Annotated in this window: 49 protein-coding genes and 1 pseudogene (2 of these 50 only partly in view); 29 read left to right on the forward strand and 21 right to left on the reverse strand. The window is 71.6% G+C overall.

Annotated elements, in window-relative coordinates; all coding sequences use genetic code 11:
* Positions 1-174, reverse strand: the 5' portion of a protein-coding gene (locus B5557_RS21830) for a hypothetical protein (RefSeq protein ID WP_079661057.1). Its footprint begins 87 nt before the window's first position; 174 of the gene's 261 nt are visible here — the first part of the coding sequence; it begins with the start codon at positions 172-174; the stop codon falls past the left edge of the window.
* A 57-nt stretch (positions 175-231) separates the two neighbouring features.
* Between B5557_RS21830 and B5557_RS21835 the strand changes: the two genes are divergently transcribed.
* From B5557_RS21835 to B5557_RS43815, 3 genes are all read left to right on the forward strand, one after another.
* A complete protein-coding gene (locus B5557_RS21835; RefSeq protein WP_079664923.1) occupies positions 232-1,257 on the forward strand; it encodes a glycosyl hydrolase in 1,026 nt (341 codons plus the stop codon).
* A 63-nt stretch (positions 1,258-1,320) separates the two neighbouring features.
* A complete protein-coding gene (locus B5557_RS21840) occupies positions 1,321-2,352 on the forward strand; it encodes a M23 family metallopeptidase (RefSeq protein ID WP_197697258.1) in 1,032 nt (343 codons plus the stop codon).
* A 174-nt stretch (positions 2,353-2,526) separates the two neighbouring features.
* Complete coding sequence (locus tag B5557_RS43815; RefSeq protein ID WP_159424416.1) at positions 2,527-2,757, forward strand: hypothetical protein; 231 nt, start codon at positions 2,527-2,529, stop codon at positions 2,755-2,757.
* Positions 2,758-2,850: 93 nt separating this feature from the next.
* Here the strand turns inward: B5557_RS43815 and B5557_RS21850 are convergent, their stop codons facing one another.
* Positions 2,851-3,345 carry a DUF7144 family membrane protein gene (locus B5557_RS21850; RefSeq protein WP_079661058.1) on the reverse strand — a complete coding sequence of 165 codons (495 nt, stop codon included), beginning with the start codon at positions 3,343-3,345 and terminating at the stop codon, positions 2,851-2,853.
* A 156-nt stretch (positions 3,346-3,501) separates the two neighbouring features.
* Here B5557_RS21850 and B5557_RS21855 point away from each other — a divergent pair, with 156 nt between their 5' ends.
* The gene (locus tag B5557_RS21855) at positions 3,502-4,032 is read left to right on the forward strand and encodes an FxLYD domain-containing protein (protein ID WP_079661059.1); all 531 of its coding nucleotides are present in this window, start codon (positions 3,502-3,504) and stop codon (positions 4,030-4,032) included.
* A gap of 40 nt (positions 4,033-4,072) precedes the next feature.
* On the opposite strand, the gene B5557_RS21860 is transcribed toward B5557_RS21855, so the two are convergent.
* The gene (locus B5557_RS21860) at positions 4,073-4,783 is read right to left on the reverse strand and encodes a DUF6445 family protein (protein WP_173877714.1); all 711 of its coding nucleotides are present in this window, start codon (positions 4,781-4,783) and stop codon (positions 4,073-4,075) included.
* A gap of 219 nt (positions 4,784-5,002) precedes the next feature.
* Here B5557_RS21860 and B5557_RS21865 point away from each other — a divergent pair, with 219 nt between their 5' ends.
* From B5557_RS21865 to B5557_RS21875, 3 genes are read left to right on the forward strand one after another with little or no spacing between them, the layout of a single operon-like run.
* On the forward strand, positions 5,003-5,431 hold the full coding sequence (locus B5557_RS21865) for a GntR family transcriptional regulator (RefSeq protein WP_443031265.1): 429 nt from the start codon (positions 5,003-5,005) through the stop codon (positions 5,429-5,431).
* 4 nt (positions 5,432-5,435) lie between these two features.
* Positions 5,436-6,368 carry an ABC transporter ATP-binding protein gene (locus tag B5557_RS21870; protein WP_079664925.1) on the forward strand — a complete coding sequence of 311 codons (933 nt, stop codon included), beginning with the start codon at positions 5,436-5,438 and terminating at the stop codon, positions 6,366-6,368.
* On the forward strand, positions 6,365-7,459 hold the full coding sequence (locus B5557_RS21875; protein ID WP_079661061.1) for an ABC transporter permease subunit: 1,095 nt from the start codon (positions 6,365-6,367) through the stop codon (positions 7,457-7,459). The genes B5557_RS21870 and B5557_RS21875 overlap by 4 nt, the downstream gene beginning before the upstream one ends.
* Before the next feature lie 146 nt (positions 7,460-7,605).
* Here B5557_RS21875 and B5557_RS21880 read toward each other — a convergent pair whose 3' ends face one another.
* Positions 7,606-7,956 (reverse strand): hypothetical protein, encoded by a 351-nt coding sequence (locus tag B5557_RS21880; protein WP_079661062.1) that lies wholly within the window; start codon positions 7,954-7,956, stop codon positions 7,606-7,608.
* A gap of 258 nt (positions 7,957-8,214) precedes the next feature.
* Between B5557_RS21880 and B5557_RS21885 the strand changes: the two genes are divergently transcribed.
* Positions 8,215-8,442 (forward strand): hypothetical protein, encoded by a 228-nt coding sequence (locus B5557_RS21885; RefSeq protein ID WP_079661063.1) that lies wholly within the window; start codon positions 8,215-8,217, stop codon positions 8,440-8,442.
* Here the strand turns inward: B5557_RS21885 and B5557_RS21890 are convergent.
* On the reverse strand, positions 8,420-9,190 hold the full coding sequence (locus tag B5557_RS21890) for an MOSC domain-containing protein (RefSeq protein WP_079661064.1): 771 nt from the start codon (positions 9,188-9,190) through the stop codon (positions 8,420-8,422). The two genes, B5557_RS21885 and B5557_RS21890, sit on opposite strands and share 23 nt — an antisense overlap.
* Positions 9,191-9,388: 198 nt before the next feature.
* Here B5557_RS21890 and B5557_RS21895 point away from each other — a divergent pair, with 198 nt between their 5' ends.
* Positions 9,389-10,114, forward strand: a complete 726-nt coding sequence (locus B5557_RS21895) for a DUF4142 domain-containing protein (RefSeq protein ID WP_173877851.1) — start codon at positions 9,389-9,391, stop codon at positions 10,112-10,114.
* Positions 10,115-10,206: 92 nt separating this feature from the next.
* On the opposite strand, the gene B5557_RS21900 is transcribed toward B5557_RS21895, so the two are convergent.
* Positions 10,207-13,590, reverse strand: coding sequence for a S8 family peptidase (locus B5557_RS21900; RefSeq protein WP_231975996.1), 3,384 nt, complete (start codon positions 13,588-13,590; stop codon positions 10,207-10,209).
* Positions 13,591-13,739: 149 nt separating this feature from the next.
* A complete protein-coding gene (locus B5557_RS21905) occupies positions 13,740-15,386 on the reverse strand; it encodes a glycoside hydrolase family 13 protein (protein ID WP_079661066.1) in 1,647 nt (548 codons plus the stop codon).
* A 250-nt stretch (positions 15,387-15,636) separates the two neighbouring features.
* Between B5557_RS21905 and B5557_RS21910 the strand changes: the two genes are divergently transcribed.
* Together B5557_RS21910 and B5557_RS21915 are read left to right on the forward strand one after the other, a co-directional pair.
* Positions 15,637-16,605: an LAETG motif-containing sortase-dependent surface protein gene (locus B5557_RS21910; RefSeq protein WP_079661067.1), complete on the forward strand. Its 969-nt coding sequence runs from the start codon at positions 15,637-15,639 to the stop codon at positions 16,603-16,605.
* Between the two features lie 106 nt (positions 16,606-16,711).
* Positions 16,712-17,068 (forward strand): nuclear transport factor 2 family protein, encoded by a 357-nt coding sequence (locus B5557_RS21915; protein WP_079661068.1) that lies wholly within the window; start codon positions 16,712-16,714, stop codon positions 17,066-17,068.
* 33 nt (positions 17,069-17,101) lie between these two features.
* On the opposite strand, the gene B5557_RS21920 is transcribed toward B5557_RS21915, so the two are convergent.
* Positions 17,102-18,064, reverse strand: coding sequence for a nucleoside hydrolase (locus B5557_RS21920; protein WP_079664927.1), 963 nt, complete (start codon positions 18,062-18,064; stop codon positions 17,102-17,104).
* Positions 18,065-18,365: 301 nt separating this feature from the next.
* On the opposite strand from B5557_RS21920, the gene B5557_RS21925 reads away from it, so the two are divergent.
* The gene (locus B5557_RS21925; RefSeq protein ID WP_173877715.1) at positions 18,366-19,187 is read left to right on the forward strand and encodes a hypothetical protein; all 822 of its coding nucleotides are present in this window, start codon (positions 18,366-18,368) and stop codon (positions 19,185-19,187) included.
* Positions 19,188-19,255: 68 nt separating this feature from the next.
* On the opposite strand, the gene B5557_RS21930 is transcribed toward B5557_RS21925, so the two are convergent.
* The 3 genes from B5557_RS21930 to B5557_RS21940 form a co-directional block, all read right to left on the reverse strand.
* The gene (locus B5557_RS21930) at positions 19,256-20,035 is read right to left on the reverse strand and encodes a GAF and ANTAR domain-containing protein (protein ID WP_079661069.1); all 780 of its coding nucleotides are present in this window, start codon (positions 20,033-20,035) and stop codon (positions 19,256-19,258) included.
* Between the two features lie 83 nt (positions 20,036-20,118).
* Entirely contained in the window at positions 20,119-20,286 is a 168-nt protein-coding gene (locus B5557_RS21935; RefSeq protein WP_159424417.1) for a hypothetical protein, read from the reverse strand.
* A 59-nt stretch (positions 20,287-20,345) separates the two neighbouring features.
* The gene (locus tag B5557_RS21940; RefSeq protein ID WP_231975997.1) at positions 20,346-21,884 is read right to left on the reverse strand and encodes an MFS transporter; all 1,539 of its coding nucleotides are present in this window, start codon (positions 21,882-21,884) and stop codon (positions 20,346-20,348) included.
* Positions 21,885-22,187: 303 nt separating this feature from the next.
* On the opposite strand from B5557_RS21940, the gene B5557_RS21945 reads away from it, so the two are divergent.
* Complete coding sequence (locus B5557_RS21945; protein WP_079661072.1) at positions 22,188-22,475, forward strand: hypothetical protein; 288 nt, start codon at positions 22,188-22,190, stop codon at positions 22,473-22,475.
* 35 nt (positions 22,476-22,510) lie between these two features.
* Here the strand turns inward: B5557_RS21945 and B5557_RS21950 are convergent, their stop codons facing one another.
* Together B5557_RS21950 and B5557_RS21955 are read right to left on the reverse strand one after the other, a co-directional pair.
* A complete protein-coding gene (locus B5557_RS21950) occupies positions 22,511-22,954 on the reverse strand; it encodes a nuclear transport factor 2 family protein (protein ID WP_079661073.1) in 444 nt (147 codons plus the stop codon).
* A 29-nt stretch (positions 22,955-22,983) separates the two neighbouring features.
* Positions 22,984-24,327 (reverse strand): helix-turn-helix domain-containing protein, encoded by a 1,344-nt coding sequence (locus B5557_RS21955; RefSeq protein WP_079661074.1) that lies wholly within the window; start codon positions 24,325-24,327, stop codon positions 22,984-22,986.
* 162 nt (positions 24,328-24,489) lie between these two features.
* Here B5557_RS21955 and B5557_RS21960 point away from each other — a divergent pair, with 162 nt between their 5' ends.
* Together B5557_RS21960 and B5557_RS21965 are read left to right on the forward strand one after the other, a co-directional pair.
* Positions 24,490-24,729 (forward strand): hypothetical protein, encoded by a 240-nt coding sequence (locus B5557_RS21960; protein WP_079661075.1) that lies wholly within the window; start codon positions 24,490-24,492, stop codon positions 24,727-24,729.
* A 227-nt stretch (positions 24,730-24,956) separates the two neighbouring features.
* Positions 24,957-25,751 carry an NPP1 family protein gene (locus B5557_RS21965; RefSeq protein WP_079661076.1) on the forward strand — a complete coding sequence of 265 codons (795 nt, stop codon included), beginning with the start codon at positions 24,957-24,959 and terminating at the stop codon, positions 25,749-25,751.
* 200 nt (positions 25,752-25,951) lie between these two features.
* Here the strand turns inward: B5557_RS21965 and B5557_RS21970 are convergent, their stop codons facing one another.
* Positions 25,952-27,289, reverse strand: coding sequence for a hypothetical protein (locus B5557_RS21970; protein ID WP_079664929.1), 1,338 nt, complete (start codon positions 27,287-27,289; stop codon positions 25,952-25,954).
* A gap of 210 nt (positions 27,290-27,499) precedes the next feature.
* Here B5557_RS21970 and B5557_RS21975 point away from each other — a divergent pair, with 210 nt between their 5' ends.
* Entirely contained in the window at positions 27,500-27,943 is a 444-nt protein-coding gene (locus tag B5557_RS21975) for a hypothetical protein (RefSeq protein ID WP_079661077.1), read from the forward strand.
* A 358-nt stretch (positions 27,944-28,301) separates the two neighbouring features.
* Positions 28,302-29,222: a hypothetical protein gene (locus tag B5557_RS21980; RefSeq protein WP_079661078.1), complete on the forward strand. Its 921-nt coding sequence runs from the start codon at positions 28,302-28,304 to the stop codon at positions 29,220-29,222.
* Here B5557_RS21980 and B5557_RS21985 read toward each other — a convergent pair.
* The gene (locus B5557_RS21985; protein ID WP_079661079.1) at positions 29,119-30,465 is read right to left on the reverse strand and encodes an aminotransferase-like domain-containing protein; all 1,347 of its coding nucleotides are present in this window, start codon (positions 30,463-30,465) and stop codon (positions 29,119-29,121) included. The genes B5557_RS21980 and B5557_RS21985 overlap by 104 nt on opposite strands.
* 82 nt (positions 30,466-30,547) lie before the next feature.
* Here B5557_RS21985 and B5557_RS21990 point away from each other — a divergent pair, with 82 nt between their 5' ends.
* The 3 genes from B5557_RS21990 to B5557_RS22000 all read left to right on the forward strand — a co-directional run bounded on the left by B5557_RS21990 (position 30,548) and on the right by B5557_RS22000 (position 34,443).
* On the forward strand, positions 30,548-31,360 hold the full coding sequence (locus B5557_RS21990) for an alpha/beta fold hydrolase (protein WP_079661080.1): 813 nt from the start codon (positions 30,548-30,550) through the stop codon (positions 31,358-31,360).
* Positions 31,361-31,567: 207 nt separating this feature from the next.
* Entirely contained in the window at positions 31,568-32,464 is an 897-nt protein-coding gene (locus tag B5557_RS21995; RefSeq protein WP_231976465.1) for an endonuclease/exonuclease/phosphatase family protein, read from the forward strand.
* 29 nt (positions 32,465-32,493) lie between these two features.
* Entirely contained in the window at positions 32,494-34,443 is a 1,950-nt protein-coding gene (locus tag B5557_RS22000) for an FUSC family protein (RefSeq protein WP_079661082.1), read from the forward strand.
* A gap of 46 nt (positions 34,444-34,489) precedes the next feature.
* Here B5557_RS22000 and B5557_RS22005 read toward each other — a convergent pair whose 3' ends face one another.
* Entirely contained in the window at positions 34,490-36,589 is a 2,100-nt protein-coding gene (locus tag B5557_RS22005; RefSeq protein ID WP_079661083.1) for a PhoX family protein, read from the reverse strand.
* 266 nt (positions 36,590-36,855) lie between these two features.
* On the opposite strand from B5557_RS22005, the gene B5557_RS22010 reads away from it, so the two are divergent.
* The 4 genes from B5557_RS22010 (at position 36,856) to B5557_RS22025 (ending at position 43,519) form a co-directional block, all read left to right on the forward strand.
* Positions 36,856-38,970 carry a VWA domain-containing protein gene (locus B5557_RS22010; RefSeq protein WP_079661084.1) on the forward strand — a complete coding sequence of 705 codons (2,115 nt, stop codon included), beginning with the start codon at positions 36,856-36,858 and terminating at the stop codon, positions 38,968-38,970.
* Positions 38,971-39,118: 148 nt separating this feature from the next.
* Positions 39,119-40,843, forward strand: a complete 1,725-nt coding sequence (metG, locus tag B5557_RS22015; RefSeq protein WP_079661085.1) for a methionine--tRNA ligase — start codon at positions 39,119-39,121, stop codon at positions 40,841-40,843.
* An 84-nt stretch (positions 40,844-40,927) separates the two neighbouring features.
* Positions 40,928-41,419: a hypothetical protein gene (locus B5557_RS22020; RefSeq protein WP_079661086.1), complete on the forward strand. Its 492-nt coding sequence runs from the start codon at positions 40,928-40,930 to the stop codon at positions 41,417-41,419.
* A gap of 108 nt (positions 41,420-41,527) precedes the next feature.
* Positions 41,528-43,519 carry a pentapeptide repeat-containing protein gene (locus B5557_RS22025; protein ID WP_159424418.1) on the forward strand — a complete coding sequence of 664 codons (1,992 nt, stop codon included), beginning with the start codon at positions 41,528-41,530 and terminating at the stop codon, positions 43,517-43,519.
* A gap of 47 nt (positions 43,520-43,566) precedes the next feature.
* On the opposite strand, the gene B5557_RS22030 is transcribed toward B5557_RS22025, so the two are convergent.
* The gene (locus tag B5557_RS22030) at positions 43,567-44,910 is read right to left on the reverse strand and encodes a pectate lyase family protein (RefSeq protein ID WP_079661088.1); all 1,344 of its coding nucleotides are present in this window, start codon (positions 44,908-44,910) and stop codon (positions 43,567-43,569) included.
* Positions 44,911-45,111: 201 nt separating this feature from the next.
* Here B5557_RS22030 and B5557_RS22035 point away from each other — a divergent pair.
* The 3 genes and pseudogenes from B5557_RS22035 to nadD all read left to right on the forward strand — a co-directional run bounded on the left by B5557_RS22035 (position 45,112) and on the right by nadD (position 46,996).
* Positions 45,112-45,496: pseudogene (locus B5557_RS22035) on the forward strand (PH domain-containing protein).
* A gap of 28 nt (positions 45,497-45,524) precedes the next feature.
* Positions 45,525-46,202: a hypothetical protein gene (locus tag B5557_RS22040; RefSeq protein WP_079661089.1), complete on the forward strand. Its 678-nt coding sequence runs from the start codon at positions 45,525-45,527 to the stop codon at positions 46,200-46,202.
* A gap of 197 nt (positions 46,203-46,399) precedes the next feature.
* Positions 46,400-46,996 carry a nicotinate-nucleotide adenylyltransferase gene (gene nadD / locus B5557_RS22045; protein ID WP_079661090.1) on the forward strand — a complete coding sequence of 199 codons (597 nt, stop codon included), beginning with the start codon at positions 46,400-46,402 and terminating at the stop codon, positions 46,994-46,996.
* On the opposite strand, the gene B5557_RS22050 is transcribed toward nadD, so the two are convergent.
* Together B5557_RS22050 and B5557_RS22055 are read right to left on the reverse strand one after the other, a co-directional pair.
* Positions 46,972-47,841, reverse strand: coding sequence for an SIR2 family protein (locus B5557_RS22050; RefSeq protein WP_143688211.1), 870 nt, complete (start codon positions 47,839-47,841; stop codon positions 46,972-46,974). The genes nadD and B5557_RS22050 overlap by 25 nt on opposite strands.
* A gap of 124 nt (positions 47,842-47,965) precedes the next feature.
* Complete coding sequence (locus B5557_RS22055; RefSeq protein WP_159424419.1) at positions 47,966-51,667, reverse strand: ADP-ribosylglycohydrolase family protein; 3,702 nt, start codon at positions 51,665-51,667, stop codon at positions 47,966-47,968.
* Between the two features lie 145 nt (positions 51,668-51,812).
* On the opposite strand from B5557_RS22055, the gene B5557_RS22060 reads away from it, so the two are divergent.
* On the forward strand, positions 51,813-53,021 hold the full coding sequence (locus B5557_RS22060) for a glycosyltransferase family 4 protein (RefSeq protein ID WP_079661093.1): 1,209 nt from the start codon (positions 51,813-51,815) through the stop codon (positions 53,019-53,021).
* Positions 53,022-53,142: 121 nt separating this feature from the next.
* On the opposite strand, the gene aspS is transcribed toward B5557_RS22060, so the two are convergent.
* The gene (aspS, locus tag B5557_RS22065; protein WP_079661094.1) at positions 53,143-54,906 is read right to left on the reverse strand and encodes an aspartate--tRNA ligase; all 1,764 of its coding nucleotides are present in this window, start codon (positions 54,904-54,906) and stop codon (positions 53,143-53,145) included.
* A gap of 178 nt (positions 54,907-55,084) precedes the next feature.
* On the opposite strand from aspS, the gene B5557_RS22070 reads away from it, so the two are divergent.
* Positions 55,085-57,283, forward strand: a complete 2,199-nt coding sequence (locus B5557_RS22070; protein ID WP_079661095.1) for an ATP-binding SpoIIE family protein phosphatase — start codon at positions 55,085-55,087, stop codon at positions 57,281-57,283.
* Here B5557_RS22070 and B5557_RS22075 read toward each other — a convergent pair.
* Positions 57,241-57,671: the end of an AI-2E family transporter gene (locus tag B5557_RS22075; protein ID WP_079661096.1), read on the reverse strand. 679 nt of this gene lie beyond the right edge of the window; the window shows 431 of its 1,110 coding nt (coding positions 680-1,110); its start codon lies off the right edge, out of view — the gene reads right to left on this strand; it ends in the stop codon at positions 57,241-57,243. The two genes, B5557_RS22070 and B5557_RS22075, sit on opposite strands and share 43 nt — an antisense overlap.

The following is a 57,671-nucleotide window of genomic DNA, read 5'->3' on the forward strand; positions in this document are numbered from 1 at the left end:
GGTGAGCTCGGCGATCTCCCGGGTCAGCGCCGTCCGCACGGCCTCCAGCTCCGCCTCGGCCCGCTCCCGCTCCCGCTCCTCGAACCGGCCCCATTCGTAGTTGGAGCGGTACTCCGTCCCCGGTCCGGGTGGTTCGTCGGTGAGTTCGGGGTGCGGGAGGGGGCGTGGCGTCATTCTGAGCCGGTGGTCCGCCGCCTTCGGTTTCTTCGCGCCTTCCGATTCCTTCGCGTCCTGCGTGCTCTGCGCGCTCTGCGCGCCCTTCGGGTGGCGCTCGGGCCGTTCCTCGCCGCCCTCCTGGTGCTCGTCGGGCCCGCCTGTGTTCCCGTGGGGAAGGGGGTCGGGGTGCCGGGTGGGGCGTTCGGGGCGTACGTGGGGTTCGACGGCGACGGGGTACGGCGGATCGCGGGGCTGGACGAGTGGTTGGGGGCTGCGACGCCTCGGGTCGGGCACGCGTATCTGCCGGGGGACCGGTGGAGCAACATCGAGGGGACGCCCGGCTATCTGGAGTACTGGGCGCGGTGGCGGAGGCAACGCGCCGACCGGATGTTCGTGCTGAACGTGCCGATGTTGGAGCGGACCGAGGAGCGGGTGTCCGACGCGGTCGTGCGGGAGGAGCTGCGCAAGGGGGCCCGCGGCGACTACGACGGGCATTTCCGCGCGCTGGCCCGGCGGCTCGTGGCGCTCGGGGTGCCCGATGCGGTGTTGGTGGTGGGGTGGGAGATGAACGGGATCACATACACCCATCGGTGCGGGCCCGATCCGGCGGCCTGGCGGCGGTACTGGGCGCGGATCGTCGACGCCATGCGGTCCGTGGGCGGGGGGCGGCAGCGGTTCCGGTTCGAGTTCACGCCCAGTCGGGGGCGGGACGCCGTGCCGTGGACCGCGTGCTACCCCGGCGACCGGTACGTCGACGTCGTCGGCATGGACGCCTACGACCAGCCCCACGGCATGTCCTTCGACGAGCAGATCGCCGAGCCGTACGGCCTCGCCGCCCATGTGCGGTTCGCGCGGGCGCACGGCAAGCCGGTGTCGTATCCCGAGTGGGGGCTGTACCGCAACGGCGACGACCCCGAGTACGTACGCGGCATGCTCACCTGGTTCGCCGAGAACCGGCCGCTGTACCAGACCATCAGCGACTACTGCCCGCACGGTGTCTGGAGATGCGCCGCCAATCCGCGCTCGTCCGCCGTCTATCGCTCCCTGATGAGCTCCGCGGCGGGCGGGGCGGCGGGCGGGGCGGCGGGGCCGGGTGGGTGAAACCCGGCCGCTCTTCGGGCGCGTGGCCGCCCTGGCCGTCCCACCCGGGCCGATCATCACACAATGGGACGAGAACACCACGCGCGTCTGCGTGCCGCGACCGGGACGGCCGTCTTCCTCGCCCTCGCCCTCCTTCTGCTCGCTGCCATGCCCGCCGGAGCCGGAAGCGGAAGCGGTGGCAGTGGCGGAGGCGGCCAGGGCGGAAGCGGGGGCGGCGGGTCGGGCACGACCGCCGACCGTGCCGTCCGCGCGCACGAGGCGGCTCGCGAGCGGGTCGACCGGCTCCGAGGAGCCGACGCGCTCCCGACGCAGATCAAGGACGCCGAACGCCGTCGCAAGGCGCTGCGCGCCGGCCTGTGGGACATGCTGCGGGCGACGGCGAAGGAGGTCGGCGACCCGGTCGCCGTCGATCCCTCCGGGCGGGACGGCCACTGTCCCTTCGGCGACCCCAGCCGCCCACCCTCACCCGCCTCCTCGTCCGAGCAGCGTGTTCAGGACTGGACGGCCCCGACCCGCCGCTACTGGCTCTCCGCCGGGTTCGCCGCGAAGGGCTCCCGCTGGGCCCACCGTCACACCGGCCAGGACTTCGCCGTGGACTCCGGTACGCCCGTGTACGCCGTCGGCGCCGGCACCGTCCGCGCGACGACCTGCGGCGACGGCTTCGGCAACCAGGTCCTGATCCGGCACGGCGACGGCTACTTCACGCAGTACGCCCACCTGTCCCGCATCGACGTACGCAGGGGCGCGCACGTGACTGCCGGTCAGCGGATCGGCCTCTCCGGCGCGTCCGGCAACGTCACCGGCCCGCACCTCCACTTCGAGGTGCGGATCACCCCCTACATCGGCTCCGCGGTACCGCCTCTGCCCTGGCTGCGCCGCAAGGCCGTCGACGTGTCCGCGCCCCAGTCGACCCCATCAGTGTCACCGACTCCACCGACCCCACCAGCTCCACCAGCTCCACCAGCCCCGTCGACCCCACCGGCTCCACCAGCTCCACCGACCCCATCGGTCCCCCGGACCCCATACGCCCCGGACCAATCGGCCCCATCGGCCCTATCCGCCCCATCGGCCTCCGGAGCATCCGCCGCTCCCTGATCGTGGGCCGCGCCGCAGGCGTCCTCGCGCAGGTGCAGTCGGCGCAGGTCCTGGACCAGGGCGACCGGATAGTCGTACCGGCCCCAGCGCTCGCGGTAGCCCTCCTCGCCGTACCGTGCGAGGACGGCCTCCGCCGCCTCCAGCACGGCGTGGGCGAACTCCGGGCGGGACTGCGTGGAGCGCCAGACGACCGTGCCCGCGGAGTCGGGCAGGTCGGGGCTCACGGCCACGTCCGGGAAGCGGTACACGGTCACCTCCACATCGTCCGCCTCCCCGCTCCCGGCGCGGCTCAACACCCAGCGCAGTTCCGTCGGTTCGTCGTCGAAGAAGAAGCGGATCTCCCGCGCCGGCCCGTACAGCCCGCCCGCCGCCGCCACCAGGTCGGCCAGCGCGTCCGTGAGGTAACCGCAGACGAGGCCGACCTCCTGTCCATCGGCGGCCGACAACCGGCAGCGCGCCCAGCCGTGCCCCGTCAGTTCCCAGTCGATGATCACCGGCTCATGCTACGGACGGGGCGGCGAGCGCCCAGATCACGAACACGTCGATGGCGATCTGGACGAGCGCCCAGACCGGTGCGTACGGCAGGAACAGGAACTGCAGGATCAGGCTCAGGGAGGCCAGCACGATGCCCATGATCCGCGCCCACTCGACGCTCTCGGCCCCCTTGAGCAGCCCCCAGCCGGTCACCGCCGCCACGACGCCCACGATCAGCAGGACCCAGCCCCAGCCGGTCAGGTTCATCTCGTAGACGTAGTCGCCGACGCGGGCGTAGACGTCGTCGTCGGAGATCGCGGCGATGCCCTGGAAGACGGCGAGGATCCCGCTCACGAACATGAGCACGCCCGCGAAGAGGACCCCTCCGGCGGCCAGTCCGGCGCGGGCTGCCGGCGGCGAGGTCCGGCCGGGCGTGCCGGTGCCCTGGTGGGACGGGTCCCAGACCGGGGGCGCGTGCGAGTGCGACGGCGACGAGTTGGAGTGGGTCTGGTCGCTCATGGCGCTGCCCGTTTCTGTAGACGGCTGTCCTTTGTCGACCTTCTGTCCGGGTGGGGGCGGTCACCACGGGGGTGCGCCGTACGGGTGAGCCGGCATGCGGACGGGGCCGGGGACCCCTTCACTGGAGGAGCCCGGGAAACCATCACAGGAGGCACGATGCCGCGCACAAAGGGCGTGCTGTCGCTGACGGCAGCGGCGATCTGCTGCGCCGTCGCACTCACCGGCTGCTCGGACGACAACACCCCCTCGTCGGTGTCGTCGGGGGCGTCGGCGGCGGCGAGCAAGGCCGCCTCCGCCGCCGAGTCGCTGGGCAGGGAGGCCACCGCGGCCGCGTCCTCCCTCGCCTCCGAGGCCTCGTCGGCGCTCGCGTCGGCGGCGGCGGAGGTGGGCCGCCAGCTCGACGAGATCAAGGGCGGGGTGGACGCCAAAGGCGATGTGAAGCTCGGCACGCCGGGCGCCGACGGCGCCCGAAGCACGGTCGAGGTCACCGTCGTCAACAGCGCCGACTCGACGAAGTCCTTCGCCGTCCAGGTCGACTTCACCGACTCCGCGGGCAACCGGCTCGACACGGTCCTCGTCACCGTCTCGGACGTCCCGGCCGGCAAGACCGGCAAGGCCACCGCCCGCAGCAACCGCACACTCTCCGGAACCGTGAAGGCGAAGCTGGCCCGGGCGGTGCGGTACTGAGGCCGACGGGGGCCGCGCCGATGTTGACGGGGCTGGGAGCTCAGGCCATCCAGAAGAAGACGGCCGTCATCCGCTTCTCCTCCAGCGTCGTGCCGGAGTAACCGGTGGCGCTGTGGATGAGGTTGGCGTTGTAGAGGAGCAGCCGGTTGTACTTGTGGGGGACGCGTACGTCCTCCTCGAAGGCGTCCGGCGCGACGAACCGGGTGCCGAGGGCCTCGACGAGGTTGTTGTGCGGGGCCTGGACGACGTTGCCGCCGAGCCGCCCCCCGGGGAGGGACTGCCGGTAGAAGCTGGTCCCGCAGTCCTTGGGCACGGACGGGTTGAGGTACAGCACGGCGGCGTACCGGCACAGCGCACGCGAGTCGGAGTGCGGCCGGGGCGAGCTCTCCCCCTCGCCGACCACCTGGATGCAGTTGTGGTTGAGGGTGCCGCCGCCGGGGGCCTGCTGCACCCACAGTTTCTGCGCGCCCGTCGCCTTCCTCACCAGCCGTTCCACGCGCCCGAGTTCGCCCGGCTCCAGCCCCGGCATGGTGCGCAGTCCGGGCCAACTCTCCGAGGTGTACGGGTGTCCCTTGACCCAGTCGTCCTTGGCGAGACAGCGCTCGCGGATCGCGGCGGCGTCGGCCTCGGGGAAGACGTCGTCGATCACCCAGTAGTCGCGGCCCTTGGTGGGCTTGCGGTAGGGCAGGACGGGAAGTGGACGCGTGGCGGCAGCCCTTGCGGGCTGGTGGGGCCGCTGTGGCATGGACATGCGGCGAATCTAGGCCTGGGGTTCACCAGGACTCGCCCGCGATTTGGTCCGGACTCTTCCGCGAACTGGTCAACCTTCCGTCAACCGGCTAGGGCCTCGGTCGGACTCCTGTGCCTGTTTCCGGCCCGTTCCCGGACCCCGTTGACAACTGCCGTCACTCCCTTCCATCATCATTCCACTAATCGAGTAGTGGAATGATGATGGAAGGGAGTGGTGGCCGTGGAGTACCGCATCGACAGGCGGAGCGGGGTCCCCGCCTTCCAGCAGATCGTGCAGCAGACCAAACAGGCCCTGCGCCTGGGCGTACTGGCGCCGGGCGACCGGCTGCCCACCGCCAAGGACGTCGCCGAGACGAGCGCGGTCAACCCGAACACCACCCTCAAGGCGTACCGCGAGCTGGAGCGCGAGGGCCTGGTCGAACCGCGACCGGGCCAGGGCACCTTCGTACGCCGCACGCTGGGCCGCCCCGAGACGGGCACCGACTCTCCGCTGTACGGGGAGCTGGTGGCGTGGATGTCGAAGGCGGCCGGGGCCGGTCTGGAGCAGGAGGACGTGGCCGCGCTGGTCGCGTCGGCGCTGGAGAAGCAGTACGCCACCGGGACCACGGCGGTCACCGGGGCCACGACAACGAGGAGCACAGGTGAGTGACGTCATGTACCCGGGGGAGCCGGCGCTCGAGGCGCACGGGCTGGGGATGCGCTACCGGCGGGGCTGGGCGCTGCGGGACTGCACCTTCCGGCTTCCGGCGGGCAGGATCTGCGGGCTGGTCGGCCCCAACGGGGCGGGCAAGACCACGCTGCTGAACCTCGCGGCCCATGTCCTGAAGCCGACGCAGGGCTCGCTCAGTCTGTTCGGCGAGCCGCCGGGCTCGGTGGAGTCCGGCCGGCGTACGGCCTTCCTCGCGCAGGAGAAGCCGCTGTTCCGTCGCTTCACCGTGGCGGAGACCCTGCGGCTGGGGCGGGAGCTGAACCCCGGCTGGGACCAGCGCGCCGCCGAGGACATCGTCCGCGCGGGCAATGTGCCCTTCGACGCGAAGATCGGCACCCTCTCCGGTGGCCAGCGCACCCGCGTCGCCGTCGCCCTCGCCTTCGGCAAGCGCCCCGACCTGCTGCTGCTCGACGAGCCGATGTCGGACCTCGACCCGGTCGTGCGCCACGAACTCATGGGCACCCTCCTCGCCGAGGCCGGCGAGCGCGGCACCACCGTGGTGATGTCCACCCACGTCCTCGCGGAACTGGACAACGTGTGCGACTTCCTCGTCGTCGTCTCCGGCGGCGGAGTGCGCCTCGCCGGTGACGTGGACGACCTGATGACCGTGCACACCGTGGTCACCGGGGCCAGGGAGGGCGAGGGCCTGCCCGCCGCCCTCGGGTACCACACCCTCGTCGAGGCCCGGACCAGCGGACGGCAGTTCACCGCGCTGATCCGCCCGGAGGGCCCGGTCACCGGCCCCTGGGAGGCGGCCGCCCCGAGCATGGAGGAACTCCTGCTCGCCTATCTCCGCTCACCCGACGCACCACCGCTGATCACCCCCACCGCCCAGGTCCAGGGCCAGGCGTTCGGCACCGGGACGGTGGCGGCATGAGCACCTTCACCAGCCCCTCGACCGACGGCAAGAACGGGACGGCGAACCGGACGATGAACGGCACAATGAACGCGACCACGAACGGACCCAGGCACGGGGCCAGGAACGCGACCGCCACGCAGGCCACCCGGCGCCCCAGCCTGAGCGGTATGACCTGGCTGGTCTGGCGCCAGCACCGGGCCGCGTTCTGGACCATGATCGCCGCCACCGTGCTCGGCGCGGCCTGGATGGTCTACCAGCGCGGCCAGATGATGAACTTCCTCGACGCCTACGGCTTCCCCGCCAAGAACCTCGACGACGCGGAAAAGCAGTTCAAGCCGTACATCAGCGCGTTCACCTCCGTCACCACCGGTCTCACGGCGATACCCGTCATGCTCGGTGTCCTCCTCGGCGCCCCGCTGCTCGCGGGCGACCTGGAGAACGGCACGGCCAAGCTGATCGCGGCCCAGTCCGTGAGCCGCACCCGCTGGCTCGCCACGAAGCTGGCGCTGGCCGGGCTGTTGGTCACGGTGACCACGGTCACGCTGTCGGCTGTGTTCGCCTGGTGGTGGAGCCCCATCAAGGCCCAGCCCCTGGACATCGACTGGACCTCCAGGGAGTTCTTCAACACCACGGGCCCCGTGCCCGTCGCCCTCTCCCTGCTCTCCGTGTTCGGCGGGGTGTTGATCGGTGTGGTCCTGCGCCGCACGCTGGCGGCCATGGTCGTGACCCTCGGTTTCACCGTCGCCCTCCAGATGGTCTGGAGCCACTTCATGCTGTCGCTCGGCAACGTCCTCACGGCCACCAGCAAGCCTGTCAGCCCCGGCAGCCTAATCACATTTCCGGAGATACCCCGCACCGCGGCCGAGCTCGACTGGTCGTATGTCACCGGCAGCGGGAAACTGGTCGACGTGACGACGTGCACGGAAACGCTGACGGAGCAGGCGACTGACCTGTGCATGAAGAAGGCGGACATCGTCGGCGCATCGATTGATTACATCCCCATGTCGCAGATGAGCGATATGCAGTGGTTCGGGGCGTCGATTCTGTTGGCCCTGACCGTCGGCGTCGTGGCGTTCCTCTTCTTCTGGGGTCGCAAGCGGCTCGTCTGAGTAGCCGTTCACACCCCCACAGGGGCACTCGCTCTCCACAATCCCCCGATGCGCGAGGCGGCCCTACTAGCTACGTGAGAGCCCCCGTCCGCTGGAGCCGAAGCAGCCGGACGGGGGCTCTCACATTCACGTTCTCGCCCGCGTCCTCACGGAAGGAAGACGACCGAGCGCAGCTTGAGGCGGTCCATGGCGGGGCGGCCGTGCGGGCGCAGCGTCCAGGAGTCGCCCGAGCAGTCGGGCTCGGTGAAGACGACCGCGGTTTCGTCGGTGTCGTTGTGCGGGGCGAAGGCGGGCTCGGAGGCGTCCGGGTCCGCGACTTCGGCGAGCGTGACGCACTCACCGCTGGCCGGGTCGTGGAGGGCGACCGAGATCGGTTCCCCGTTCAGCCCGCCGACCTGGTACCCGAAGTCGCCGGTCGCGGCGTGGGCGGGGGTGGCGAGGGCGGCCGTGAGGGCGAGGGCGCCGCAGGCGGCGGCGACGGAGTGCCGGAGACGCACGTGGTTTCTCATTTCGCGAGGAGAGGCAGTTTCACCTGCACCTTCACCTCCTACGACGCCCCGTACGCACAGATCGGAAGCGGGAAGGTTTCTCTGTCATCCGTTCGGACCAACGCCCAGCGCCTCGCGGGGTCGCAGCGCACGCGTCCCCGCCCTCCCCACCCCCTCACACACGTTCTTCACTTCATGCACACAGAAACTCCCGGAACTGTGGCCTCCATCACAGCACACGCGGCCCGCGCCTGCTGAAGTGTCCGGATGATCGGTCCCCTGCTGCGCCTCCTGCCGTTCTGGGTGCGCGAGCCCCTGCTCACGGCCTTCGGCGTCCTTTTCAGCGGCTTCCTCTTCTACGCTGCCGTCCGGGACGACGAGTGGAAGATGGCCGCCCTCGGCGCCGCCGTCGTCCTGTTCACCGCGATCCGCATCCACACCATGAACCGCGCCCTGCGAGCCCGCCGCCTCCTCAAGGACGCCGAGGGCGCCTAGTACCTGGCAGCAGGCCCGGATCCTCCGCCCGCAGCAGCACCTCGTCCCCCAGCAGCACCTCGTCCCCCAGCTGCACCTTCCCCTCCCGCCGCACCTCGAAGTACGCGCCGAAGACGACCCCGCCGTCGTCCGCGCGGTGGTGGTCGGCGAGGGTGCGCAGGGGTTCCGGGCCCGCTCGGCGGCCGGTGGACTGGTCGATCATGGTGACCGCGCAGCGGATCGTGCCCTCCGTGAAGGCGAGTTCGGCATCGGCGATGCGAAGGCTCGCCGCGCTGTTCTCCGTGTGCGGGGCGGCCCAGCCGTCCACCACCAGGTTGGGGCGGAAGCGGGTCAGCGGGACGGGGGCGGCCCCGCGTTCGCGGATGCGGTGGTTCAGGGCGTCCAGGCTGGAGCGGGAGACCACATGGAGGCGGTTGCCGTTGCCCGCCGGTGAGCGGACCAGGGTGCTCGGGGCGCCGAGTACGTCGGTCAGCCAGGCGTTCACTGCCCCGTCGTCCGCCGGGCAGTCCGCCCGCACGGGCGGACTGCCCGGCGCTTTCAGGATCAGTTCACCCGAGTCGGTCAACTCCGGTGTGATCAGGGCCAGTCGGGGGTCTCCCCACTGCCAGCGCAGGTCGCCCTTCTCGTCGGCTATCGCGTATGTGCGGTCGTGCGGCAGGCCGGTGCGCGTCAGGGCCGCCGCCGTGAGCGGAGTGCCGGCGCAGCCCTTCACCGGGTAGTACGTGATACCGATCAACCTCGCTGCCATCCCCCGCGCCCCCTCGCCCGGCTGTCCGCCGATTCGTCGTCGGCGAAGTTTTTACCGGGCCGGATGAGTCCGAACCGGCTCGCGTTCGTATTTCTCTCTGTCCGACCCGCCAAGTGACGCACACCGACGACACATCGACGGCACTTCGGCGGATTCCCCGACCGGGCAGGAGGAACGGTGCAACTTTCGCGGAACGCGATGGGAACTCTCTTCGTGGGCGGCGCGTTGACACTGACGCTCGGCGCTCTCGTGTACCCATCGATGCTCGGCCTGGACACGGTGTCCACGTCGACCGACCGCATCATCGCGACCACCCAGTGGGGGCCGTTGACGGAAGCCGACCGGTCCTTCGTGGTGGCAGTGCGGGCAGCCGGTCTGTGGGAGTACCCGGTGGGGCAGATCGGTCTGCAGAAGGGGCAGAGCAAGGGCGTTCTCACCGCCAGTCAGCACCTGATCGACGGGCACGCGGCGCTGGACGAGACCTGCCGCAAGATCGCGCCGATGCTGAACATCACGATCCCCAACGTGGCCAGTCCGCAGCAGGAGGGCTTCGTCAACACCCTCAAGGCGGACCAGGGCAAGCAGTTCGACATCGACTTCGCCAACATCCTGCGTCAGACGCACGGTTCGATCTTCAACACCGTGGCGAAGATCCGCTCGACGACGAAGAACACGCTGGTGCGCGCCCTGGCCGACCAGGCCAACAACACCGTCCTGGACCACATCACGGTGATGGAGAAGACCGGCCTGGTCGACTTCGACACCACGCTGTTCAACCAGACGACCCCACCGAAGCTGCCCAAGTCGGACATGACCCCGCCGGTCCCGCCGCCCGGTCAGCCGCTGATCGTGCTCACCCCGCCGCCGAACGCCACCTCCACACCCGTGGACATCGGCGCCGCGGTGGGAGGCAACAACCAGTAGCCGCCCGGGCATCGGCCCACACGTGCACGGCGGAGCGGGCCGGCCGACGCGATGTCGACCGGCCCGCTCCTGTGCTGTTGTGCTGTTCGGGGTCACTCGCCCCGGAAGGCGTTGTGGATCGTCTGGGTGAGGGTGTTGCCCTGCTTGTCGACCACCGTGGCGCGCAGCGAGACGCTCTGACCGGCCGCGGGGTTGCGGACGAAGATCCCGAGCTTGCCGGCCGGCGTCTTCTTCCAGGTCGTGCCGTCGTAACTGACCTCGACGGTGAGGGACTTGAGGTTCGCCTCGGCCGCCGCGCCGACCACCGTCACCGGCACCCGGGTGACCGCCCCGGCGGGGACCGTCGAGTCGCCGTCGAGGTGCGGGGTGAAACGGACCACCGAGATCGGCAGTGCCTGCTCCGCCTTGGTGTGGGCGGAGGCGAAGGTCCAGGTCGCCTCGACCTCGATGGGCGCGGCTGCCGGGCCGCCGCGGGAGGCCTTCGCCGTGAGCTTGAAGTCACCGGAGTCCGCCGGGACGGTGACGCCCTCCCCGCAGCCCAGGAGGTTCGGTGAGGAAGCGACCTCGACGCCGTTCCGGTCCAGCGTGGCCGAGACGGTGTCGTCGGTGCCGTAGCTCCAGTTGCCCGTGCCGTCCCTGAGGAGGCTGAGGCAGCCCGTGATCCGGTCGCCGTTGCGCGTGACGCCCTCGCTCTCGCGGGTCACCAGCGCGGGGCCGAAGACGCCGATGCCCAGGTCATGGCGGTAGGACTTGCCGGCTTCGTAGCGCTGGACGCCCGTGCCGTGCGACAGCTCCGGGTAGCTCCCGGTGTCGTCGTACTGGTCCAGCCCGGTGAACCAGTCGGCGCTCGCCTCCGTCGTCGCGTACGTCGTCGTCGCCACGGGCAGCGGACGCATGACGCCCGGGCTGAAGATGGAGCCGAAGGCGTCCGGGATGATCGGTCGGGCGGTGAGCATCCCCTGCTTCCCGGGGACCGTGGAGCCCAGCCGGGCGTCGATCTTCACCAGGTCCGCCGTTTTCGGATGCCGTTCGAAGCCCGTGGCCAGCCGGGTCGTCTTGCCGCCGTAGGAAAGGCGGTACTCCTTCGTGCCGTTGACGTCGAACGCGTCGAAGCCCTGGAACAGGGTGCCCTCGGCCGCGAAGTCGGGGCCGAGCTGTGCGGTGCGGATGGTCGAGAAGTCGGTGCCGGCCATGCCGGTCGAGAAACCGAAATCGGGGGTGTTGAGCTCGGTGTACAGATCGACGGACTGGCGTTCAGCGGCCGGATCGGGACCGGTGATGTCGATGGGCTTCGCGGTGCGCGCGTCGAGCGTGACCGTCGTGTCCTTCGTGACCTCGAAGTGCGGCGCCGTGATCTGACTCCGGACCTCGTCCGAACCGGAGATCATCGCGTCGAGGTAGTAGTCCCCCTTCGGCACGCGCACCGTGTAGGAGCCCTTCGAGGGACTGCTCGCGTAGTTCTCTCCTGCGACGCCGAGACCGGAGAGCGGGTAGAGGCCGGGCCAGTAAACGGTCGTGGCCGGCTCGCCGTCGGCGCCGAGGTGGCGGACCGTCACCTCGTACGTCTCGACCTCGCGCTCGACGGCCGCCGTCGTCCTGACGGTCTGGGCCGCGCCGGTGGCCGTGACGACCGCCGTGTACACGCCGTTGACGTCGCCGCCGGGCCGGGTGTCGGCCGTCAGGGAGACCGTGGCCGTCCCGTTCGCGGGGACGGTCAGCCGCTGCGCGTCGAGCGTGAACATGTCCGCCGGAGCGGGCTTTCCGTCGGGGCCCGTCGCCGCCACCGACAGGTCGAAGGTGACCGGCTCGCTGCCCAGGTTGCGGTAGGTGAGCTGCTTGGCGGCGGGCGCGTCGTCCGCGTGCGGGTAGTTCTGGCGGGCGAACGCCACCGACGAGGGCTCGGAGACCGCCGTCTGCCCGATCGCCGCGGCGACGTCGACACGACCGCCGCCCTCCGCGAGCGCGCCCGCGCCGGATGGCCGGGCAGACGCGACGAGCGCCGCCTTCAGCCGCGCGCCCGTCCAGTCGGGATGCTCCTGCTTGAGCAGCGCCGCCGCGCCCGCCACATGCGGGGTGGCCATCGACGTCCCGGAGAGGGTGGTGTATCCGGGCGGCTGCTCGCCGTACCGTCCGGCGAGAACGCTGCCGGGCGCGCTGGCGGCGGTGATGTCCACGCCGGGCGCCGTGATGTCGGGCTTGATCACCGTGCCGTCGGCGGCCGGACCGCGACCGGAGAACGAGGCGGCGGCGTCGCTGCCGTCGACCGCTCCCACCGACAGCGCCGCCTCGGCGCTCCCGGGCGAGTCGATGGTGCCCGCTTCGGGGCCGCTGTTGCCGGAGGCGGCGACGAAGAGGATGCCTCGCTCGGCCGAGAGCCGGTTGACGGCCTCTTCCACCAGGTCGACGCCCGGGAAGTCCTGGTGTCCCAGACTGAGGTTGACGATGTCGGCGTGCTGGGCGGCCGCCCATTCCATGCCGGCGACGATCTCGGAGTCGCTGCCGTACCCCCCGTCGTCGAGCACCTTTCCGTCGAGGATGCGGGCGCCGGGGGCGACACCCTCGTATGTGCCGCCGGACTTGGCTCCCGTGCCGGCCGCGATGGACGCCACATGGGTGCCGTGGCCGGAGCGGTCCTTGGTGTCGCGTGAGGCGGAGAAGTTCTGCTCGGCCTCCTGCCGGCCCCGCAGGTCGGGGTGGGTCTCGTCGACTCCGGTGTCCAGGACCGCGATCCGCACGCCGGTGCCGTCGTAGCCGGCCTGCCGTGCGGCGGGCACGCCGATCTGCGTCGCGCTCTTGTCGAGGCTCGCCCGGCGCATGCCGTCGAGGGAGATCCGGCGCAGCCCGGGGTCGGCGGTGCGCTGTCCGGCGAGGGCCCCGCCGGCCGGGCGCGTCAGGGTTTCCCAGACGTCCTTCGCGGCCGCGTCGGACACGGTGACGGCCTCGGCGTCGATCGACGGGAGGGAGCGGCGCACTGTGGCCCCGCCGTCCTCCCGCAGCTCGGACTTCAGGCTCCGGGCCGCCTTCAGCGGGGCACTGCCCGCGGCGCCGTCGCGGTAGCTGACGATCAGCCCGGTGCCCGACTTCTGGTGCTTCCGGTACGCGGTGGCGTTGAGTTCCTTGAGATCGAACAGCCGTTCGTCGACCTGGCCCTTGGCGATGAGCGGCTGGGCGTCGGACGGGAGCACCAGGGTGTGGTCCTTGGTCCGCTCGATCCTGACGGGTATGTGCTCGCGCCCCTTGCCGGGCACGATCCGCACGGGCTCCCCCGCCGCGCTCACACCGACCCGGTCACCCGTGATCAGGGTGATCCAGTGCGACACGGGTGCCACGGGGCCGTCGGCCTTCCCTATGCCGGCGGTCGGTAAGGCCGACCACGGGGTCGCGGCGGTGGCCGGAAGCGCGGTGACCACGCCCGCGGCCAGCACGAGCGCCGCTGCCATGACGACCCTGCCGGGTCCGTTGAGTCTCTTGCGCAACTGTCCTCCCCAGAGAGGCATTCGGGCACACGAGGAAACATGTGCCTCCACTGGGGACCGACGAGGTGGCCGTAGCGGAATGTTTCACTTCCAGTTCGCGAGGCGCGGCCGACACCGGCCGGGGGCGAGACCCTTTCCCCGGACAGGTCCTAGGCAAGCCAGGCCGTCGTGTCCGGGGCGAGTCGTCCGTCGTCGGCCAGCGGTGCGCTGCTCAGCAGCACCTCCCCCGGCGGCAGTGGCACCGGCTCGTCCGACAGGTTCGTCACGCAGCGCCAGCCGTCGCAGCGCGCGAAGGACAGCACGCCCGGCGGGGTTTCGAGCGCCCAGGTGAGCTCCTCGCCCTCCAGCAGCTTGCGGCGCAGCCGCAAAGCCGTGCGGTAGAGCTCCAGCGTGGAGCCCTCCACGCCGTCCTGTGCCTGGACGGCGTACCGTGCGAAGTACGGCGGCTGCGGCAGCCACGCGCCGGCCGCGCCGAAGCCGTACGACGGCCCCGTCGTCGTCCACGGCAGCGGCACCCGGCACCCGTCGCGGCCCTTGCTCGCGCGGCCCGTCTGCTCCCACAGCGGATCCTGCAGCACCTCCACGGGCAGGTCGGCGACCTCGGGCAGACCCAACTCCTCGCCCTGGTAGACGTACGACGAACCCGGCAGCGCCAGCATCAGCAGTGTCGCCGCGCGGGCCCGGCGCAGGCCGGCGCTCTCGTCGACATGCGGGGCGCGGCCGTCGGAGAGGAGCCAGGCGTTCTGGTCCGTGTCCGGCGGGAGCATGAGGCGGGAGGGGTGCCGGACGACGTCGTGGTTGGACAGGACCCAGGTCGCCGAGGCGCCGACGGCCCGGGCGGTGGCGAGGGAGTCCGCGATGACCGCCCGGATCTGTTCCGCGTCCCAACTCGCCTGTAGGTACTCGAAGTTTAAGGCCTGGTTGAGTTCGTCCGGGCGGGCGTACAGCGCGCGGCGGGCGCCCGGGACCCAGGCCTCGGCGACGGCCGTGCGGGGCGGGCTGTAGGAGTCGAGGACGCGGCGCCAGTCACGGTAGATCTCATGGACCTCGTCGCGGTCGTAGAAGGGATGGGTGCCGGGCGGAAGGTGTACGAGGGCCTGCTCGCCGCTGAGTTCGGGGTCGCCCAGGTCGCGCAGGGGGTCGGCGAGATCCTTGGCCAGGGCGTGGGCGACGTCGACGCGGAAGCCGTCGACGCCCCGGTCGGACCAGAAGCGCAGTGTGGTGCGGAAGTCCTCGCGGACCTCCTCGTGGTCCCAGTTGAGGTCGGGCTGCTCGCGCGTGAAGAGGTGCAGGTACCACTGGCCGTCGGGGACGCGCTGCCAGGCGCTGCCGCCGAAGACCGACTGCCAGTCGGTGGGCGGGAGTTCACCGCCCGGGCCGCGTCCGTCCCGGAAGACATAGCGGTCGCGGGCCGGGGAGCCGGGGCCGGCGGCCAGCGCCTCCTGGAACCAGACATGCCGGTGGGAGGTGTGGTTCGGCACGAGGTCGACGATCACCTTCAGGCCGAGCCGGTGGGCCTCGGCGGCGAGGGCGTCGAAGTCGGCGAGAGTGCCCAGCCGCGGATCGACGTCCCGGTAGTCGGCGACGTCGTAGCCGCCGTCGGCCAGCTCGGACGGATAGAACGGCGAGAGCCAGAGGGCGTCCACGCCCAGGGCGGCCAGGTGGGGCAGTCGGTCGGTGACACCGCGCAGGTCACCGAGGCCGTCGCCGTCGGCGTCCGCGAAGCTGCGCGGATAGACCTGGTAGACGACGGCCTGACGCCACCAGTCAGGATTGTGGGAGGAGAAGTCGGTCATGGGGAGATGACTGTCCAGATTGCCGGGAAGGCGAACACCCGGACCATTCGGAACAGATCATTCCGTACGCGGGGAAAATGTGACGAAGATTTGAACTCGACTGCGTTTGGAGCAGGTTGACAGCGATCTGGCGTCCACACGACGATGGGGCCACATCGTGGCGCCCGTGACCGGCGGGCCACGTGTTTCTTCTGATCTGACCAATCGGATCCGACCGACCAGCCCTGGCACTCGCCAAGATGGGAATCACATGTCGATAGCGAGACGTGTCACCGTACGCCGCCTGGTGGGGACGGGCGCCGCTTCGCTCACCCTGTGCGCCGCCTCCGTCGCCGCCGCCTCCGGGGCCTTCGCCGGCACCGGGACGCCCGGCGGCGACGGCTGGAAGTCCGGCGGCCAGTACCAGCCGGGTACCGGCGCGGGCACCGAGACAGGCACCGACCGCTGCCAGTTCTCGCTCGACGGCACGAAGTTCTTCGACTCCGTCCGCGTCGACGACCAGAATCTCAAGCCCAGCAAGGACGGCAAGGTCCACATCACGGTCCGCGCCGCCGGCGACGCCTCCACCTGCACCGCCTCCCTCGCCTCCTACCTCGCCCACGGCGCCAGCTTCGCCACCTCGGGCGAGCAGGTCTTCGTCGACTTCGACAGCGTGACGGTCAAGCCGGGGCAGACCGACACCCTCGACATCGCCGTGCCCGACGCCGGCTGCTACGCGCAGATCGACCTCTACCGGGGCGCGGTCAAGTTCGACGGCAAGCTCGACGCGAAGGACGGCTTCGTCCACGGGGACCTGCCCAAGGGGCCGGACCACCCGGTCATCAAGGACAAGCTGATCGCGGCCTGGAACGGCGGCACGAAGGACTGCACGGTCACCGAGCAGCCGCCGTCGTCCCCGCCGGCCGGCGGTGGCGGAACGCCGTCGACGCCGTCCTCCCCGTCGCCGTCGCAGCCGACGGAGCCGTCGCAGTCGCCGTCCACGAGCACGTCCGCGTCGCCGTCGCCGTCCGCGTCGGAGTCGGAGTCGGGCACGCCGTCGCCGTCCGCGTCCGAGTCGACCGCCCCGCCGGCGGCCACGCCGAACGGCGGCGGCGGCGGCCTCGCGGAGACCGGCGCCAGCAGCAACACTCCGTTGATCGCGGGTGGGGCCGCCGCCCTGCTGGCGGGCGGCGCGGCCATCGTCGTCGCGACCCGCCGCCGGAAGGCGCTGCGCGGCTGACACGCGCGTCGGGGGTCCGGGGGCTCTGCCCCCAGACCCCCGTTCGGCCTTTGAAGGGCCTCGTCCTCAATCGCCGGACAGGCTGAGAGGGCGCTACGGTGGCCGCATGGCCGACACCCACCGCGTTTCAGGCGGGCCGGAAGACGTCGTCGAGGCCGCATTCCGTCACTACAGGGCCCAGGACCGCGACGCGGCCCTGCCGCTGTACGCCGACGACTTCACCTTCACCAGCCCCTACGACGACCACATCGACAAGGCCGCGTTCTTCGAGCGCTGCTTCCCGACGGCCGACCGGATGACGGAGCAGCGGCTGCTGCGGGTCACCCCGGCAGACGCGGAACTGGTCTTCGCGTACTACGAGTACGTACTCGCCACGGGCGCCAGACACCGCAACGTCGAGGCGATCACCGTCCGGGACGGCCTCATCCGGGAGGTGCAGGTCTTCTTCGGCGGCCAGGTGTGAGCCGGTGCACCGGCTCACCGCCCACTACGTGTCCTAGGGGCCCTCGACCGTCGTCAGCCACAGCTTCACGTAGCGCTCCACGTCCACGTCCAACGCCACGTCCACGCGGGGCTGTTCGCGTACGCCCTCGTGGATCTCGGCCTCGCCGGGGCGTGGGCGGCGGTCGACGATCGTCTGGCCGCGGGCCGGGCCGGGGGCGAGGGAGACCTCGACCGGGAGGAGCTCGGTGGTCAGGCCCGCCGGGTCGGCGACCGCGCAGACCGCGCCCGCGTCGCCGAGGCCTCCGGTGGGGGTGGGGTCGCCGGAGGTGGCCGGGTCGCGGTGGGCGAGGAGGTCGCCCGCGAGGCGCAGGCGGGGCTCGCCGCTCGCCCGCAGCCGTGCCACGTCCGCCGCCGGGACCAGGACCCGCTTGAAGACGTCCAGGCCGTACATCGTGATCGGCACCCCGGCGGTGAGCAGGACCGCCGCCGCCTCCGGGTCGTGCCACACGTTGAACTCCGCGACCGGCGTGGCGTTCCCGGTCGTCACCGCGCCGCCCATGAACACGATCCGCTCGATGTTGCGGACCACCTCCGGGTGCGTACGCAGCAGCAGCGCGATGTTCGTCAGCGGCGCGGTGGGGATCAGCGTCACCGGGCGCGGGGAGGCGAGGATCTCGCGGCGCAGCAACGTCACCGCGTCGACGTCCACCGGCCTGCGGGTCGGCGCGGGCAGGCCCAGGTCCCCCATGCCGTCCTCCCCGTGCACATGCCGGGCCACGCGGACCGGTTCGATCAGCGGGCGCTCGGCGCCCCGGGCGACCGGGATGTCCCCGGCGCCCGCGTGCTCCAGCACGGTCAGCGTGTTGCGGACCACGCCGTCCACGTCCGTGTTGCCGGCCACACAGGTCACCGCCCGCACGTCCAGGCCGGGATGGCGGACGGCGAACAGCAGGGCGAGGGCGTCGTCGACACCCGTGTCGCAGTCGATGATCACGGGAATGGGCTGCTCGGTCACCTGATACTCCTTCCGCACCACGGTCGTTCCCGACCCTATGCGGGCGCGTCCCCTTCCCACACCCCGGCACCACGGGCCGCCACCCGTCGCCGAGGTCGAGCCCCGCAAGCCGGCCACCCGCGCCCGGCCACCCGCGCCCGCCACCCGCCACCCGCCACCCGCCACCCGCCCGCAGCAACGCCGGTAACCCGTACGGCCCGCCGCGCTGGTCGCGCCGTGGCGGCGGTGTTGCCGTGAAGGGAGGCACCCCCCGCACCCCCGCGCCCCGGCATCCCCGCGCGTACTCCTGGAGGCACCCCCGATGGCCCGTCGTAGCCGTGGTCGTACCCGTCGCCGTACCCGTGGTCGTACCGTCCTGGCCTCCACCCTCCTCCTCGGCACCGTCGCCGCCGTCGCCGCCGGCTGCGCCACCCTCGGTCTGGAGCACCCGCCGACCGCCGCCCCCGCCATCCCCACCGTCGCGCGGACGTCGGCCAAACCCACCGGGCCGGCCACCGCCCCCGGCCTCACCGAGACGCAGGCGCACGCCGCTCTCATCACCGACACCGACCTCGGCGCGCCCTGGATCCCCACGCGCGGCGCGGCCACCTGGCGGGACGGGATGCTCAAGGCGACCACCTCCACCCCCGCCTGCCAGAAGCTCCTGGACGCCCTCTACACCGACGAACTGCTCGGCGGACCCGCCCGCGCGGTCGTCGGACTCGACGACCCCGACACCGGGGCCCAGCTCCGCTACCAGCTCACCGGCAACAGCCCGGCAGCCGTGGACCGCACGCTGGCCTGGCTGAAGACGATGCCGCGGACGTGCGCCCGGTTCGCGGCCAAGGCCACCGGCGACACCGTGCTGGACGTGCAGGTCTCCGACCTGGCGCTGCCGAAGGTGGGCGACGTCCGCCAGGGCCTGCGCGTGACCCTGACGGTCTGGGCGACGGCCGAGGAGAACCCCGGCGGCGATCCGACCGTCCTCACCCTGGACGTGGCCGCCGTCCGCGCCGGCGAGGACGCCTTCGCCCTCACCAACGGCGGCCTCGCCGACGCCCCGAACGCGGCGACCCAGGCGGCCGTCCAGCTCGGCGTACGGCGGCTGGCGGACGTCAGGAAGCAGGGGAAGGTGCAGGTCTGAGAAACGGGAGACGGGCTGGTCCAGGGGACAGGCAGGTCCAGGAGACGGGCGCGTATGACGACCGCGGCTCAGACGGTCGAGTCGTCGTCGAAGCGGGTCCGCTGGGCGACCACCTCGTGGGCCAGCTCCAGCACCGACCGGCCCTTCGCGAAGGCCTGGCCCCGCAGCCGTGCCAGCGCCTCGTCCGCGGCGACGCCGAGCTGCGCCATGACCATGCCGACGGCCCGGTACACCTCGCCGTGGTCGGTGGCCAGCGGACTCAGCCAGAAGCCCGCGCCGTCGGCAGCGCCCCCACCGTCCGGGCCGTCCGCTCCGCCTTCGCCGCCCTCGCCGCCGCTCCGTCCGGCCCACGGCAGGGCCACCAGCGCCGCCGTCACCACGTCCGCCACCATCCGCGCCGTGCGGACCTCGTCCCCGGCGAGCTCGCCGGGGACGTCCCGGTACAGGTCGAGGGTGCCCACGCACACCGCGCGGTCGCCCAGGGGCAGCGCGTACACCGACCGCACCCCGGCGGCAGCCGCCTGCTGGGCGTACACCGGCCAGCGGACGGCGTCCCGGTCCGAGGTCAGGTCCGGGGCGACGACCACCGAACCGGTCTCCGCGGCCTCCAGACAGGGGCCGTCCCCGAGGCTCACCTGCATCTCCATCACATACGCGGCCCGTCCGCCGCTCGCCCCCAGCGGTACGGGCATCCCGTCACCGACCAGCGACACGCTCGCGCCGCTCACCGGCAGCAACTTCAGCACCGCCTCGCACAGCCTCTGCGGCACGTCCTGCGGACCGGCCCCGCGTAGCTCCAGGGAGATGACGTCTGCGACCCGTTTCCGCTCCTGGTCGCCCACGGCCATCGCCTCCGTCCACGGGCCCGCTCACATCCTGTGGCCGCCGGGTACCCCCCGCCCGCCGGGGAAACCGGTATCCGCCAAGGCTCCTACGGCTGCTCGTACGGGTCCGCGGGCTGCGCCCCGACGCCCTGCGCGGCCCGCTGGGCGGCCTCACGGCCGGCGCTGTAGGAGCCGAGGGCGGGAGGCGGGAACAGGAGCAGCGCGAGCGCGGGGAGCACGAGCAGCCCGGCCACGGCTGGCTCTCGCTCAGCCAACCGGGTATCGGTCACAAGAACCTGAACGCTCTCGTACACCTGTGAGCCGGCGCTCTCCGTCACCGGCGACGGCTGTGGGCGGGTGGAGACTTGGCGGGATCGCCCGCTTCGTCACCCGGGCAGGAGCCGGGCGCGGCCTGGCTGGATGTCCGCGGCGTTCTGCCCGTGGCGAGGTAACAGACCGCCGCACCGGTGACGACAGCCACCGCCACGACCGCTGCGGACATTCCGCTCATGAATGCGTCCCGGACGTCGTCGGCGAGCGCAGCCCCCTGGGGGCCGAGGCGCTCCGCGACCTGCAAACCGGCAACCGGAGAGCCCCGCACCGCCTCGGCGGCGTCGGGGAGTTGGTCGAGGTTCACGGTGAGCGCCGACCGATAGGCGCTCCCGAAGACGGACCCCATGAGCGCGATGCCGATGGCAGCACCGACCTCGCGGGTTGCGTCGTTCACGGCTGATGCCACACCCTGCTGGCCGTCCGGCAGGGAGTCGGTGATCGCCGATGTTCCGGTGGTGCCGGTCAGGCCGATGCCGAATCCCGCCAGCACGAGGCTGCCGAGGAAGGGGAGATATCCCGAAGCGGCCGTCAGCATCGACAGGACGACCAGGCCGGAACCGAGCAGCGCCAGGCCGCTCACCAGCACCGCCCGCATGCCGATCCGCTGGACGAGGACAGGGACGGCAAGGGAGATCGGAACGACGACGAGCGCCACGGGGACCAGAGCGACAGCGGACTTCAGCGGGCCGTAGCCGAGGATGAGCCGCAGGTACTGCAGGCCGACGAAGTAGAAGCCGAAGAGCACCATGAACTGCACCGTGAGTGCCACGCTGCCCGAGGAGAAGTCACGGATGCGGAACAGACGCGGATCGAGCAGGGGCTTGCTGGTGCGCAGCCCCACAAGCACATAGGCGGTACCGGCTACCAGAGCGACGGCCAGCGCGACGATCACGGGCGGCGTGCGCCAGCCTTCGTCGCTGCCCGCGATGAGCGCGTACACCAACGCTCCGGGAGCAAGGGCGGTACAGACGGCTCCGGCACCATCGAACCGGGGGGCGGCGGTGTCTCTCGACTCCGGAACCCGCAGGGCGGTCGCGAGGACCGTGGCCCCGGCGGCGAACCCGCCGGCCACGAAGATCGACCGCCAGGAGAACAACTCCAGCAGGCCTCCGGAGGCCAGCATGCCGAGGATCGAGCCGGCTGCCGCGCAGCCGGACCAGATCGCCACCGCCTTGCCGCGCCGGCCGGGAGGGAAGACGGCGGTGATGGTCGCCAGCGTCTGCGGCATCATCATCGCGGCTCCCAAGCCCATCACCGCGCGCCACACGATCAGCGCGGTGGTGCTGGACGACTCCGCCGCGGCCAGAGCGGCGCCGCCGAAGACGACGGTCCCGAAGATCAGTACGACACGGCGGCCGACCCGGTCGCCCAGGGCCCCCAGCGGAAGCACCAGCCCCGCCAGAGCGACGGTATAGCTGTCAACGATCCAGGTCAGAGAGCTCAGGGAAGCTGACAGATCGAGGCCGATGTCGGGGAGGGCCAGGTTCAGCGCGGACATCGACGCGGTGACGAGCATGAGTGCGAAACACACGACGCACATGACAACCCGGCGTGCGGGTTGATCAAGCTCGATTGCTGCTCGGGTCAGCTCTGCGGGTCGAGGGGGCATACGGGGACGGCATCCTCACGTGCTGAAAGGGCTGAACCGGCGGCGGGTGAACCGCGCACCCGCCGGGCGCTGCGGGGCGGCGAAGCAGATTTTGTGATCTGGAGCGGTACCGATTTGCATACTCCATCACTCTACGCGACGTGATAACTACCCTACGTGTGACCAGCATCGCTTCACTGCCTGCCCGGCGGACCGCATCCTGCGGGCACCGGACTCGCGTGAGATCATCCGTCGATGAGCAGCGACCTGGAGATAAGCGCTCTGGCCATCAACGTCACGGTCCCGCAGGAGCTCCGCTGGACGGACACTCGACGCGGGGAGACGTTCACACTGACCACTCTCAACGTCCGGCTTCTCCCGGACGGTCGCCTCGCCGCCAAGGCCTACGGCCGGCCGGTCAGCGGCGGTCGGGGCGCATACGTCTCGTTCCCCGTCCCCGACAAACCCGAACTGGCGGCCCTGGTCGCCGAAGCCGCCGGCCGCGCCGGGACGTTGTGGGCCGCCCATCGGGGTCTTGGCTGAGCTCGGTTCGCCCCGAAGGCGGTCCGCCCGTCCGCCTACGAGGCGTTCTGGTGCAACGACGTGATGAGGCGGTCGAGGTCTCCGCGTGCCGTGTACGTGCGGATCGGGTCGATGTAGTCGCGTGACTCGATGATCCGACCGTCCCGGACCCGCATGACGAAGACGCAGGGCACCTTGGCCGTGGAGTCGTCCGGCCGTGTGAACTCGTAGGCGAACTCGGCGACGATCACCTCCGGGTCAGCGGTCTCGTGGACGACGACGTCGACGACCCGTCTCTTCGGGAGGGACGCCCGGGCTTCCGGCGGCACCGTGAAGTGTTCCTGGAGCGCGCGCCGACTCGTCAACGGCTCGGACTCCGGCGTCGCCATCGGGTGGCGGACGTCGGTGACCTCGCCGTACAGGTCGGGCAGATCGTCGAACTTTCCCCCGGCGACCCCATGGACAAGCTGGAGAAACACCTCGCGCGGACTGAGACTCACATGATCTCCCGAGAGTTGCGGACAGGCGGCTACAGCGGAGGTTGCGCCGGGGCCGGGCCCAAAGTCGTCGTGCCCGGGGCCGTGCGGTGGCCGAGGCCGGTGCGGTAGGCGTCCAGGGCGGCCTCGACGCGGCCCGTGCGGCGCAGCAGGTCGCCGAGCAGGCGGCACAGGTCGGCCAGGTCGCCCGCCGCGCCCGCGCGCTCCAGGAGGCTGAGCGCCCGCACATAGTGCTCCTCCGCAGCGTCCGTGTCCCGCGTGTCCTCGGCGATGATGCCGAGCAGCCGGTGCGCTCCCGCAGCGTGCACCGCGCCGCGCTCCGGCGTCAGCTCCCCGAGGACGTCGTGCAGCAGCGCCGCGGCCTCCTGCGACCTGCCCCTGCGATGCAGGACATCGGCCAGTTCGACGGCGACCTGGCTGCTGTAGAGGGCGGCGCGCTGCGCCGACAGCATGGCCTGGGCCGCCTTCAACTCGCCTTCCGCGAGCTCCAGTTCGCCGTTCTGCGCGTAGACGTAGCCGCGCATCCAGTGGCAGTTGGCCAGCTCGGTACGGAGCTGGAGCTGACGGTAGAGCTCGGCGGCCTTCGCCAGTGAGGCGTCGGCCTCCGTGAGGCGGCCCTCGGCGAGGAGGGTCCGGGCCACGGACCGGTGCATACGAGCGACCAGGGCGGGGTCGCCGACCTGGGGCGCGAGGGCGAGGGCGAACTCGGCGGCCTGCGCGGCGCGGGCCTGCGCGCCCATGTCCATGTACGGGCCGATGACGGAGGCGTAGAGCAGCAGCAGTGCGTCGGGGTCGTGCAGCCCGCCCCGGTTGAGCTCGTCGAGGGTGGACTCCAACAGGTAGACCGCGTACCGGAGTTCACCGGCGAGGTAGTGGGCGACGGCACGTCCGCGCAGGGCGGGGACGCGGGCGGGCAGCGGGGCGTCGGCGAGAGCGTCCTCGGCGCGTTCGAAGAAGCGGCGGGCGGCGTCCAGGTCACCCGTGTCGATCCCGCACTCCCCGAGCCCGAGCAGCGCGGTGGCCTGCTCCTCGGCCAGCCCGTGCTCCTCCGCCTCCGCGAGCAGGTCCGTGTACTGCCGGGCCGCGTCCTCGGCCTCCCCGGTGGCCAGCGCCCGCTGTGCTTCGGTGAGCCGGAGCCGCAGATCGGTGACCAGGCGGGCGGGCCGGCCGGTGGCGAGCTCCTCGAAGTCGACGCCGAGCCGTTCGGCGATGTACTTGAGCGCCTCGTCGGAGGGCCGCACCCGGCCGGCCTCCAGCGTGGAGATGTAGGCCGGGGTGTACGTCGGCTCGGCCAACTGCCGCTGCGTCAGGCCCCGTTCGATGCGCAGCCGCTGCACCCGGCGCCCGACGACCTCGGGCTCGTCCCGCTCTGCCACGCCCCGGCTCTCCCAACTCCCCTTGACCCTCTTGCCGTTGGACTATCTCAGCCCCTAGGTTAAACAGCGAGTTAAGCACGCTTAATAGCTGGCTGACGTGAGTTTCGCAGTCGCCGACGTTGCGAGGTCGCCGTGCCCGGAAGCACATCCGCACGCCCTTCCGTGCCCTATGTCAGGGCCGTAGCGGCCGCCCTGCTGACCATCGCGGCGCTGATCACCGCGGCCAACGTGGGCCCGGCCAGAGCCACCGGCACCACACCGACGTCCCCGAAGGTGTCCGTCGAGCGGGTGCCGGAGAAGGAAAGGGCGTCCGACGCGGGCGTGTCCGGGGCGGGCGCGTCCGGGGCGGGCGCGTCCGGGGCGGGCGGGACGCTTCCGGCGTCCGGGGGCTCGCGGAGCTGAGCGCGGCGCAGGGCGCCGGTGCGCCGATGTTCTTCGTCCTGGCCGTCGCCGAGGGCGCCCGCTTCGACGCGGTCTTCGACGCGGTCTTCGGGGCGGTCTTCGGGGCGCTTCCGTCATGGCCGGCTGCGGCTCACGGGTTCTCTTGATCAGTTCGGCGAAAAGCCCACGCGAGTTCGTAGAAAAGCCTTTCTCCAGCGCCTTCGGACTGCCAGTCTTCGGGCGCCTGGATGTCATGTCCGGGACGAGTCCTTCGTCGACTGGAGCCCCCCGTGCCCCACCGCCTCGCCCGAGCCGCCGCCGTCGCCGGCAGCGCCGCCGCCCTCGCCGTCGGCCTGACCGGCAGCGCCTCCGCCGGCGTGCTGCAGAACCTGCCCGAGAACGCGACCGCGTTCCAGAAGAACTTCGAGCCGGTCTACGACTACGACTCGGACAGCTGCTACCCGGCCGCCGCGATCGACCCGAGCGGCAACCTCAACGGCGGCCTCAAGCCGACCGGCCCCATCACCGGCGAATGCCGCGGCGGCCACCTCGGCAAGGCCAACACCTACTCGCGGGCCAAGTGCAACAACGGCTGGTGCGGGATCATCTACGCCAGCTACTTCGAGAAGGACGAGGCCTCCCCGGGCATCGGGCACCGCCACGACTGGGAGTGCATGGTCGTCTGGGTCAAGCAGGGCGCGGACACCCCGTCCTACCTGTCCGCCTCCGCCCACGGCGGCTTCAGCACCCACCCGATCGCCGACGTCCCGATGAGCGGGCAGCGCGTCGAGGCCGTCTACCACAAGGACGGCGCGTCCACCCACGCCTTCCGCTTCGCCAAGTGGGGCGAGACCCCGGAGAACGACACCGGCGCCTGGCACCAGGAGAACCTGATCACCTGGGACAACATGGCGGCAGGCCTGCGCGACAAGCTGAACGCCTCCGACTGGGGCAACGCGAATCTCCCCCTCCAGGACTCCAAGTTCGCCGATCACCTGAACAAGGCCAAGCCGAGCGGCATCACGTTCGACCCCTACGCCTGAGACCCCTACGCCTGAGACCCCTACGCCTGAGACACCTGCGGCTGAGACACCGCAGAAACATTGATTGCCCTGATGGAGAGGGCTGTCAATCAACTCTCCCGTTGCGAATCTCGGTGTCGTCACGCCGGATCCCCTGGTGTGCGGACGGACCCCACTTCGCAACGGGAGAGACCAACCCGTTGAAACGGCGGCGTCCGGCGTCACCCCTGGGTCTGCAACTGCCGCAACTGCTGCTGGACGTGGTCCAGCGCGCCCTCCCGGCGACCGGGCACCCGGGCCCGCAGCTCCGCGAGCTCCGGCCCCAGCTCACGGGCGCGCTCGGCGGCGCCGATCCGCCCCCACTGGTGGTGCGCCCGGTCCACGGCCGCCTCCACAGCAGGCGCGTCGACCGACTGCCCGGCCTCCAGCCGAGCCACGGCCACCGCCATCCACGTACGGCAACTGCGCTCGGCGTCCCCCGCGAACATCGCCAGATCCGCCCGCACCTCGGCCCAGTGCAAAGCCTCCTCCGACCCGCCCCCATGCTCGACGGCAGCGACCTGCTCCCACCGCGCGGCAATCGCATCAGCATCCACATGCCGCCCAGCCTGAACGGCAGCGGAAATACGAGCGTGCGGATCACCCTCCGCCCCGTCCGAAGAAGTGCGAGGCCGCTCCCCTCCGGACCGAACCGCGGGCCCGGGGACGACAGCCGCCGGGGAACGGAACCGGGCAGGAGAGGCGGGGACGCCGGGCACGGCGGAGGCACCGGGGACAGCAGGCGCGCCGGGGACAGCAGGCGCGCCGGGCACGGCAGGCGCGCCGGGCACGGCAGAGGCGCCGGGGACAGCAGAGGCACCGGGGACCGCAGGGCTGGCGGGTGCGGCGGGCGTGGCCGGAACGCCGGGGGCTACGGCAGGGGTGGCGGGGGTGTACAGCAGTAGGTCGCCGGTTTCGCCCTCGCCTCCGATTCGGGACAGGGCCATCTGGTGCAGTTGCTCCAGCTCAGGCCGTCCGCCGCTGCGCAGTATCGTCGCGACGGCCTTCATGTACGAGGGCGAGGCGACAGTCCGGCGGCCCCGCGCAGGCGGCTGTGCCACCCGCCCGTACAGGGCGACCCCGACCCCGCAGTCCAGCACGTTCCCGCGCAGCCACTCCCACACCTCCGCGTCCGCCCGCAGATCGAGCACGACCGTCGTCGTCCCGGCCGCCCGCAAGCGCAGCTCCTCCCGCAACCAGTGCCACGGCAACGCCGTGTACCGCACGGTCGAGGGCGTCGTACGGGCCAGCGCCAGATGCGGCAGCCGCTGCCGCCGGTCGAGTTGCAGCTGCCCGGCGACGAACAACGTCAGCGGGCCGGGCGCGGCCGCGGCGGCCCGCAGCCGCGTGAGCACGGCCTGCGGCTCCAGCGGATCGGCGAGCTCGACGACGTTCGCGGTGTCGGTGCCGGCCAGCACCGAGGGCGGCACGGCCGCCAGCACGGGGAGCACGGAGGCCGCGTCCACCAGACACCCCTTGCCCGCGGGCGAGGCCGCCAGCAGCAGCACGGTTCCTGGCATGGTCCCCTCCTGCACGGTCCCCACGGTCCCCTCCCCTCTCGATCGCGTACGTCAGCACCGTAACCGCTGCTGCTGCAAAGGGGGGCCTCAAGAGGCGCTTGCTGAGACTCTCCGCACACCGCGTGTCACAACCCTCTGCATCCGACTTGCCACCGTCCACGCCCAGGTGTGCCCTGGAAGGCAGGGGCGAGGAGAGAGAGGAGTCCTCTCATGGCTCATGCGGCACCCGCGTCAAGCATGGAGACGCCCACCGGGACAAGGACGCCGGACGTCTTCGGCGAACGGACCCACCGGATCGCCCAGTGGGCGGTCCCCGGCACGCTCGGACTCGTCTACGGCTACTGGGTCGCGGCCAACAACCGCTCGGGCGGCCCCATCACCGGCTGGAACGTCCTGCTCGGCTTCGTGAGCGCGATCGTGTTCGCGGGGCTGTACATGGGCATCCACGCCCTGGCCCCGCACATGCGGCGCGAACTGCACGCCCTGCTGTGGACGGCGTTCGCGGGCTGCGCCTTCGGTTTCATGTACAGCGAGACCGGCGCGTCGGTCCTGCGCTCGACGGGCATGGCACTGGCCGTCTCGGCGGTCGTCTTCGCGACGCTGTTCTACCGCTACTACACGCGCGAGGACGCGGAGGGACACCGCATCCGCTGACGCGCACGCGCATCCGCTGACGCACCGGCAAGAGGGACGCACAAGAAGGACGTCAGGGGACCCACAAGAGCCCCGGCATGGTGGCCGGGGCTCTTGCGTTCCCTCATCCCTCCACTCGCCGGCCGACCGGCATCCAGTCCCGGTCACCCGACGAGGTCCAACCCCCGTGCGTATGAGCGGCCTCCGTTGAGCGGTCTCTGTCTCCCCACCACCAGGAAACACCCGTTCGGGTGATCCCTCCACCGGAGGAGCCGAAGGGCCTGCCATTCGCGGACCACTCATGCGGGCCACGAGAGCGGGCCACTCAAGTGGCCCCGCCCCGCTCGCGCGCCCCGTCCCCACCCCGTTGCCTGGTGTCGTGTCCCCAAGCCTGCGGACCGCCGCCTCGGCCGTCCTGATCGCGGTGTCCTGCCTCCTCGCGCCGTTCGGCACGCTGGCGGCCTGGGCGGCGTACGACCTGACGGACACCGGCCGGTATGTCACCACGATGGGGCCGCTGGCCTCCGACCCGGCCGTGCGCGACGCGGTCGTGGACACGCTGGGCGACGGCGTGGCCCGCGAAGCCGGCGTCGAGGACGGCCCGAACCGGCTGTTCATCCGCGACGCCGTGCGCTCCTTCACCGAGACCCGCGCCTACCGCACCGCGTGGGACGCGGGCAACGAGGCCGCGCACACGGCGGTGATGAGGGCGCTGAACGACGACAGCGCCGACCGCGACACCCACCCGGTGACCATGGACCTCGCCGCCGTGACGACCCCTCTCAAGCGGCAACTCACCGCAGACCACATGCCGTTCGCCGACAGCGTCCCGGTGGAGCACACCCATGTCGCGCTCCTCCCGCCCGACGAACTGGTCGCACTCCGGAAGGGCTACCACGTGCTCGACGTAGCCGGTTTCTGGCTGCCGCTGGCGGCCGTCGTATTCGCGGTGGCCGGTATCGCGGTGGCGGCCGTCCGCCGTCGGGCGATCACGGCGACGGCCCTCGGCACGGCCCTGGGCGGCGCGTTCCTGGGCCTGGCCGTCGCCATCGGCCGGCACCTCACCATCGCCGGCCTTCCCGACGCGGCCCACCGCCCCGCCGCGGCCGCCGTCTACGACGCCCTCACCGCCACCCTGCGCACGGCCTCCTGGATCCTGCTCGCCGTGGGCCTGACCGTGGCGGCGGCGACCTGGCTCACCCACCCGCACTCGCCGGTGGCCCGGCTGCTGCGACGCCGGCGAGGACCCGCAGCGCCCACGCCAACTCCCCCTCCGGAGCCGACCCGAGTCCGAGCCTGACCGCGTCCGGGGTGCGATGCGGGTCGACGGCGAACGCGGTCCCCGGCGTGACGGCGATGCCGTGCGCGGCGGCAGCGGCCGTGAAGATGTCGGCGCGCCATGGTGCGGGCAACTCCCACCAGGCGAAATAGGCGCTCGGGTCGGTCCGCACCGTGAACCCCGCGAGCTGCTCGGCGAGGATCCGCTGCCGCCGTACGGCATCCGCCCGCTTCTCCTCGACGAGCCGCCGCACCACCCCGTCCGCCGCCCACCGCACGGCCGCCTCCACCGCGAACCGCCCCGCACTCCATCCCCCGGACCGCACCGCACCCGCCACGGCCGCCACCCGCCGCTCCGGTACGACGAGAAAGCCGACGGTCAGCCCCGGCGCGACCCGCTTGGACAGCCCGTCGACGACATGGACGAGCCCGGGCGCGTGCACGGCAAGCGGAACGGCCTCCGGGTGCAGAAAGGACCAGATGCGATCCTCCACGACCGGGATCTCCAACTCGCTGACACAGAAGCCCAGTTGCAGTCGCCGCTCCTCGCTCATGCGCAAGGAGGTCGGGTTGTGGAGGGCGGGCTGGAGATAGAGAGCGGACAGCGGAGCGGCGCGATGGGCGGCGGCGAGCGCGTCGACCCGCACTCCCTCCGCGTCCCCCGCGACCGGCACCAACACCACCCCCAACCGCCCGGCGATCTCCTTGACCAGCGGATACGTCAGCTCCTCCACCCCGACCCGGCCGCCCGGCCGTACCAGGGACGCGAGGGCGGCGGCGATGGCCTGACGGGCGTTGCCGGTGAAGAGGACCTGGCCGGGCGCGGGCCGCCACCCGGGAAGCGCGAGCAGGTCGGCGGCGGCCGTACGGGCGGCGGCGGTCCCGTCGGCGGCACCGGGCCGCATGCTCTCGGTCAGCGCGTCCCCGCGCAGCAGCAGCGCGAGGGAGGTCGCGATCAACTCCGACTGCCCCGTCACGGACGGGTAGTTGAGCTCCAGGTTGACGGGGGAGTCGGTGGCGGCCGTCTCGACGAGCGCCCGCCCCTGCGCGACGGCCGGCGCGGCCCGCACGAACGTCCCCCGGCCTACCTCGCCCACCACCAGCCCCCGCCGCACGAGTTCGCCGTAGACCCGCCCGGCCGTCGACGGCGCGATGCGATGCCGTCGCGCGAACCACCGCTGTGGCGGGAGCTGTTGTCCGGGGCGCAGCCGCCCGGCGGCTATGTCGCCCGCTATGCGGTCGGCGATGGACCGGTAGTCCTGCACGTGAACGCGCCCTCCCCTGACATTGCACCGAGAGCAAAGATCTCATTGCACCGAGATGCGGGCCGACCCTAAGGTCGATCACATGCCCCCCTTCTCCGCATCCCTCGCATATGAGGACAAAGGCACATCCTCCATGGATCCGGCCGTCTCCCGGACGACGGTGCCCCTGGTCCTCATCCACGGCCATCCCTTCGACCGCACGATGTGGACCCCGCAGATCGAGGCGTTCTCCGCCACCCGCCGGGTGATCGCCCCCGACCTGCGCGGCTACGGTGCCTCCCCGGTCGTCCCCGGCATCACCCTCCTCTCCCGCTTCGCCCAGGACATCGAGGAGTTGCTCGACGACCTGAAGGTGGACGCCTTCGTCCTGGCCGGACTGTCGATGGGCGGCCAGATCGCCATGGAGTGCTACGCCCGCTTCGGCGACCGGATCCGCGGCCTGGTCCTCGCCGACACCTTCCCGGAGCCGGAGACCCCCGGCGGCCGGCGCATCCGCAACGAGATGGCCGACCGCCTCCTGGCCGAGGGCATGCGCGGCTACGCCGACGAGGTCCTGGAAAAGATGGTCGCCCCCTACGCGGCCCCCGCCGTCAAGGCCCACGTCCACGGCATGATGACAGCGACGCCCCCCGAGGGCGCGGCGGCTGCCCTGCGCGGCCGCGCCGAACGCCCCGACTACCGGGACCTGCTGACCCGCGTCACGGTCCCGTCGCTGGTCGTGGTCGGCGCGGACGACGAGTACACCCCCGTGGCGGACGCGCGGGCCATGCACGCGGCCCTCCCCGACTCCGCACTGCACATCATCGAACGCGCGGCCCACATGCCCAACCTGGAGCGGCCGCGGGAGTTCAACGAGGCGCTGACGGCTTTCCTGGCCCGGGTCGACGCGTCGTAGACCGTCCTGGACCCTGCCCTCATCGGACCGTCGTGGAATGGAACAGGATGGAACAGGAGGGGGCGGGAGGGAGCAGGAGGGGGCGGGATGGAACGGCACGGAGCGGTATACGGTGCGCCGGGTCGAGGGAGCGCCGTGGGGGCGCCGTCTCGGCGGCCTCGGGCCCGGCTGTTCGGTGTCGGGTGCGCGGGGCTGCTGCTGGCGGGGATGAGTGTGGTCGTCGGGTGTCGGGTCGTCGACACCGACGCGGTCACGCCCGTGCCGCAGGTGCTGGCGTTCCTGCCGTGGCTGCTCCTGCCCGCCGGGATCGGGATCGCGCTGTCCCTTCTCGCCCGGTGGTGGCCGGGGCTGATCTGGGGAGTGGTCGCGGCCGGGCTGCTCACCTGGTTCGTCCAGCCGTACGGCGACGGGGGCGAGCCGGCCGGGACGGTCGTCGCCGAGCTGCGGGTGCTGACGTCGAACGTCGAGTTCGGGTGGGCGACCGACGCCCTCGTCCCCGTGGTCCGGCGGGAACGGCCGGACATCGTGTTCGTCGAGGAGTGCGAGTACGTCTGTCAGGCGGCCGTGCGCAGGGAACTCGGGGGTGAGTACCCGTATCGGCAGGCCGTGCCGGGGGACTCCTCCGTCGGGTCGGTCGTCCTCAGCCGGTATCCGCTGCGGGCCGCGGCCACCGTGCCCGGCAGCATGGGCATGCCGGGGGCCGTCGCCGACGTCCACGGCCATGCCGTACGGCTCCAGCTCGCGCACCCCAAGCCGCCGCTGCCCCGCCAGGTGCACCTGTGGAAGCGGGAACTGGGGCGACTGCGCGACTTCGCCGCCCGGTACCGGGACACCGGTCCGCTCGTCCTCGCCGGGGACTTCAACGCCTCCCAGGACCACGCCGCCTTCCGCCGCATCCTCGACACCGGGCTGCGCGACGCGGCCCGCCTCGCCGGGGACGCCCGCGAGCCCAGCTGGCCGAGCAGCACCGCACCCGCCTTCGGCACGCAGATCGACCATGTGCTCGTGTCGAAGGAGTTCGCGGCGAGCAGCGCCCGATTTATTAGGCTCGACGGCACCGACCACCGCGCGCTGCTCGTGAACCTCACCCTCCACCAGGGATGACGGACCGCGGGGGTGCTCATAATGAGGCCATGTCCCGCGAGTTCCCCATCGGCCTCACCCCTCCCGACTGGCTGGTGCGGAACCTTCGGCCCCAGCAGGCGCCCGTCAACCGGGCCGCCGTCGCCCGCGCCGCGCTCGCCATGACGCTGCCGTTGGTGATCGGCCTGGCGGCGGGACAGCCCGCGTACGGCGCGCTCGCCTCCATGGGCGCCCTGTCCGGCGTCATCGGCGACACCGCCGACGCCTACCGGATGCGGATCCTCAACATCGCGATCCCGCAGCTGTTCGGGGCCGTCGGCATCACCCTGGGCAGCGCCGTGTACGGGCACGGGGTGGCAGCGGTGGCCGTCCTCACCGGCGTGGCGCTGGTCTCCGGGATGATCTCGACGATCGGGGCCGTGGCGTCCGTCGCCGGGCTGCTGCTCCTGCTGAACTCCGTCGTGGGCGCGGGGCTGCCGATGCCGGGCCAGTGGTGGCTGGCGCCCCTCCTGATGAGCGGCGGCGGGCTGCTCGTGCTCCTCCTCGCCCTGCTGGCCTGGCCGCTGCGCTCCGGGGTGCCGGAGCGCACCGCGGTCGCCGCCACCTATCGCACGGTCGCCGACCTGCTGGCCGCCTGCGGCAGCGACGTCCCCGGCGAGTACGAGGACGCCCGGCACACCGTCACCCAGTCCCTGAACCAGTCGTACGACCTCGTCCTCGCCCGCCGTACCCGGCAGCACGGGCAGAGCCCCGAACTGACTCGGCTGATCGCCCAGTTGAACGCCGTCACCCCGGTGGTGGAGGCGGCCCCCGCCGCCCACCTCAACGGCCGGCCGCTGCCGACCGAGGTCCCCGAGGCCGTACGCCACCTCGCGCGGGCCGTGGGGACCGGCTTCACCGGACCGATAGACCTCCACCTGCCCGCCCCCGGGTCGGAGACCGCGCGCGCCGTCGACCACGCCCTGCGCCACGCCGCCGAGGTGGTCGCGGCGCCCGACATCGACCCGCGGGGCCTCGACGACCGCCTCGGCCGTCCGGCGGCCCTGCGCGTGCGCGCCGCCCGCGCGGCCCGCGACGTCGCCCTCTCCGCCGGCTCCTGGCGCTACGGCCTGCGCCTCGCCCTGTGCATCGGACTCGCCCAGGTCCTCGTCGCGACCGTCCCCGTGGCCCGCTCGTACTGGGTGGCCCTGACCATCACGTTCGTCCTGAAACCCGACTTCGGATCCGTGTTCTCACGGGCCCTGCTGCGCGCCCTGGGGACGGTCGTCGGGCTGGTCGTCGCGGCGGCGGTGCTGTCGCAGGTGCCGAGGGGCTGGTGGGACGTCCCGGCGATGCTGCTGCTCGCCCCGCTGATCCCCGCCCTGACCCCCCGCGGATACGGCTACCAGACGGCGGCCATCACCCCGGTGATCCTGCTCCTCTCCGACATCCTGAACCACCAGGGCACGGGCCTGTTGCTGCCCCGCCTGGTGGACTCGCTGATCGGCTGCGCGATCGCGCTGGTGGCGGGCTATCTGCTATGGCCGGAGAGCTGGCACACCCGGGTCGGCGACCGCCTCGCCGACACGGTCGCGGACACCGCCCGCTACGTCGACGCCGCCTTCGGCCCGGACGTCGACCCGGCCGCCCGCGCCCGCATGCGCCGCCGCCTCTACCGCGACCTGTCCGTCATCCGCACCGAGTTCCAGCGCGCCCTGACCGAGCCCCCGCCCACCGGTCGGCGGGCCGCCGCCTGGTGGCCGCTGGTCGTCGCCGTGGAACGCATCGTGGACGCGACGACGGCGGCCCGGGTCCGTGTGAAACACGGAGCCGAACCGCCGTCGGATCCGGAGGTCGGTCACATCACGCGGCAACTGCGGGAACTCGCCGAGGGCCTGCGCGACACGGAGGTCCTCTACCCAGTCCGCACGGACCTGACCGGCCCGCCCGGCAGCGTCCTGGAACCCCTGCGCCAGGAGGTCGCCGCGGCGCGGGCGGTCACCTCACCGCAGCGAACCTGACGAAGCACTATCAGGACCTGGCCCAGGACCTGGCCCAGGACCTGTCCTAGACGCCGATGTCGTCGCCGTCCGCGCGCCACACCGCCACCACCGACGGGCGGACCAGCTTCCCCGCGCCGTCCGGCCAGGTGCTCGCCGGCTTCTCAACCGAGGCGCCGTCCGCCTCGCCCGGGTGCTGCACCGCGACCAGCACCCGCCGGTCCTGGATGACCGGACCGCAGGTCTCCGCGCCGGTCGGCACCGTCAGGAACTGCTTCAGCTCACCGCGCCGCGCACCGCGCGTGGCGACGCCGAACAGTCCGTCGTGCGAGCCCAGCTGACTGCCGTCGGTGGAGATCCACAGGTTGCCGTGCGGGTCGAAGGCCACGTTGTCCGGGCAGGAGATCGGGCTGACGTCGTCCTTGGGGAAGCCCGCGAAGTACGTCGCCGGGTCGTCGGGGTCGCCGGCGACGAGGAACAGCGACCAGGCGAACGTGGTGCTCTCCGGGCGACCGCGGCGCTCGGTCAGCTCCAGGATGTGCCCGTGCTTGTTGGCGTTGCGCGGGTTGGCCTCGTCGGCCTTGGCGTTCGCGCCGACACCGCGGTTGGTGTTGTTGGTGAGGACGACGTACACCTTGCCGGTGACCGGCGAGGGCTGGATGTCCTCGGGCCGGTCCATCTTCGTCGCGCCGACCTTGTCACCGGCGAGGCGGGTGAAGACGAACACCTCCTCGGCGCTCATCCCCTCGACATGCGAGACGGCGCCCTCGGCGGTGGCGGTGGCCAGCGGGATCCACTCGCCGCCGCCGTCGAACTCACCGTCGGCGGGCAGCTTGCCGGTGCCGTCGATCTCGACGGCGGGGGAGTCGCCGGTGAGGCGGGCGACGTACAGCGTGCCCTCGTCGAGCAGGGACAGGTTGTGCTCGCGCACGGCCCGGCTCGACCCCTTCTTCATACGCTTGCTGCCGACGAACTTGTAGAAGTAGTCGAACCGCTCGTCGTCGCCGGTGTAGACGACGGGCCGCCCGTCGTCGGTGAGCCGCACGGTCGCCGCCTCGTGCTTGAAGCGTCCGAGGGCGGTGTGCTTACGGGGCGTGGACGTCGGGTCGTACGGGTCGAACTCGACGACGTACCCGAACCGGTGCACCTCGTTCGGCTCCTGAGCGACGTCGAAACGCTTGTCGAAGCGTTCCCACTTGCGCTCGGTCGCGCCGGTGCCGATCCCGTACCGCTTGTCGGTGGCGCGGCTGCTGTTGGCGAAGTACTGGTTGAAGTTCTCCTCGCCGTGCAGCGTCGTGCCCCAGGGGGTGGTGCCGCCGGAGCAGTTGTTGAGCGTGCCGAGGACCTTGGTGCCGGTCGGGTCGACGGACGTCCTGAGCAGGTCCGACCCGGCGGCGGGGCCGGTGAGCCGGAACTCGGTGGTGGCGGTGACGCGACGGTTCAGGTGGTGGCGGGGGACGGCGGTCAGCTTCCCTGTCCGCCGGTCCTCCTCCACCACGACGGCCGTCAGACCGTGCGCCGCCCAGGCGACCTCGACCTGCTGCCGGGTGGGGTTGGCGGGGTCGTAGCCGCGGAACATCAGGATCTCGTTGGTGTACTCGTGGTTGGCGACGAGCAGCTGCCGGTCGCACTCACCGGGCAGGGGCAGCAGCGCCAGGAAGTCGTTGTTGTACCCGAACTGTCCGGCCTGGGCCGCGGCGGTCTGCTTCTCCGGGTCGAAGGCGGGGGCCCCGCGCAGAATGGGCTCGCCCCAGCGGATGACGACGTTCTGCCGGTACCCGTCGGGGACGGTGACCGCGTCGGCGGTGTTCGGCGCGACGGCGGTGAAGCGAAGCCCGCGAGCGCTCTTGCCGGAAGGATTTCCGGAAGGCTTTCCGGGATGCTTGCCGGACGTCGTCGCCGCCGCGCCCGGCGTGGCGGCGGCCGGCAGCGCCCCGGCGACACCGGCCGTCCCGGCGGCGGCCGCGACGGTGACGACCGCCGCGGTGCGCATCATGGCGCGGCGGCCGAGCGCCCCGACGATGACATCGCCGACGTATGCGTTGTCGCTGGTGTTGGGCACCTCGTGGAAGCAGGCGTCACCACACCGGAAACGGCAGGTCATGGCGGATCGCCCGCCGGGATGCGAGCCGGACGGAGTCCCGATGATCGGCAGTAGCTTGCGCACCTTTACTCTCCCCTTGCGTTCCCTTGGTATCAGCGTGACCGTAGGGGTACGCATGTGCGGATGCACTGCTGCGGGATGAACGGAAGGTGAATCCCCGGCTGCCAGAAGGGTGTTGCGCTTGCGCGGAGGGGGTGCCGAGGCGGTATTGACACACCCGGATTCCTTGCACTCACCCCTGCCCAAGATCACCCCCCGGGGCCGCTAACCTTACGTGTCCGTCCTGGCCAGGGATTTACGGGCTTCAACTCACGCGAAGGGTTGCGCACATGGGCATTCTCACTCTCCTGCGGAACGCGTTCGGACGGTCACGCAAGGAGCGGGCCGCCGAGGCGGAGGGTGCGGAACAGGTTCCTTCGCAGGAACAGACCGCTTCCGAGGAGCGGGACCAGCAGTCGAACAGCACCGACCTCACGACGACACCGTCGGCGACGACATCGACGACGGTGCCGTCGTCCACGACGCCGACGCCGGAACCGACGGTCCCGTCCCCCTCCCCCGAACCCACCCCGAGGCCCACCCCGACGGCCCAGGTCCCGGAACCCCGCCCGGCGACCAGCGACGAGCACGACCTCGTCGCAGCGGCCTTCGACAACGTCACGGTCCCCAAGCCGACAAGGTCCACAGCATCCACGCCGACGCCGACGCCGACGCCTCCGGCGGACGCGGAGACGAAGGCTGAGACGGAGACCACCTCCGAGCCAGAGGCAGAGGTGGCAGCTGAGGCGACTGAGGCGACTGAGGCTGAGGACACGGCTGAGGCCGAGGCTGAGGAACCGGCGGCCGAGATGGTCACGGCCAAGCCCACAGTGGACGAGCCCACAGTGGACGAGCCGACAGTGGACGAGCCCACAGTGGACGAGCCCACGGCCGAGACCGAGGCGGAGCCCACGGCGGACGTCGAGGCCGAGGCGGAGCCGGACACCGAGGCCACGGTCGAGGAGCCCGAGCCGGTCGCAGCCGCAACGGCGACGGAACCGGAGACCCAGGCCACGGCCGAGGAGCCCGCCGAGACCGAAACCGTCCCGGAAACGGACTCGGAGCCGAACGCAGAGGCGACGCCCGAGCCCGCCGCAGAGCAGCCCACACCGGAAACGGCGACGGCCGCCGCCCCGAAGACCGAGGCGGAGGAAGCCGCGCCGGAAGCGGACACCCAGCCCGAGCCGGTGGCGGAGGAGACCGCGCCGGAAACGGACACCCAGCCCGAGCCGGTGGCGGAGGAGACCGCGCCGGAAGCAGACACCCAGCCCGAGCCGGTGACGGAGGAGACCGCGCCGGAAGCGGACACCCAGCCCGAGCCGGTGACGGAGGAGACCGCGCCGGAAGCAGACACCCAGCCAGAGCCGCTCGCAGCCGCGACGGCGACGGACCCGGAGACCGTCACCGAGCCGCCGGCGGAAGAACCCGCACCCGAAGCGACCACCGACCCCGAGCCAGTCGCAGCCGCGACGGCGACGGACCCGGAGACCGAGGCCTCGGCCGAGGAGCCCGAGCCGGAAACGGCGACGGACGCCACCCCGGACACCGACGCCGAGCCGGTCGCAGCCGCGACAGCGGCGGAGGGCGAGGGCGAGGCGGAGCTGTCCGAGCTCGTGCCTGTGGCCGCGGCGGAGTCGGGTGGGCCCGCGGTCGCCGACGATGAGGACACCCCGCAGGGGGTCACGGACGGTGAGGACGCCCCGCAGGGGGCCCTTGCCGTCGCGGGTGAGGGGACGACGGGAGAAGGCGGAGCCGGTCTCGGCGGTCAGGCCCCGCAGGGCCTCGCCACCGCCTACCAGGCAGCCGCCACCGTCCTGGAGGCGACCCACCTCACCGGCACCCGAGCGAAGCTCTACCTCGTGCTGGACCGCTCCGCGAGCATGCGCCCGTACTACAAGGACGGCTCCGCCCAGGCCCTCGCCGAGCAGACCCTCGCCCTCGCCGCCCACCTGGACCCCGAGGACACGAAGGTCCCGGTCGTCTTCTTCTCCACCGAGGTCGACGGCACCGCCGACCTCACCCTCACCGACCACGAGAACAAGATCGACGACGTCCACGCCGGCCTCGGCCGCATGGGCCGTACCAGCTATCACGTCGCCGTCGAAGCCGTCCTCGCCCTGCACGAGAAGTCCTCCGACCCGACCGCCCCCGCCCTGGTGGTGTTCCAGACGGACGGCGCGCCGGACGCGAAGACCCCCGCCACCCAGTCCCTCACGGAGGCGGCGAAGAACCACCCCGCCGTCTTCTTCTCCTTCGTCGCCTTCGGTGACCCGGAGAACAAGGCGTTCGACTACCTCCGCAAGACGAAGCTGGCCAACACGTCCCACTTCCTGGCCGGCGAGACCCCGCGCGAGCTCACGGACGCGGAGGTCTACGAGGGCATCCTGGCGACCTGGCGTCCCTGACCTCGTAGATCACCCGGGCCGCCCCTTCCCACCCCTTAAAACGGGAGGCGGGCGGCCCACCCATGTCGGCTACGATTTCAAGTTCAAGGCTCACAAGCACACCACCGCACGACACACCCCCGCACGACCGACCTGGGAGCAGCCCCCGATGGCTCGACACCTCATCACCAGCGCCCTTCCGTACATCAACGGAATCAAGCACCTGGGCAACATGGTGGGGTCCATGCTCCCGGCGGACGTGTACTCCCGCTACCTCCGCCAGCGCGGTCACGACGTCCTGTACATCTGCGCGACCGACGAGCACGGCACCCCCGCCGAGCTGGCCGCGAAGGAGCAGGGCCTCCCCGTGGCGGAGTTCTGCGCGCAGGCGCACGACGCGCAGAAGGCGGTCTACGACGGCTTCGCGCTCGCCTTCGACTACTTCGGCCGGAGTTCCTCCCCGCAGAACGTCGAGATCACCCAGCACTTCGCCCGCCGCCTCAACGAGAACGGCTTCATCGAGGAGCGGGCGATCCGCCAGGTGTACTCCCCGACCGACGGCCGTTTCCTCCCGGACCGCTACGTCGAGGGCACCTGCCCCCACTGCGGCTACGACAAGGCCCGCGGCGACCAGTGCGAGAACTGCACCCGCGTCCTGGACCCGACCGACCTGATCAACCCCCGCTCGGCGATCTCCGGCTCCACCGACCTCGAGGTCCGTGAGACCAAGCACCTCTTCCTCCTCCAGTCGAAGCTCCAGCACGAGGTCGAGGAGTGGGTGTCCCGCCATGAGGCGGACTGGCCGCAGCTGGCCTCCTCCATCGCCCGCAAGTGGCTGACCGAGGGCCTGCACGACCGCGCCATCACCCGCGACCTCGACTGGGGCGTCCCGGTCCCGGCCGACACCTGGCCGGAGCTGGCGGCCGAGGGCAAGGTCTTCTACGTCTGGTTCGACGCCCCGATCGAGTACATCGGCGCGACGAAGGAGTGGTCGGACCTCGACCCGGAGAACCGCGACTGGAAGTCCTGGTGGTACGAGGCGGACTCCGGCGAGAACCCCGTGCGCTACACGGAGTTCATGGCCAAGGACAACGTCCCGTTCCACACGGTGATGTTCCCTGCCACGGAGCTCGGCGTGCGCGAGCCGTGGAAGAAGGTCGACTACGTCAAGGCCTTCAACTGGCTGACGTACTACGGCGGCAAGTTCTCCACGTCCCAGAAGCGCGGCGTCTTCACCGACCAGGCGCTGGACATCCTCCCGGCCGACTACTGGCGCTACTTCCTGATCGCCAACGCCCCCGAGTCGGACGACTCGTCGTTCACCTGGGAACACTTCACCGCCACGGTGAACAAGGACCTCGCCGACACCCTCGGCAACTTCGTCAACCGCGTCCTGTCCTTCTCCAAGAAGCGCTTCGGCGAGGAGGTCCCGGCGGGCAGCGCGCCCGGCGAGGCGGAGACGAAGCTCGGCGAGCAGATCGCGGAGCTGCTCGCCGAGTACGAGTCGCAGATGGAGGCGCTCCAGTTCCGCAAGGCGGCCGCCGCGCTGCGCGCGCTGTGGTCCGCGGGCAACTCCTACCTGGAGGAGAAGGCCCCCTGGCTGGAGATCAAGACGGACAAGGACGGCGCGGCCCTCACCCTGCGCACGGCGATGAACCTGATCCACCTCTACGCGGTGGTCTCGGAGCCCTTCATCCCGTCGACGGCGAAGACCATGCGCGAGGCGTTCTCGCTGTCCGACGACACCGCGACCTGGGTGACGCCGGACGAGGCGAAGGCCCTCACCACCGTTCCCGCCGGCACCCCCTTCACGGTCCCGCCGGTCCTCTTCGCCAAGCTCACGGACGAGGACCTTCAGGCGTACAAGGAGCGCTTCGGCGGCACCGAGGGCTGAGTGGTAAAGGAGAAGATGTAGAGGAAAAGGCGAAGGGCTTCCCCCAGCTTCGGCATGTATTCGCCAAGCCGTATGGTTTCCGCCATGGAGGTACCCGAGGTCATCCCGATCGCCTACCAGCCGAAGCACCGCACCGAGTCCATCGGACGGTACGCGGACGGCCAGTTCCTCGCGTCGGTCACATACGCCTTCCCTCAGGGTTTCCGCCTCGACGACGGCTGGGAAGAGCACAAACGCCTCTACACCGTGCTGCACACCTTCGACGCCGAGGGCTACTACCGGGCCTCGGACATCTGGTGCGCCGGCACCTGGGCGGCGCAGCAGCGCGCCCCGCACGGTGAGGACTCCGTCCTCACCCGGGCCCGCGTCCGTCTGGCGACGCTGCTGCGCAGCCTGCCCCGCCGCTCCTACACGGACATCGCGATCCGCCCCTTCCAACTCACCTACGAGAACGTCCTGTTCGGCCTGGTGATCAGGAAGGACGAGGACGAGGACGGCACTCCCGAAGCCTGGGCGGAGCTCTACCCGGACCGCCTCGCCTTCGCCGAACCGTGGGACGGCACGTACGACACCTGACGGGCGAGCGCCTCTCGGAAAACCCGCGCCTCACGGCGCACGCCATGGGCATACTCCACCTGGCACTTGTTCGACGGGGTGGTCGGGGGGCGGGCGAACGCGGTGGACTTGACGTCCTGGGCTGACTGGATACGCGCTTTCCTGGGCGCGGTCGTGGCGTACGCCATGACGATGGGGGTGTGGCGGCTGGTCGCGAGGGCAGCCGCCTTCCGCGATCCGCACCGGCACACGGGACGCCGGATGGCGCTCGTGCCGCGCTCAGCCGTCCGGCCGCACACGCAGGACGTCCGTCGCCGGCTACGCGGTGCGCTGGCGGTGCGCCGCTATCTGGGCGTGGCCGCCGCGCCACCGTCCGACCGGCTGCTGCGCCCTCTGGTGGAGGCGGACCGCTCGGCACGCGTCCTTGCGGCGGGCCGCAGGGTGTGGAGCCTGGCGGTACCGATCGCCCTCGCCCTGTGCGGCTTCCTGCTCGGGGCCTGGCTGATCGTCAGCGAGTACTTCTACGACGGTCCGGTCATGGAACTGCTGCCGGACCTCTACTCCTCCTTGGACCAGTTTCTCGGCGGGGACGGCTGGTACGACCAGGGCAGCGATTACTGCGCCTCCTGGTCCCTGCTGACCGGATGCGAGGCGGACGCCGAGCCCTGGTGGAACGGCGTCGATGCGGGGCCGCTCTTCGGGTTCGCCCTTGCGCTGCCCGTGGCGGCGTGGCGTCTACGGCGCGCGGCGTTGCGGAGTTTCGCCCTCTGGGCACGGCAGGAGCCTCCCCTGCCGGCCTGCCTGGACGCGCTCGCCGCCTGCCGCGACATGTTGCGGGCGTCGGCGACGCCCCCGGAAGCCACCGTCCTCGACCTGCGCGTCGCCGAACTCCGCGCCGCGCTCAGGGACTTCGCCCAGGACGGCCTCCCCGTCGACGAGGACCGGCGGGCCGAACTGGAGGCGCACACCGTGCGCGTGGCCGCGACCCTGGCCGAGGCGTCGGGGCAGGTCCTGCGCGACGGGACCACGGCGCTGGCCGCGCTCACCGCTCTGCTGGCCACCGTTCAGGACCGGCTGCACGCCGGCCGGTGGTTCGTCCTGCTGGAACCCGCCCAGCTCCTCCCCGCGCCCACGCCCCCGCCCGGTCCGGGCCCCGCGCCCGCGCCGGCGGCCGCCCCCGTCGGCGAGACGAGCCGCTGGCAGCGTCACATGTGGGTCGCCACGGCGATGCCGACGATTCCGGCCGTGCTGGCGCTCGTCTTCACCGCCGTGACGATCACTCAGGCCGACGAGACGCTCGGTCTCACCAGGCGCGAGCAGGTGGCCACCACCTACAGCGACACCGTGGACAGCCTGGGAGACGACTCGATCGACGTCAGGATCAGCAGCATCTACGCCCTTCAGCGCATCATGCGGGATTCGCCGAGCGAACAGCCCGCGATCGTCAAGATACTGGCCGCCTACGTCAGGCAGCACGCGAAGATGCCCGCCCAGAAGACCGCGAACAGCCTGCGCAAGAACCCGAAGACCCGCCCTACCGAGGACGTGGCGGCCGCTCTCGAGGTGCTGGGGTCGCGCACACAGGTGGTGACCGGGGAGTCCTACATCAACCTGCGCGAGACCTTCCTGGTGGGCGCCGACCTTGCCGGTCTGAACTTCACGGACGCGGACATGCGGGACGCCGATCTGAGCCGGGCCGATCTGCGCGGAGGCGTCTTCGACACCGTCTGGTTCGACAAGGCCCGGATGGAGGGGGCCCTGTTGAGTTCCGCCACGTTCCTCCACGCTCAGTTCACCGAGACCGACCTCACCGGCGCCTGGCTGGACGGCGCGCAGTTCAACGCCGCGCTACTGACCAGTGCCGTCCTGACCGGCGCGCAGGCGATGCCTGCAGACAACGGAGCCATCACCCAGTTCGACGGGGCCGACCTGGCAGGCGCAAACCTGTCGGGGGCGGACCTGACGAGCGCGTCCCTGACAGGTGCCAACCTCGGGAAGGACGAGACCCACCCGGCGGCGATCGTCGCGGGCACGAACTTCACCGACGCCGACCTCACCGCCGCGCACCTCGAAGGCGTCGACCGGAGTGCGGCCGACTGGACGGACGCCGTTCTGCCGTGACACGGGTGAGGGGCCCGCGTCCGTCCGGGCCCCTCCGCTGCCATCCCTCAGGACAGCACGCCCGCGCCCGTCGTCGTCGCCAGCGACGTCGGCAGGTTCTTGGCCGAGGTCTCCAGGCCGGCCGTCAGGGTCGGCGTCCAGTTGACGGTCGTCTTCAGGTCCTTGGACGAGGCGGCGTTGTACGCGGCGACGACGTCCGTGACCGTGCCGTTGACGAGGTTGCCGCCGCCCTTGACCGCGCCGGTGCCGTCGCCGCTGAGCAGCTTGGCGACCTTGCCGCCCGTCGGCAGCTTCCAGTAGTTGTCCTCCGCGACGACCTGGGCCTTGGCGCGGGAGTTGATGCTGTACTGCGTCGCGTAGCCGTTGAGGGTCGTGACGTCGTAGAAGTTGTTGTAGATGTGGACCTGGCCGACACGGGCCAGCGGGGCGCGCTGGACGATGCCCTTCCAGATGTTGTGGTGGATGGAGACGCGCAGCTTGCCCGCGGGCTCGCTGTCGCTGCTGCCGATGAGCATCGTCTTGTCGTGGTTGGTGAACTGGTTGCGGGACACCGTCACCAGGTCGGAGCTCTTGGTGATGTCGAGCGCGCCGTCGTGGATCTGGTACTCGCGGCCGTAGTACTTCGGGTTGACGCTGTCGAAGTGGGCGGCGTCGGTGAACGTGTTGTGGTCGGCCCAGACGTGGCTCGCGCCGCGCAGGGTGACGGAGTCGTAGTTGGAGTTCCAGTTGCCCTTGTCGCCGTCGGTCGGGTCCCACTGCGGGAAGCAGTCCTCGGTGGCGGAGAAGTTCAGGTTGCGGACGATGACGTTGTCCACGTTCTGGATCTGGAGCATGCCGCCGGAGATGCCCGCCTTGGTGCCGGGGACGCCGACGACCGTCGTGTTGGCGGGAACCTTGAAGACGACGTTCTTCGCCTGCTTCGTCTGCGCGGCGGCACGGGCCTTCTCCTGGGTTCCGGAGGGCAGCTTCGACCGGCCGTAGGTGGCGGGGTCGTACGCCTTGAGGTACGAGGAGAGGGAATAACCGGTTCCTGCCGCGTAGCTCGCGCAGGTCAGCTTCTTGCCGGCGTCGTCGGAGTTGGCGTCGATCGTGCCCTTGATCTTGATGATCCGGGGGGCGGTGTCGGACACCGAACCCAGCGCCTTCACCAGCTGGGCGCGGGTGGAGACGGTGAAGGTGTGCGCGGCGTCGGCCTTGGAGCCACCGGTCGTGCCCGTGCCGGAGGAGGCCCAGCCGTCCTTGGCGGCGAGCGTCTGGTGGTACAGGTCGACGGTCCCGGCGTTGGCGTTCATCACGACGACGCCCGCGCCGACGCCCGCGGCCACGACGGCGGCGGAGACGACGAGGGTGCGGCGCGAGCGGAGGGACCGGCGGTGGGAGGGAGCTGCCACGGGGGATCCTTACGGGGGAGGAGCGGGCTTACGACGTGTCAGTGGTCGCCGTCGGGTGAAGAGTTGCCGCTCGTCGAGGATTCTCTCTCCGGCCCCGCGCGTCACCCGAACAAACGTCTTCACGATTCCCCCACCTGCCCCTTAAGGTGCCGCGAGGGGGGCAAACGCCGTCCATGGGGACGAAATTGGGGGGGACCGTCCATGGCGCTCTTCGGGAACGCGCATCCGATCGACGCCGGTCAGGCGCAGCAGGACTACGCGCGTCTGCTGGGCCAGGGCGAGCACGTACAGGCCGCCTACCTGCTGATCCGCGACACCATCATGTTCACGGACCGGCGGCTGATCCTGGTCGACAAGCAGGGGATCACCGGCAAGAAGACGGAGTACCACTCCATCCCGTACCGCAGCATCACCCTCCCCCAGAGGGGGGACCCCCATCGCGGTGGAGACCGCCGGCACCTTCGACCTGGACGCCGAGCTGAAGATCTGGGTCTCCGGCTCGTCGGTGCCGATCGAGAAGACGTTCACGAAGGGCGTGGACATCTACGAGGTGCAGGCGATCCTGACGCAGTTCGTGGCGAAGTAACACCGCCGGGGGCTGCTACGACTACGGGGTGGACCTTCTCCAACCCCATCTGCGGCTCCTCGCCGAGGTTTTCGACGCGGCCACGCCCACGGCCTCGTGGGCGCTGGCCGGCGGTTACGCCCTCCAGGCGCACGGGCTGCTTCAACGCCCGCACGGCAACGTGGACTTGGCGACGGAGAGCGCGGAGCCGATGCCCCAACTCGCCGAGACGCTGAGCGCCGCGCTCACCTCCGGGGACCGTCACGAGGCGACACTCCAGGACACGGACCTACTGTTCGCACACCTGACCGTACGGGACCGCACCGGCGACACGATCCTCCATCTGGCCCTGCACAAGGAAACCTTTTGGAGCCCGCCCGTCCCGACGTCGTACGGGCCCACGCTCAGCCTCCAGGACGCGGTGGGCACGAAGATCCGGGCGCTGTACGACCGCGGGCTGGCCGTCGACCTGATCGACGCGCGGGCCGCGGCCGCCCGCTTCACCCACCCCGACCTGGAGGAACTGGCCCGCCGCCATGCCCGCGACGACTTCGACCTGCCCACCTTCCAGACCCGGCTGGAGGGCACCGACCACTACCCGGACACCGCGTTCACGGAGTACGGCCTGACGGAACCCGACATCGCCGAGCTGCGGGCCTGGGCCCAGTCCTGGTCGACGGACATCGCGGAACGCCTGCTGGAGGAGGGGGCGTCACCGGACGAGTGAGACGCCCTCTGGCCAGCAGCGTGATCATGAACCCCATGGAACCCCGGTTTCCGAGAAGGGTGACGCCCGAGCGATTCCCCTCCGCCGCACACCGTCGGCCCGGCGCGCTACCGTAGCCCGGACGTGTGGTGACCTGTCGTCAAACTCAGGATGAGCAGGGCGCGTTGGGGAGCGGACGCATTGGGGGGTGCGCCGGCATGCGGATCGGCATCATGGGGGGAACGTTCGATCCGATACACCACGCCCATCTCCACAACGCCGCCATGGCCGCCGCCGCGTGCGGCCTCGACCACGTCGTGCTGGTGCCCACCGGCGAGCCCTGTCACAAGGATCCGCGCGGGGTGTCGCCGTCCACCGACCGGTTCACCATGGCGGAGATCGCCTGCCGGCCCGACCCGCTGCTCTCCGTCAGCCGGCTGGAGGTCGACCGGCCGGGGCCGAGTTACACCGTGCCCACGCTCCGGGAGCTGCGCCGCACGCTCGGGCCCGCCGCCGAGCTGTTCCTCATCGTCGGAACCGACACCGCCGAGGGAATGGCGCAGTGGTACCAGGCCGAGGCGATACCCCGGCTGGCCCGGCTGATCGTCGTCGGACGGGCCGACCACGTGCCGGACCCCGCCCGACTGCCCCGCTCCGGGACGTACGATCCCGTTCCCGCGTCGCCATGGCGGATCTCCTCCACCCAGATACGCGCCCGCGTACGTGACCGCCGCCCCGTCCGCTACCTGGTCCCGGACGGCGTCGCCGCGTACATCGCCGAGCGCGGCCTCTACGTCGGCCGGCCCGGCGGCTGAGCCGGTGCCGCCAGTCTCGCCAGTTCCGTCAGGCCCGCGTCGGACTCGGTGACCGGGACGACCAGAGCGGCGCGGGCCCGCATCACGCGCAGCGCCGGGTCCGTCGGGGGACCGCACTGGAGCCAGAACGTGCGCCGGCCGGGGTGTGCGGTCCGCTCCAGGGCCTGGCGCAGGGGGATGTCCCAGCTCGCCGACCAGCCGCAGACCAGCAGATCGCAGTGGTCCAGCACGGTCTGGAGGAAGGTCTCGATGACGGGGTGATAGGTGGCGAAGCCGCACGAGGTGTCGCGGATGCGGATGTCGAGGTAGTCGCCGTGGAGTTTGACCAGCTCGCAGACGTGCGCGAGGGTCTCGTCGGCGGCGAGGCGCTGCGTGGCCGCCGCGATCCCCTCGAGTTCCAGGGCGACCTCGACGCGCACCCCCGCCTCGCCGAGCGCCGTTTCCAGCAGGCGGTCGAAGTTGGTCGTCAGGACGGGGCCGCGCAGGTGGCCGGCGGCGACCAGCGAGGCCAGGGCGCGGTGGGCGGGTGTGGGGCGCGTGGGGCCGCCGTCGGGCTGCCGGTCGAAGTGGCTGGTCGGGAGGGCGAGGGTGTCGTGGGAGACGTCGCCTTCGCTCTGCAGCATGCGGATGTAGTTGGGGAACGCGCCGTGCCGACCGAGATACCAGGCGACGGGGTCCCCGTCGATCACCTCGCCGTGCCGCGCGGCGATCCCCCTGAGCAACTCCTGCCCGGTCGACACCCCCGCCGACGCGGACACCCCCGCCCCGGCCAACACCGCCACCGGCCTTCGGCACTCGGCGATTCCCCGCACCAACAGCCCCATGGAGTCGGGGATCCCAGGCACATCGGGGATCCCGGGCACCCCAGCTGCCTCAGGCACCCCGGTCACAACCGCCGACCCCCGTCCGGCGACCGCTCCCGTAACCCGCCCCTCGCCCGCACGAACCGCCTGTTCACGAACCGCCTGTTCACGAACCCCCCGCTCCCGTTCCCGACCGATACGCCCCGCGTCGTGCCCCCGCCAACCCGCCGGCCAGGCGTTCCGCTTCCGGCTCCTCCTCGAAGCGGACCAGCGGCCACCAGGGCAGGTCCGTCGCTGCCTCCGGGGCGCGGCCGCCCAGGATGCCGCCGGCCAGGGCCGCCACCGTGTCCGTGTCGCCGCCGAGGAGGACGGCCCGCAGCAGGGCGTCGGACAGGGTCTCGCCTGCCGCCGCCTCCGCGAGGACGTGGGCCACCGCCGCGATCGTCTCCCCCGCCGCGAGGCCGATGCCCTCGGCCGGTGGTCGCCAGCGGCCGTCCAACGCGTCGAGGAACTCGCGTACGCCGGCCGCGCCGGTGAAGTGACCGAGGGCCCACTCGGCCTCCTCACGGCCGGCGTCCAGGACGGCGTCCAGGCGTACGGACTCCACGGACCAGGCGGCCAGCGCGGCCATCACACAGGCCGCGGCGATGGACTCCTCGTCGGTGTGCGTCGCCCTGGCCAGCGCTACGGCGTGGCGGCGACGCAGGTCGGGACGCGAGACGGGGACGGCCCAGCCCACCGGCAGGACGCGCATCGCCGCGCCGTTGGTACCGCGTCGGCCGGACGGCGCCGACCGAGGAGGGCGGCCGGTGGCGCGGAAGTGGTCCAGGGCCGCCGTCGTCGTGGGGCCGATGCCGCGCATGCCGGCCGCGGCCCGCTCGGCGAGCAGCGCGAGAAACCCCTCCGGGGAGACCCTGGACGCCCCGGCGGCCGCTGCGGCGCCCCCGTCGGCGACGTCCACCAGGTAGCCCGCCACCAGCAGCGTCTGCTCGGTGTCGTCCGAGGTGCAGCCGCGCGGCCAGTCGCCCTCCCACTCCGCGGCCGGCAACTCCGCCACCCGGGCCCGGTCGATCGTCGACGGATGCTTCCCCTCCCACGGCACGCCCAGCGCGTCCCCCGCCGCGAACGCGCGCAGGGCACCCGCGACCCGGCGGGCGTCGGGCGGACAGACCTCGGGGCAACGCAGGTAGAGGCTGCGGAAGCTGTCGCGTTCGATGGCCTGACGAACCTCCTCCACGGTGGCCAGCCACGCCGCGTCGCCACCCCCGCCGCGGACGCGCTGCACACGGGACTTCGTGATCCGGCCGTGGACGACGTCGTAGGGCACGCCGAGCCGCTCGAACTCGCTCAGGGCCTGCTCGGCGAGCCGCTCCGCGTCGGCGAGCCGGCCGTCGAGGACGGCGGCCTCGGCGCGACCGCGTGCCGTCTTGGCGAGCAGGAGCTCCTCGCCCAGGTCGCGGGCGGCGACGGCCGCCTCGGTGAAGTAGCGCTCCGCCTCGGCGGGCTGCGCCAGCTGGAGCGCGGCGAGACCGAGCCCGTTCGTGGCATGGGCGGCGCCCCGGGCGTCCGCTATGGCACGGCGGATCCGCAGCGCGTCGCCCTGCCCCGCGCGGGCGTCCAGCGGACGGTCGTCCGCCTCGGCGACGACGGCCTCGTCCACCCGCAGGTTGGCGTGGCTCACCGGGTCCCACTCCGCCTCGGGCAGACTTTCGAGCTGCTCGCGCGCGAGTCGCAGCTGCTCCTTCGCCTCGTCCATCCCGCCGGAGAAGAACTCCAGCTCGGCGCGGAGGACGTGCCAGCGGCAGAGCTGGTTGGGATCGCCGCCGTTGCCACCGTTGTTGCCGTTGTCGCCGTTGTCGCCGTTGTTGCCGTCGTCCTCGCCGCCCAGGAGGCGCAGGCCCTCCTCCGTCATCGTCCGGCCCTCGTCGAACCTGCCCAGGAACAGGCGGAGTTCGGCCGCCCGGTAGAGGATCGGCAGGCGGGCCGCGTCGCCGTCGGCCGTCCGGGTCAGCGCCTCGGCGGAGCAGTCCATCGCCTTGTCGAAGTCGCCGCGCACGAACGCGAGGTCGGCCCTCAGCAGGAGTGCGTGGGCGCCGTCCTGGGGGAGGCCGGCCAGCACCTGTTCGGCCTGTTCCCAGTGGCCGAGCGCGATCTCGCCCTTGGCGAGAAGGTAGGCGCAGGCCTGGGCCAGCGGCCCCGGCGCCGGTTCCAGGCTGCCGTGCAGGACGATCAGGGCCCGGCAGCGGTCGAAGCGGCTGGTGGCCAGCGCGCGCTCCATCTCCGTACGCCACTCGCGCATGCCCTCGGCCGCGTCCAGCCTGCCGCGGTGGTAGATGCGCTCCAGCCGTGCGGTGAAGTCGTCGGCGGGCATGGCGCCATAGTAGGCAGCCAGGGTGGCGTGGGCCTGGGAACTCGCCCCGGCGTCGATCCGCGACAGCGCCCTGCGCAACAGCGCGTGCACGGCGAACCGTCCGGCCGAGCCCTCCTCCCGGTAGGGGGTCACGAACGAGAAACCGGTGACCCGGCGGAATATCGCCGTCGAGGTCGGGAAGTCCAGCCGGCTGCCCAGGTGGTCGAAGATCTCCCGGTCGAAGGAGCGGGCGGCGGCGACCGCGAGAACCGCCTCGACGACGTCGGGCCCGACCCTGGACAGCAGCCGTGCCGCCAACTCCCGTTCCTTGGCGAGGAGTTCACGGGTGTTCGCGAGTTCCGCGGCGCGCAACGGGTGGCCCTCGGCCGCCGCGGCCAGCGCCACGTCCGCGCACAGCGCGAGCACGAGCGGGTGCACCTGGTCCGGTTCGACGGACGCGTACCCGACGAGCGCCGCGCGCAGCTCGGGATCGTCGACGCCGGACTCGGCCAGATAGCGGTCGGCGAAGCCGGCGTGCAGCGGACCCAGCGGGACGAGTTCGACGTACTCCTCGGGGATCGGGTCGAGGAACGCCTCGTGCCAGCGCGGCGGGGTGCGCCCGGCCATCACCACCATGACGCCGTCGCCCAGCGGCAGATTGCCGAGCAGGGTCCGGATCCAGCGGGGTCCCGCGGTGTCGACGAGGAGGGGATGGCCGGTTTGGGCGACCTCGCCCGCGAACGCCTCATACGTGTCGAAGAGCAGCGCGATCCGCTGCGGGCCGCGCCGGGACGCCAGGGCCGCCCGCAGATCCATGGCGAAGAACCGCGGTAGCTGGTCGGCGAGATCGGGGTCGGGCGGCAACGCCATGACCTCGGCGATCACCTCCCGTGGGACATGCCTGCGGATGCGGCGCTGCTCCAGCAGACCGGACAGCCGGCCCCGAACGGACTCCACCAGCGCGGTGCCGATCTGGAAGGCGGGAACCTGCAGCAGGGCGTCCGCCACGACGGCGGCGAAGGCCAGTTCGGATCGCGGGAAGACGTCCTCGATCAACGACCGGACGTCCGCTCCCGACTTGTGGAGATAGGCGATCGCCGCGAAGTCGAATCCGGGCGTCCGGATCCCGTATCGCTCGAGCTGCCGTTTCAGCATGAAAAGAGCGCTGAAACTTTCCTGGGGGCGGTTCTCCCCGGACGGCGCGGCGCCGAAGTCGAGAAACGCGTGCGGGATGGTCGCCCCGCCGGGCGTCGCGTCGAGCGTGTCCACGAAGTGCTCGTCCGGGACCGTGCGCAGCCGTTCCCACTGCTCGGCGGGGAGCCGACGGCAGCATCTGCTTTCGAACAGGCGTAACAGGGACGTCTTTCCGGCTCCGCCGACCGCCCAATAAAATGTGATCGTTCGCGGCGGCGGATCCTCGTTGACCCGTTCTATGAAACGGCGACTGAGTTCGTACCGGTCCGCGAAGATCCGTACCGCCGATCGTCGAGCCCGGTTCGTGTCATCGAAAATCGACAAGGCCCCTCCCCCCGTCACAGCCACGGGTGAGGTTACCGCCGGAAAGGCCCGGCGGGGAGACGGCACTCGTCGCACGGAAACGCGCGGAACCGCACGGAAACGGCGCGCGAGCGCCCCCCTTCAGCTGCGAGGTGGCCGGTTGAGAGTGCTCTTCGTTCCGACGTTCACGCAGATGCCCGGCAGCGGGCGGGCCCGCGCCAGCGACGCCATGGGGTTCGGGGTGACCTGCGCCGACGCCCTCGTCCACGGCCTCGCGTCACACGGCGTCGACGTCGACGTCCTCGACATCGCGCCCACCGCGCGCCAGACCGCCTGGACGGCCCGCTGCCTGGAGGCCTTCGAGACGGCGATCGGCGCCAGCGGCAGCCGGGAGCAGGCTCGGTCCGGGGCCCGGTACGACGTCGTGCTCGCCTTTCACGCCTTCTGGCCGTTCACCTGCGATCTGCGCCGCATCCTCGACGACTCCGGCGTCCGCCTCCCTCTGGTCACCTACACGCACGGCACCCACTGGGACCCCACCGACCTGTTCCGGTTCGAGCGCTATCCCCGGCTGCGCTGGGCCGACCTGGGCAACCTGCTCGCCGCCGACCGAGTGCTGCTGGTCAGCGACTACCTGCACCGGACCCTGCTGACGTCAGTGAACGAAGCCGGCCCCGTCGCCGCGAAGGAGCTCACCGCCCGACTGCGCCCGGTCGGCCTACCCCTCGACCTCGCCCGCATCGACGCCGGCCGCCCGACCGACGGGGAGGACGGCGGGCCCGTCACCATCGTCTTCAACCACGCCCCCATTCCCGCGAAACGGCCGGAACTCTTCGTCGCCGCCGCCCATGAGGTGCTGCGCCGCACCTCCGCCCGCATCATCGTCACCCGGCACTTCCCCGCCACCGCACCGGGCGGCGCGGCCCTGCGGGAGCTCGGCCGCCGGTATCCCGGCCGGGTCACGCTGGGCGAGGACCTTTCCCTCGACGACTACTTCCGCACCCTGTGGCGGTCCGACATCCAGGTCAGCACCGCCCTCCACGAGAGCCTCGGCGTGGCCACCCTGGAGGCCATGGCCACCGGAAACTGCCCGCTCCTGCCCGCGACCGGCGCCTATCCGGAGATCGCGGCCGGCGACCCCGACGTGCTCTACGACCGCCCCGAGGACGTCGCCGACCGACTGTGCGCCCTCGTCACCGACCCCGACCGACGCCGGCGCACCGCCCACCGCCACAGCGCGCGGACACGGGCGACCTACGCGCCGGAGCGGGTGGCGGGGGCGGTGCGACAGGTGCTGGAGGAGGCAGTGGGAGATCTGGTTGGGCAGATGGTGGGGGAGGTGGTGGGGGAGGTGGCGGGGGAGAGCCCTGTATGAGCTGCACCGACGGCCGGGGCCGGGCTGTCAGTTGCCGGGGAATGGGAAAGTGGCCCGGAACCGACGTCGGTTCCGGGCCACTTTCCCATTCGGCTTCAGCTACGCGGCGACTGCTTGCCCGCTACTTCGGCTGCGGCTTGCGCACCGACAGGTGCAGCTCCCTCAGCCGGGCCTCCTCCAGCTCCGTCGGCGCGCCCATCATCAGGTCCTGGGCGTTGCCGTTGAGCGGGAAGGAGATCGTCTCGCGGATGTTCGGCTCGTCCGCGAGGAGCATGACGATGCGGTCGACGCCCGGCGCGATGCCGCCGTGCGGCGGGGCGCCGAAGCGGAAGGCGCGCAGCATGCCGGCGAACTTCTCCTCGACGGTCTCCCGGTCGTAGCCCGCGATCTCGAACGCCTTGAGCATGATCTCCGGCTCGTGGTTCCGGATCGCGCCGGAGGACAGCTCGACGCCGTTGCAGACGATGTCGTACTGCCAGCCCAGGATGTCCAGCGGGTCCTGGGTCTCCAAAGCCTCCAGGCCGCCCTGCGGCATCGAGAACGGGTTGTGCGAGAAGTCGATCGCGCCGGTCTCCTCGTCCTTCTCGTACATCGGGAAGTCGACGATCCAGCAGAACCGGAAGACGCCCTCCTCGAAGTGTCCGGCGCGCTTGGCGGCCTCGACCCGCACCGCGCCCATGATCTTCGAGACCTCGTCGAACTCGCCCGCGCCGAAGAACACCGCGTGACCGGCGGCCAGCGACAGGCGCTTGGTCAGTTCGGCGACGTTCTCCTCGGTCAGGAACTTCGCGATCGGGCCGGTCAGCGAGCCGTCCTCGGCGACGCGCACCCAGGCCAGGCCCTTCGCGCCCTGCGAGACCGCGAAGTCACCGAGCTGGTCGAAGAACTTCCGGGGCTGCGCGGAGACGTCCGGCACGGGCAGCGCGCGCACGTGCTTGCCGGCGAAGGCCTTGAACTCCGAGCCCTCGAAGATGTCGGTGATGTCGACGAGCTCCAGCTGGGCACGGAGGTCCGGCTTGTCGGAGCCGTACTTCAGCATCGACTCGCGGAACGGGATCCGCGGGAACGGCGAGGTGACGTGACGGCCATTGCCGAACTCCTCGAACAGCTCCGTCATGAGCTTCTCGATCGGCTGGAAGACGTCCTCCTGCTCGACGAAGCTCATCTCGACGTCGAGCTGGTAGAACTCGCCCGGCGAACGGTCCGCACGCGCGTCCTCGTCACGGAAACAGGGGGCGATCTGGAAGTAGCGGTCAAAGCCCGAGATCATCAGCAGCTGCTTGAACTGCTGCGGCGCCTGGGGGAGGGCGTAGAACTTGCCCGGGTTCAGCCGGGACGGCACAACGAAGTCACGCGCGCCCTCCGGGGAGGTCGCGGACAGGATCGGCGTCGCCATCTCGTTGAAGCCCAGCGCCGTCATCTTGTGCCGGATGGCCGAGATGACCGCCGTCCGCAGCATGATGTTGCGGTGCATGCGCTCACGGCGCAGGTCCAGGAAGCGGTACTCCAGCCGCCGCTCCTCGTTGACCCCGTCCTCGGTGTTGATCGTGAACGGCAGCGGGGCGGCGGCGCCCAGCAGCTCGACCTCGCCGACCTCGACCTCGACCTCGCCGGTCGGCAGGTCCGCGTTGACGTTCTCTGTGCCGCGCGAGACGACCTTGCCGTCGACGCGGACCGTCGACTCCTTGGTCAGCTTGTCGAGAGCCTCGTACGCGGGGGTGCCCGGACGGGCCACGAGCTGCGTGATGCCGTAGTGGTCGCGCAGATCGATGAAGAGGATGCCGCCCAGGTCGCGCCGATTGTGCAGCCAGCCGCTCAGCCGGACGTCGGTGCCGACGTCAGAGGCGCGGAGCTCGCCGCAGGTGTGGGACCTGTACCGATGCATCGTCGTTCATCCAGTCTTCGCGGATCGGGGGCACGTTTCACGTGAAACAGAGCACGTTAACAGGGCACGTTTCACGTGAAACAACCCCCAGGGTACCGGGCAGTCACTGATCACCTCCCCTCAATACCGGTGCGGCGATCAGTGGCACTTGTCGATCACATGTTCTTAAAGTGGGGCAATGCGCACTGGCGAGCCTCTGCCCGCCGTGGGGGAGGTCCTGGCCTCCCTCGCGACCGGCCTGTGGCACTGGAGCACCGCCACCGGACTGGTCACGGTCGATGCCGAGGCAGCCCGGCTGCTCGGGCTGCCCGCCGAGGAGACGGTCCTCACCGAGGCCCAGACCCGAGCCCGGCTGCACCCCGTGGACTGGAACGAGATCACCGGAGTGATCCCGCTCGCCGTCGCCGAGGGCACCCTCGCCGAGGTACGCATCCGGATCATGGACGACCGGGGGCGGGTCGTCCGGGTCGTCCGCAGCCGGTCCAAGCCGTCCTTCGACAAGGTGAAGAAGGCGTACGAGCTGATCGGCACCCTCCAGGAGGTCACGGAGCCCCGCCCGGGGACCCCCGCCGGGCGTACCGCCGTCACCGGTGACTGGCGGCGGGCGCGGGAGGCGTTCCTGTTGGACGCGGGCCGGGCGCTGGCGGAGGCACGGTCCACGGAGGAGGTCCTCAGGGTCGCGGCGGGCCTGTCGATGCCGGGCTTCTCACCGGACGGGCTGGCTGTCTTCGGCGTCACGGGCGACCGGCTGACGATCATCGGCCACCACGGGCAGCAGCCCGGCGACGAGGGTCCCTTCACCCAGATGTCCATCCATACGGACTATCCGGCCGCCGAGGTCGTGCGCACCGGCCGGGCCGTGTATCTGTCCTCCCCCGAGCGGTACAAGGAGCGCTACCCGCTCACCTGGCCGCTGGCCTCCCACTTCGGCCGCCAGTCGTGGGCGTTCCTGCCGCTGACGGTGGCCGGCCGCACGATGGGCGCCTGGATGGCCGGCTTCGCCTACCCGGTGGCGTTCACCCCGGACGAGCGATCCGTGCTCACGACGGTCGCGCGGATGCTCGCCCAGGCGCTGACCCGCGCGGGCGCGGCGGAGACCCAGCGCGAGCTGACCGACGGCCTGCAACGCTCCATGCTCCCGACCCTCGGCCCCGAGATACCGGGCATGACCCTCGCCGCCCGCTACATACCGACCGGCGGCGGCCTCCAGGTCGGCGGCGACTGGTACGACATGATCCCGCTGCCCGGCGGCACCCCCTCCGGAGGAGGCAGATTCGCGCTGGTCATAGGGGACGTCCAGGGCCACGATGTCCGCGCGGCGGGCCTCATGGGCCAGCTGCGCATCGCACTGCGGGCGTACGCGTCCGAGGGGCACCGCCCCGATGCCGTCCTCTCCCGCGCCTCCGGCTTCTTCCACGGCATCAACCACGCCGCGAACGGCGAGAACGACGAGGGCGGCGAGGACGGCGACGGTGCCGGTCTGCGCTTCGCGACCTGCCTGTACATCGAGGTGGACCCGGAGACAGGGGTCCTGGAGGCGGCGCGGGCCGGCCATCTGGACCCGGCGATCCGGATGGCAGACGGCACGGTCCTGGTCCGCGCCACGGCCGGCGGACTCCCGCTCGGCATCGACCCGGACGCCGACTACCCCACCACCCGGCTCACCCTGGAACCCGGCGAGGCGCTGATGCTGTGCACCGACGGTCTGCTGGAGACCGGTGGCCACGACCTCGACACGGGCTGGCGGCGCATCCGCAAGATCCTGGAGGCGCATGACGGGGATTTGGAGGAGCTGGCCGACGCCCTGGTCCAGGCGGTGCACGGGCCCTCCTCCCACCACACCACGGGCCCCCTGGTGGACCGCCGCGAGGACGACATCGCCCTCCTGCTCCTGTGCCGCCAGGGCGAGGACGGCGGCGGCCCGGGTTCATCGGCTGCTTCCGTCCCGGTCCGGCGGCCCGTGCGCCGCTCGATGCTGACGGTCGCGCAGGCCGAGCCCGAGCGGATCGCCGTGGCCCGGCAGCAACTGCGCGAGCTGCTGCACGACTGGACCTGCGTGGACCAGGTCGACTCGGCGGTTCTGCTCGTCTCCGAGACCCTGACCAACGTCCTCGTCCACACCGACGCCGACGCGCTGCTCGTCGCCGAGGTCACCGGCGCGCCGGGCGAGCGTCGGCTCCGCATTGAGGTCACCGACACCAGCGACGACCTCCCCCACAAGCGCCGCCCCGGCGAACTGGCCTCCTCGGGCCGCGGCCTGGTCCTCATCGAACTGCTCGCGGACACATGGGGCGTGGCGCCGAGGGGCGAGGGCAAGAGCATCTGGTTCGAAATCTACGAGCCCGGCGACTCAGGGGATTCAGGCCGACCGGGCTGACCGGGCTGACCGGGCCGACCGGGCTGATCGGGCTGATCGGGCGGGCCGTAACGCTCACGCAGCTCGTACGCCACCCCGAAGGCGGCGGCCGTGACCGGCACGGCGAGGAGCATGCCCAGCACGCCTGCCACCGAGGCCCCGGCGGTGATGGCGACCATCACCACCGCCGGGTGCATCTGCACGGTCCGGCTCTGGATCACCGGCTGCAGCACATGCCCCTCCAGCACCTGCACGGCGAGCACCACCCCGAGCGCCCACAGCGCGATGACGAACCCCCGGTCGGCGAGCGCGACCAGCACGGCGACGGCACCCGAGATGAAGGCGCCGAGATAGGGGACGTACGCGCCGACGAAGACAAGCGCACCGAGCCCGACGGCACCCGGCACAT

This window comes from Streptomyces sp. 3214.6 (genome assembly GCF_900129855.1).
Taxonomy (GTDB): Bacteria; Actinomycetota; Actinomycetes; order Streptomycetales; family Streptomycetaceae; genus Streptomyces; species Streptomyces soliscabiei.

Excerpts from the sequence above, each read along its gene's own strand:
- B5557_RS21885 (WP_079661063.1), top strand. The coding sequence starts at position 8,215 with ATGATCGGTCCCCTGCTGCGCCTCCTGCCGTTCTGGGTGCGCGAGCCC.
- B5557_RS21925 (WP_173877715.1), top strand. The coding sequence starts at position 18,366 with ATGGCCCGTCGTAGCCGTGGTCGTACCCGTCGCCGTACCCGTGGTCGT.
- B5557_RS21940 (WP_231975997.1), bottom strand. The coding sequence starts at position 21,884 with ATGTGCGTCGTGTGTTTCGCACTCATGCTCGTCACCGCGTCGATGTCC.
- B5557_RS21905 (WP_079661066.1), bottom strand. The coding sequence starts at position 15,386 with ATGACCGACTTCTCCTCCCACAATCCTGACTGGTGGCGTCAGGCCGTC.
- B5557_RS22020 (WP_079661086.1), top strand. The coding sequence starts at position 40,928 with ATGGAGGTACCCGAGGTCATCCCGATCGCCTACCAGCCGAAGCACCGC.
- B5557_RS22070 (WP_079661095.1), top strand. The coding sequence starts at position 55,085 with ATGCGCACTGGCGAGCCTCTGCCCGCCGTGGGGGAGGTCCTGGCCTCC.
- metG (WP_079661085.1), top strand. The coding sequence starts at position 39,119 with ATGGCTCGACACCTCATCACCAGCGCCCTTCCGTACATCAACGGAATC.
- B5557_RS21840 (WP_197697258.1), top strand. The coding sequence starts at position 1,321 with ATGGGACGAGAACACCACGCGCGTCTGCGTGCCGCGACCGGGACGGCC.
- B5557_RS21855 (WP_079661059.1), top strand. The coding sequence starts at position 3,502 with ATGCCGCGCACAAAGGGCGTGCTGTCGCTGACGGCAGCGGCGATCTGC.
- B5557_RS21975 (WP_079661077.1), top strand. The coding sequence starts at position 27,500 with ATGGCTCATGCGGCACCCGCGTCAAGCATGGAGACGCCCACCGGGACA.
- B5557_RS21850 (WP_079661058.1), bottom strand. The coding sequence starts at position 3,345 with ATGAGCGACCAGACCCACTCCAACTCGTCGCCGTCGCACTCGCACGCG.
- B5557_RS21970 (WP_079664929.1), bottom strand. The coding sequence starts at position 27,289 with ATGCCAGGAACCGTGCTGCTGCTGGCGGCCTCGCCCGCGGGCAAGGGG.
- B5557_RS21895 (WP_173877851.1), top strand. The coding sequence starts at position 9,389 with ATGGGAACTCTCTTCGTGGGCGGCGCGTTGACACTGACGCTCGGCGCT.
- aspS (WP_079661094.1), bottom strand. The coding sequence starts at position 54,906 with ATGCATCGGTACAGGTCCCACACCTGCGGCGAGCTCCGCGCCTCTGAC.
- B5557_RS22000 (WP_079661082.1), top strand. The coding sequence starts at position 32,494 with ATGTCCCGCGAGTTCCCCATCGGCCTCACCCCTCCCGACTGGCTGGTG.
- B5557_RS21990 (WP_079661080.1), top strand. The coding sequence starts at position 30,548 with ATGCCCCCCTTCTCCGCATCCCTCGCATATGAGGACAAAGGCACATCC.
- B5557_RS21875 (WP_079661061.1), top strand. The coding sequence starts at position 6,365 with ATGAGCACCTTCACCAGCCCCTCGACCGACGGCAAGAACGGGACGGCG.
- B5557_RS21995 (WP_231976465.1), top strand. The coding sequence starts at position 31,568 with ATGAGTGTGGTCGTCGGGTGTCGGGTCGTCGACACCGACGCGGTCACG.
- B5557_RS21910 (WP_079661067.1), top strand. The coding sequence starts at position 15,637 with ATGTCGATAGCGAGACGTGTCACCGTACGCCGCCTGGTGGGGACGGGC.
- B5557_RS21945 (WP_079661072.1), top strand. The coding sequence starts at position 22,188 with ATGAGCAGCGACCTGGAGATAAGCGCTCTGGCCATCAACGTCACGGTC.
- B5557_RS21965 (WP_079661076.1), top strand. The coding sequence starts at position 24,957 with ATGTCATGTCCGGGACGAGTCCTTCGTCGACTGGAGCCCCCCGTGCCC.
- B5557_RS21890 (WP_079661064.1), bottom strand. The coding sequence starts at position 9,190 with ATGGCAGCGAGGTTGATCGGTATCACGTACTACCCGGTGAAGGGCTGC.
- B5557_RS21870 (WP_079664925.1), top strand. The coding sequence starts at position 5,436 with ATGTACCCGGGGGAGCCGGCGCTCGAGGCGCACGGGCTGGGGATGCGC.
- B5557_RS21915 (WP_079661068.1), top strand. The coding sequence starts at position 16,712 with ATGGCCGACACCCACCGCGTTTCAGGCGGGCCGGAAGACGTCGTCGAG.
- B5557_RS22010 (WP_079661084.1), top strand. The coding sequence starts at position 36,856 with ATGGGCATTCTCACTCTCCTGCGGAACGCGTTCGGACGGTCACGCAAG.
- B5557_RS21860 (WP_173877714.1), bottom strand. The coding sequence starts at position 4,783 with ATGTCCATGCCACAGCGGCCCCACCAGCCCGCAAGGGCTGCCGCCACG.
- nadD (WP_079661090.1), top strand. The coding sequence starts at position 46,400 with ATGCGGATCGGCATCATGGGGGGAACGTTCGATCCGATACACCACGCC.
- B5557_RS21930 (WP_079661069.1), bottom strand. The coding sequence starts at position 20,035 with ATGGCCGTGGGCGACCAGGAGCGGAAACGGGTCGCAGACGTCATCTCC.